At 48.5% G+C, this 57,671-nt stretch carries 53 protein-coding genes and 3 tRNA genes (1 of these 56 running past the window's edge); 26 read left to right on the top strand and 30 right to left on the bottom strand.

Features of this window, described 5'->3' with window-relative positions; all coding sequences use genetic code 11:
* Positions 1-44: 44 nt before the first annotated feature.
* On the bottom strand, positions 45-602 hold the full coding sequence (locus tag DES29_RS08110) for an ATP-binding protein (RefSeq protein ID WP_170126120.1): 558 nt from the start codon (positions 600-602) through the stop codon (positions 45-47).
* Between the two features lie 145 nt (positions 603-747).
* A complete protein-coding gene (locus tag DES29_RS08115) occupies positions 748-1,716 on the bottom strand; it encodes a helix-turn-helix domain-containing protein (RefSeq protein ID WP_113854712.1) in 969 nt (322 codons plus the stop codon).
* 368 nt (positions 1,717-2,084) lie between these two features.
* On the opposite strand from DES29_RS08115, the gene DES29_RS08125 reads away from it, so the two are divergent.
* The 4 genes from DES29_RS08125 to DES29_RS08140 all read left to right on the top strand — a co-directional run bounded on the left by DES29_RS08125 (position 2,085) and on the right by DES29_RS08140 (position 4,159).
* A complete protein-coding gene (locus DES29_RS08125; protein WP_005431839.1) occupies positions 2,085-2,783 on the top strand; it encodes an XRE family transcriptional regulator in 699 nt (232 codons plus the stop codon).
* A gap of 94 nt (positions 2,784-2,877) precedes the next feature.
* A complete protein-coding gene (locus tag DES29_RS08130; protein ID WP_005431840.1) occupies positions 2,878-3,234 on the top strand; it encodes a type II toxin-antitoxin system RelE/ParE family toxin in 357 nt (118 codons plus the stop codon).
* Complete coding sequence (locus DES29_RS08135) at positions 3,231-3,491, top strand: hypothetical protein (protein WP_113854713.1); 261 nt, start codon at positions 3,231-3,233, stop codon at positions 3,489-3,491. The genes DES29_RS08130 and DES29_RS08135 overlap by 4 nt, the downstream gene beginning before the upstream one ends.
* A gap of 470 nt (positions 3,492-3,961) precedes the next feature.
* Entirely contained in the window at positions 3,962-4,159 is a 198-nt protein-coding gene (locus tag DES29_RS08140; RefSeq protein WP_113854714.1) for a hypothetical protein, read from the top strand.
* On the opposite strand, the gene DES29_RS12490 is transcribed toward DES29_RS08140, so the two are convergent.
* From DES29_RS12490 to DES29_RS12495, 3 genes are all read right to left on the bottom strand, one after another.
* The gene (locus tag DES29_RS12490) at positions 4,152-4,319 is read right to left on the bottom strand and encodes a hypothetical protein (RefSeq protein ID WP_170126121.1); all 168 of its coding nucleotides are present in this window, start codon (positions 4,317-4,319) and stop codon (positions 4,152-4,154) included. The two genes, DES29_RS08140 and DES29_RS12490, sit on opposite strands and share 8 nt — an antisense overlap.
* Before the next feature lie 282 nt (positions 4,320-4,601).
* On the bottom strand, positions 4,602-4,886 hold the full coding sequence (locus DES29_RS08145; protein ID WP_113854715.1) for a WYL domain-containing protein: 285 nt from the start codon (positions 4,884-4,886) through the stop codon (positions 4,602-4,604).
* A gap of 832 nt (positions 4,887-5,718) precedes the next feature.
* Positions 5,719-5,886 (bottom strand): hypothetical protein, encoded by a 168-nt coding sequence (locus DES29_RS12495; protein WP_170126122.1) that lies wholly within the window; start codon positions 5,884-5,886, stop codon positions 5,719-5,721.
* 203 nt (positions 5,887-6,089) lie between these two features.
* Here DES29_RS12495 and DES29_RS08155 point away from each other — a divergent pair, with 203 nt between their 5' ends.
* From DES29_RS08155 to DES29_RS08195, 9 genes are all read left to right on the top strand, one after another.
* A complete protein-coding gene (locus tag DES29_RS08155; protein ID WP_113854717.1) occupies positions 6,090-6,521 on the top strand; it encodes a DUF2513 domain-containing protein in 432 nt (143 codons plus the stop codon).
* A 306-nt stretch (positions 6,522-6,827) separates the two neighbouring features.
* Positions 6,828-7,703 (top strand): Rha family transcriptional regulator, encoded by an 876-nt coding sequence (locus tag DES29_RS08160; protein WP_236578854.1) that lies wholly within the window; start codon positions 6,828-6,830, stop codon positions 7,701-7,703.
* 89 nt (positions 7,704-7,792) lie between these two features.
* A complete protein-coding gene (locus DES29_RS12500; RefSeq protein ID WP_170126123.1) occupies positions 7,793-7,957 on the top strand; it encodes a hypothetical protein in 165 nt (54 codons plus the stop codon).
* Positions 7,958-7,968: 11 nt separating this feature from the next.
* Positions 7,969-8,262, top strand: a complete 294-nt coding sequence (locus DES29_RS08165; protein ID WP_113854719.1) for a hypothetical protein — start codon at positions 7,969-7,971, stop codon at positions 8,260-8,262.
* A 151-nt stretch (positions 8,263-8,413) separates the two neighbouring features.
* Positions 8,414-8,656 carry a hypothetical protein gene (locus DES29_RS08170; protein ID WP_113854720.1) on the top strand — a complete coding sequence of 81 codons (243 nt, stop codon included), beginning with the start codon at positions 8,414-8,416 and terminating at the stop codon, positions 8,654-8,656.
* Between the two features lie 18 nt (positions 8,657-8,674).
* Positions 8,675-9,607, top strand: a complete 933-nt coding sequence (locus DES29_RS08175) for a YqaJ viral recombinase family nuclease (protein WP_113854721.1) — start codon at positions 8,675-8,677, stop codon at positions 9,605-9,607.
* 5 nt (positions 9,608-9,612) lie between these two features.
* A complete protein-coding gene (locus DES29_RS08180) occupies positions 9,613-10,725 on the top strand; it encodes a hypothetical protein (RefSeq protein ID WP_113854722.1) in 1,113 nt (370 codons plus the stop codon).
* A 903-nt stretch (positions 10,726-11,628) separates the two neighbouring features.
* Positions 11,629-12,507 carry an LAPAL motif-containing putative phage structural protein gene (locus tag DES29_RS08190; RefSeq protein ID WP_147145895.1) on the top strand — a complete coding sequence of 293 codons (879 nt, stop codon included), beginning with the start codon at positions 11,629-11,631 and terminating at the stop codon, positions 12,505-12,507.
* A 383-nt stretch (positions 12,508-12,890) separates the two neighbouring features.
* Complete coding sequence (locus DES29_RS08195; RefSeq protein WP_113854724.1) at positions 12,891-13,742, top strand: Rha family transcriptional regulator; 852 nt, start codon at positions 12,891-12,893, stop codon at positions 13,740-13,742.
* Between the two features lie 92 nt (positions 13,743-13,834).
* Here DES29_RS08195 and DES29_RS08200 read toward each other — a convergent pair whose 3' ends face one another.
* On the bottom strand, positions 13,835-15,523 hold the full coding sequence (locus DES29_RS08200; RefSeq protein WP_113854725.1) for an AlwI family type II restriction endonuclease: 1,689 nt from the start codon (positions 15,521-15,523) through the stop codon (positions 13,835-13,837).
* 15 nt (positions 15,524-15,538) lie between these two features.
* Positions 15,539-16,387 carry a DNA adenine methylase gene (locus DES29_RS08205; protein WP_113854726.1) on the bottom strand — a complete coding sequence of 283 codons (849 nt, stop codon included), beginning with the start codon at positions 16,385-16,387 and terminating at the stop codon, positions 15,539-15,541.
* Positions 16,388-16,823: 436 nt separating this feature from the next.
* Between DES29_RS08205 and DES29_RS08210 the strand changes: the two genes are divergently transcribed.
* Positions 16,824-17,621, top strand: coding sequence for a phage antirepressor KilAC domain-containing protein (locus DES29_RS08210; RefSeq protein ID WP_113854727.1), 798 nt, complete (start codon positions 16,824-16,826; stop codon positions 17,619-17,621).
* Between the two features lie 45 nt (positions 17,622-17,666).
* Positions 17,667-17,891 (top strand): helix-turn-helix transcriptional regulator, encoded by a 225-nt coding sequence (locus tag DES29_RS08215; RefSeq protein WP_113854728.1) that lies wholly within the window; start codon positions 17,667-17,669, stop codon positions 17,889-17,891.
* A gap of 40 nt (positions 17,892-17,931) precedes the next feature.
* Here DES29_RS08215 and DES29_RS08220 read toward each other — a convergent pair whose 3' ends face one another.
* Both DES29_RS08220 and DES29_RS08225 read right to left on the bottom strand, forming a co-directional pair.
* On the bottom strand, positions 17,932-19,251 hold the full coding sequence (locus tag DES29_RS08220) for a tyrosine-type recombinase/integrase (RefSeq protein WP_113854729.1): 1,320 nt from the start codon (positions 19,249-19,251) through the stop codon (positions 17,932-17,934).
* A 175-nt stretch (positions 19,252-19,426) separates the two neighbouring features.
* Positions 19,427-19,502 (bottom strand) — tRNA-Ala (locus DES29_RS08225).
* 173 nt (positions 19,503-19,675) lie between these two features.
* On the opposite strand from DES29_RS08225, the gene DES29_RS08230 reads away from it, so the two are divergent.
* From DES29_RS08230 to DES29_RS08240, 3 genes are all read left to right on the top strand, one after another.
* A complete protein-coding gene (locus tag DES29_RS08230; protein ID WP_236578855.1) occupies positions 19,676-20,104 on the top strand; it encodes a DNA polymerase III subunit chi in 429 nt (142 codons plus the stop codon).
* Positions 20,105-20,137: 33 nt separating this feature from the next.
* Complete coding sequence (locus tag DES29_RS08235) at positions 20,138-20,548, top strand: hypothetical protein (RefSeq protein ID WP_021995384.1); 411 nt, start codon at positions 20,138-20,140, stop codon at positions 20,546-20,548.
* A 186-nt stretch (positions 20,549-20,734) separates the two neighbouring features.
* The gene (locus tag DES29_RS08240; RefSeq protein WP_021995385.1) at positions 20,735-23,575 is read left to right on the top strand and encodes a valine--tRNA ligase; all 2,841 of its coding nucleotides are present in this window, start codon (positions 20,735-20,737) and stop codon (positions 23,573-23,575) included.
* A 96-nt stretch (positions 23,576-23,671) separates the two neighbouring features.
* Here the strand turns inward: DES29_RS08240 and DES29_RS08245 are convergent.
* Together DES29_RS08245 and DES29_RS08250 are read right to left on the bottom strand one after the other, a co-directional pair.
* Positions 23,672-23,748 (bottom strand) — tRNA-Arg (locus DES29_RS08245).
* 15 nt (positions 23,749-23,763) lie between these two features.
* Positions 23,764-23,840 (bottom strand) — tRNA-Pro (locus DES29_RS08250).
* A gap of 128 nt (positions 23,841-23,968) precedes the next feature.
* On the opposite strand from DES29_RS08250, the gene argH reads away from it, so the two are divergent.
* The 3 genes from argH (at position 23,969) to DES29_RS08265 (ending at position 27,245) form a co-directional block, all read left to right on the top strand.
* Positions 23,969-25,396, top strand: a complete 1,428-nt coding sequence (gene argH / locus DES29_RS08255; RefSeq protein WP_021995386.1) for an argininosuccinate lyase — start codon at positions 23,969-23,971, stop codon at positions 25,394-25,396.
* A 71-nt stretch (positions 25,397-25,467) separates the two neighbouring features.
* A complete protein-coding gene (locus DES29_RS08260; protein WP_113854730.1) occupies positions 25,468-26,268 on the top strand; it encodes a glycosyltransferase family 25 protein in 801 nt (266 codons plus the stop codon).
* Between the two features lie 2 nt (positions 26,269-26,270).
* Positions 26,271-27,245 carry a glycosyltransferase family 9 protein gene (locus tag DES29_RS08265; protein ID WP_113854731.1) on the top strand — a complete coding sequence of 325 codons (975 nt, stop codon included), beginning with the start codon at positions 26,271-26,273 and terminating at the stop codon, positions 27,243-27,245.
* 270 nt (positions 27,246-27,515) lie between these two features.
* Here the strand turns inward: DES29_RS08265 and dnaE are convergent, their stop codons facing one another.
* The 12 genes from dnaE to rng all read right to left on the bottom strand — a co-directional run bounded on the left by dnaE (position 27,516) and on the right by rng (position 44,075).
* Positions 27,516-30,923 (bottom strand): DNA polymerase III subunit alpha, encoded by a 3,408-nt coding sequence (dnaE, locus tag DES29_RS08270; protein ID WP_021995389.1) that lies wholly within the window; start codon positions 30,921-30,923, stop codon positions 27,516-27,518.
* 100 nt (positions 30,924-31,023) lie between these two features.
* On the bottom strand, positions 31,024-32,121 hold the full coding sequence (locus DES29_RS08275) for an FAD:protein FMN transferase (RefSeq protein ID WP_021995390.1): 1,098 nt from the start codon (positions 32,119-32,121) through the stop codon (positions 31,024-31,026).
* 116 nt (positions 32,122-32,237) lie between these two features.
* Positions 32,238-32,567: an FMN-binding protein gene (locus tag DES29_RS08280; RefSeq protein ID WP_005432403.1), complete on the bottom strand. Its 330-nt coding sequence runs from the start codon at positions 32,565-32,567 to the stop codon at positions 32,238-32,240.
* 200 nt (positions 32,568-32,767) lie between these two features.
* Complete coding sequence (locus tag DES29_RS08285) at positions 32,768-34,837, bottom strand: glutamine--tRNA ligase (RefSeq protein WP_021995391.1); 2,070 nt, start codon at positions 34,835-34,837, stop codon at positions 32,768-32,770.
* A 124-nt stretch (positions 34,838-34,961) separates the two neighbouring features.
* On the bottom strand, positions 34,962-35,972 hold the full coding sequence (gene rfbB, locus DES29_RS08290) for a dTDP-glucose 4,6-dehydratase (protein WP_021995392.1): 1,011 nt from the start codon (positions 35,970-35,972) through the stop codon (positions 34,962-34,964).
* Between the two features lie 5 nt (positions 35,973-35,977).
* Positions 35,978-36,832, bottom strand: a complete 855-nt coding sequence (gene rfbD / locus DES29_RS08295; protein ID WP_279016137.1) for a dTDP-4-dehydrorhamnose reductase — start codon at positions 36,830-36,832, stop codon at positions 35,978-35,980.
* The gene (gene rfbC, locus DES29_RS08300; RefSeq protein WP_113854732.1) at positions 36,832-37,395 is read right to left on the bottom strand and encodes a dTDP-4-dehydrorhamnose 3,5-epimerase; all 564 of its coding nucleotides are present in this window, start codon (positions 37,393-37,395) and stop codon (positions 36,832-36,834) included. The genes rfbD and rfbC overlap by 1 nt, the downstream gene beginning before the upstream one ends.
* A 3-nt stretch (positions 37,396-37,398) precedes the next feature.
* Positions 37,399-38,538, bottom strand: coding sequence for a glycosyltransferase family 2 protein (locus DES29_RS08305; RefSeq protein ID WP_113854733.1), 1,140 nt, complete (start codon positions 38,536-38,538; stop codon positions 37,399-37,401).
* A gap of 10 nt (positions 38,539-38,548) precedes the next feature.
* Complete coding sequence (locus tag DES29_RS08310; protein WP_021995675.1) at positions 38,549-39,439, bottom strand: NAD(P)-dependent oxidoreductase; 891 nt, start codon at positions 39,437-39,439, stop codon at positions 38,549-38,551.
* 68 nt (positions 39,440-39,507) lie between these two features.
* The gene (gene cuyB, locus DES29_RS08315; protein WP_021995674.1) at positions 39,508-40,944 is read right to left on the bottom strand and encodes a cysteate racemase; all 1,437 of its coding nucleotides are present in this window, start codon (positions 40,942-40,944) and stop codon (positions 39,508-39,510) included.
* A gap of 91 nt (positions 40,945-41,035) precedes the next feature.
* Positions 41,036-42,559 (bottom strand): exodeoxyribonuclease I, encoded by a 1,524-nt coding sequence (sbcB, locus tag DES29_RS08320; RefSeq protein ID WP_236578857.1) that lies wholly within the window; start codon positions 42,557-42,559, stop codon positions 41,036-41,038.
* Between the two features lie 19 nt (positions 42,560-42,578).
* A complete protein-coding gene (gene rng / locus DES29_RS08325) occupies positions 42,579-44,075 on the bottom strand; it encodes a ribonuclease G (protein ID WP_021995672.1) in 1,497 nt (498 codons plus the stop codon).
* A 50-nt stretch (positions 44,076-44,125) separates the two neighbouring features.
* On the opposite strand from rng, the gene DES29_RS08330 reads away from it, so the two are divergent.
* The gene (locus tag DES29_RS08330) at positions 44,126-45,205 is read left to right on the top strand and encodes a glycosyltransferase family 9 protein (protein WP_113854735.1); all 1,080 of its coding nucleotides are present in this window, start codon (positions 44,126-44,128) and stop codon (positions 45,203-45,205) included.
* On the opposite strand, the gene DES29_RS08335 is transcribed toward DES29_RS08330, so the two are convergent.
* Together DES29_RS08335 and msbA are read right to left on the bottom strand one after the other, a co-directional pair.
* Positions 45,192-46,139 (bottom strand): DMT family transporter, encoded by a 948-nt coding sequence (locus tag DES29_RS08335; protein ID WP_021995670.1) that lies wholly within the window; start codon positions 46,137-46,139, stop codon positions 45,192-45,194. The two genes, DES29_RS08330 and DES29_RS08335, sit on opposite strands and share 14 nt — an antisense overlap.
* 9 nt (positions 46,140-46,148) lie before the next feature.
* Positions 46,149-47,906 (bottom strand): lipid A export permease/ATP-binding protein MsbA, encoded by a 1,758-nt coding sequence (gene msbA, locus DES29_RS08340; protein WP_021995669.1) that lies wholly within the window; start codon positions 47,904-47,906, stop codon positions 46,149-46,151.
* A 95-nt stretch (positions 47,907-48,001) separates the two neighbouring features.
* On the opposite strand from msbA, the gene DES29_RS08345 reads away from it, so the two are divergent.
* The 3 genes from DES29_RS08345 to DES29_RS08355 are packed head-to-tail and all read left to right on the top strand — an operon-like array spanning position 48,002 to position 50,850.
* On the top strand, positions 48,002-49,090 hold the full coding sequence (locus DES29_RS08345; RefSeq protein WP_021995668.1) for a glycosyltransferase family 4 protein: 1,089 nt from the start codon (positions 48,002-48,004) through the stop codon (positions 49,088-49,090).
* Between the two features lie 18 nt (positions 49,091-49,108).
* Positions 49,109-50,059 carry a glycosyltransferase family 9 protein gene (locus DES29_RS08350; RefSeq protein ID WP_021995667.1) on the top strand — a complete coding sequence of 317 codons (951 nt, stop codon included), beginning with the start codon at positions 49,109-49,111 and terminating at the stop codon, positions 50,057-50,059.
* Positions 50,056-50,850: a glycosyltransferase family 2 protein gene (locus DES29_RS08355; protein ID WP_021995666.1), complete on the top strand. Its 795-nt coding sequence runs from the start codon at positions 50,056-50,058 to the stop codon at positions 50,848-50,850. Before DES29_RS08350 ends, DES29_RS08355 begins: the two co-directional genes overlap by 4 nt.
* Here the strand turns inward: DES29_RS08355 and recN are convergent.
* From recN to DES29_RS08380, 5 genes are all read right to left on the bottom strand, one after another.
* On the bottom strand, positions 50,822-52,489 hold the full coding sequence (gene recN, locus DES29_RS08360) for a DNA repair protein RecN (RefSeq protein ID WP_021995665.1): 1,668 nt from the start codon (positions 52,487-52,489) through the stop codon (positions 50,822-50,824). The genes DES29_RS08355 and recN overlap by 29 nt on opposite strands.
* Positions 52,490-52,503: 14 nt before the next feature.
* Positions 52,504-53,391 (bottom strand): NAD(+)/NADH kinase, encoded by an 888-nt coding sequence (locus DES29_RS08365; protein WP_113854736.1) that lies wholly within the window; start codon positions 53,389-53,391, stop codon positions 52,504-52,506.
* A gap of 17 nt (positions 53,392-53,408) precedes the next feature.
* The gene (locus DES29_RS08370) at positions 53,409-54,191 is read right to left on the bottom strand and encodes a glycosyltransferase family 2 protein (protein WP_021995662.1); all 783 of its coding nucleotides are present in this window, start codon (positions 54,189-54,191) and stop codon (positions 53,409-53,411) included.
* Between the two features lie 97 nt (positions 54,192-54,288).
* On the bottom strand, positions 54,289-55,080 hold the full coding sequence (locus DES29_RS08375) for an enoyl-ACP reductase FabI (RefSeq protein WP_005432376.1): 792 nt from the start codon (positions 55,078-55,080) through the stop codon (positions 54,289-54,291).
* 199 nt (positions 55,081-55,279) lie between these two features.
* A complete protein-coding gene (locus tag DES29_RS08380; protein WP_021995661.1) occupies positions 55,280-57,391 on the bottom strand; it encodes a LysM peptidoglycan-binding domain-containing protein in 2,112 nt (703 codons plus the stop codon).
* 157 nt (positions 57,392-57,548) lie between these two features.
* Here DES29_RS08380 and DES29_RS08385 point away from each other — a divergent pair, with 157 nt between their 5' ends.
* On the top strand, positions 57,549-57,671 hold the beginning of the coding sequence (locus DES29_RS08385; protein ID WP_021995660.1) for a class I SAM-dependent methyltransferase. 756 nt of this gene lie beyond the right edge of the window; 123 of the gene's 879 nt are visible here — the first part of the coding sequence; its start codon is at positions 57,549-57,551; its stop codon lies beyond the right edge, outside the window.

The raw sequence follows: 57,671 nt of genomic DNA on the forward strand, positions 1-57,671 counted from the left end.
AACCGGACACGGGCCATAGACCTTTAGAGCAGAAAAGAGATCTGTCATTTGGTCCTCCATCGGTAGTCTTCCCAGTCGAACGCAAAGCACTGCCCGCCATCAGATAGACGACTGATGGCGGCATCTCCAAGAACGGTTCGAAGTGAAGCATCCTGAATATCCTTGCCGACGAGAGGCAGATTTGAGATTGCAATGGTCGGTCGGCACTGCTTGTAGCGACCGTCGATGATTTCGAAAAGTCGGTCAGCTCCGTGGGAAGAAATGGGACTGCGACCTATCTCATCGATCACAAGCACATCCAGATCAATGTATGCACGGATGAGTTTTGCAGCTTCGCCTTTCACACGTCCGGCATCATCTTTGCCGTAAGTCTCGTAAATCTCAGAGAGCAACAGGCTACAGTCGACGATCTTTGCGACGAAGCCTTTGCGGAGTGCGCCCATGACAATTGCTGTGCCTAGATGTGTTTTGCCAGTGCCAGTCTTACCGACAAAAATGAGCGACTTTCCGCGTTTAACACTTGTCTCAATGTCTTCCCCCCAGGCTAGAACTGCGCTCTTGACCTCTTCCATCTTGGCGTTGAAGGTCTGCCAGGAAGTCACAGTTATGCCTTGGAAGCGCGGAGAAATTTCAAGTGAAAAGTGCTGCGCGAGAAATCTTTGCCGAGAGCACTCTGGACAAGACGAAAAATGAAACGTGCAGGAGTCGTCGACCCAATACGAACGATACCTACCATGCCGCGAGCACTCATCCCACCGCACCTCGAACCGTGAGTCCGTAGTTGTAATCGATTTCTGCTGTGTTTCTTGCGCCGAAGCCCGCATAGCCTTGATGCGGCCGACCATTTGTGAAAGTGCTTGCATTTTTTCTGTACCAATCAGCCTTAAAGCCTTGATATCCGTTAGCGACTGAGAAAGAAACAGCTTCTTCAAAAGAGATGCCGGCCTTTTGAGCTTCTGCTCGGAATGTGTTGATGGTTGTGGTGTTGAGGGGAGCTCGCTTTGCTTTCCGGAGCGCTAGCCAGTCCTGCCAAAGTTGCTCGGGAAGATCGTTAGGTCTCTCAACTGCTACAACCGAAGTGCGAGCCTTTCGTTGCTTCTGTTTTTTCTCAGGAGGACTTTCAGGAGCTACTTCGATTTCGGATGCAACTCGTATTGCTTCGTCAAAGAGGCCATCATCGAACGGAGGTTCTTCGCATGTGTGTGCGCTACTACTGGTTCTCTTCTGTTTAACTTCTGTTTCTTTCTGTTTATCGACCCCACGGTGGGGGCTACCCCTTTCCACGGTGGGGGCTACCCCTTGTCCACGGTGGGGGCTACCCCTTTCCACGGTGGGGGTTACCTCCGCTATGGGGGTTACCTCCGCCGTGGGGTCAACCCCATAGCGATGGGTAGCGTCTGTTTTGGGAGCTACCCCCGCCAGACCAGGAAAGCTATATTCGTTGTGCCACCCGCCTTCAATACCCTTAGCGGTTTGCTTCCTGTGCGGCACGCGCTCTGAGTTAATGAAACCCAGTTCACGTAAGCGCGCGAGTGCTCGATCCACGCGTTTTACAGTGCATGGGTCATCTTCAGATGAGAAGTACTCAGCAATCGTTTCGCGTGAAGGAAAGCACTTTCCGTCGGCTTCGTTCATGCAGTCAGCCAAATAGGCAAGGACAGCCTGAGCGAAACCGCCGGCACGGAGATTCTTTTTCACGTAATTGAGGGCAAGCATGCTCACGTCCAGTCCCTTTATTTGACTTCAGCTATGAGCGCCTGTGCTTGTTCTAGAAGTTTCTGATTCTTCAACCTCTCTCGCAGGAACTGCAGGCGTGCATGGGGAATGCCGTATCGGCGCCACTGACTAACCGCTGCGGACGAAACTTCGCAAATGCGACTGACAGCACCCGTGCCTCCCATCTGGTCGATATACAGACACGACTGCTCAGGTGAAGCCCTCTTAATTTCTCTTAAAGTGTTCATGCTTAAAAATGGCAATTTTGCTAAGTCATTTTAAGCAATATACTAAGCTATCTTAATTGTTGCGTCAAATTAATCCGGAGGCATAAAGATGTAAGCTCACTTAACAGGAGTAAGCAATAAATGGCACCAGTAGACAGCACACTTTCAGCTCGTCTTGCATCGCTTTTCGATAAAAGCACAGGCAAGACTCAAGCAGCCCTTGCCCGCTACTGCGGGGTATCCACATCTGCCGTTAATCAATGGACGAAATCCGGCAAGATCTTTGACAGCAATCTGCGTAAAGTCGCAGAGTTTTTTGGCGTCTCTCAACGTTGGCTTCAAACCGGTGAGGGAGAGAAGACTGCACAAGTTCTGTCATACGGCGTTGGCGATAAAATTCCTGACGGATTCGTCGCAATTCCCGAATACAGACTTGAATTTTCAGCGGGTTCCGGCAGTGAGCCCACCTGGGAATTGATACACGACAGTGAAGATTGCTGGTACCGGGAGTCGTTCTTCCAGAAGAGGCATCTGCTACCGAGTCAATGCAAAAGAGCGAAAGTCTGCGGAAATTCGATGGAACCGGAGCTTCAAAATGGAGACACCATCCTCTTTGAAAGCTTCACCGAGACTCGGCCCGGTTGCGTTCATATCTCTGACGGTGGAATTTATGTACTCACCATTGACGGGGAGTACCGCATCAAGTACCTTTCCAAGATTAAAAACGGATTACTCGTCTCATCTGAGAACTCCGCTTACCGCCCTGAAGAATATGTGGGTGATGAGTGCGACCGACTTAAGATTCTAGGCCGCGTACTGGAGGTTAATCGAAGTCTTTGAGAGTTATACAGCCCGCGTTCGGCGGGCTGTATAGAGCTTTTCAGATTGACAGTCGACAAAATCCACCTGACAATTAGATCAATAATAAAGATCAATGCCTAAACCCATCCTAACTCCAAAGACGTTGAGCGCTCTGTCACAGGGCAATTTCTACAAAATCATTACGACAGAGGAGTATTCCACTTGGAAGGCCGGGCTACGCGACGCTGTAGCACTACGCGCAATTCGCGCCAGGGAAACCCGCATCGCAGCAGGTCTTTGGGGAGATGTAAAGCGCATAGGTAAGATTTCAGAACTTCGTGTGGATGTCGGGCCTGGTTATAGAATCTACTTCACAATTCGCGGTACGGAAGTCATCCTCCTTCTACTCGGCGGGAACAAGCGAACCCAGCAAGCAGATATCGCTAAAGCTCAGAGTATGGCAGACATGGATATTGAGGAAGAGCAATGACAAACACCATAAAAGTCAAACCGTATAATCCTGTCAACGAACTGCATTCAGACGATGAAATCATTGATTTTCTAGTCGATTGCTATAAGGAAGACTCGGAAGGGCTTACTCTCGCTCGCGGGATGGCCTTCGCGATGGACTCCATTGGAGAACCCAAGACCGCCTTACTCATGATCTACGTGGGAATGCGGCTTGGCCGAGAGACAGCCGCACAAGACAAACGCATCAACTTCTCACGTTCTGCTCCCGCTATTTGACCTTTCGCGTTTCAGTGCTATAGCTCCATAGCATTAATTACTGATCCTGCCCGATTTTTCCTTAACAAGCCCCGACGCTCCGCGCTGGGGCTTTTTCGTTGTCTTATGAATTAAGTTAACTTAACAGTTGATTGATGAAAATCAAGTGTTGCGTACTAAGCTAGGATGTATTTAACTTGCCTTTTTCGCTAAGCATGCTTAATATTTGAATTAAGCAATCGGCAAGCTCGATTGCCTTTCCTCCGCATAGCGGGGCACGCGACGGCGACTAACCGGAGCGGCAGACGGAAGGCCGTAAGAAGACGCGGAGCCAGTACCTCCGCGCCGAGCGCACAAAAGCGCAAAGGCTTAAGGATGCAGTGTCGACCGAGCGGTCTGAAGATCTACGGATCCTCACCCGCCCGGCCGAAAAGGCCAACCGTTGCGCCTTCCCACGAGGGCGCAACCATGGGTCTTTTCAGGAGAACAAAATGAACGAATCTCAATTAGAACGCGAAATTCGGTTTGGCAAACAAGCCCGTAACGTCTATCGCCTTGCAGAGCACATCACCCAGATTATCGAAGACGTTCGGGACGGAGAGGCGATACCGGAAGATGTCACAAAACTGGACGACCTCATGAACCGCCTGGCCCATGAGGTAGACCTGGTCAAAGTCGAGATTACTTGATGTTTTTCAAGCTCGAGTCGATGCGGGTGAGATATTTCGCCAGGTTCTGACGATCAAGTTCGTGTTGTTCCGCAATGGTTCTCGTCAACTCTCGAATGGCTACTTCAACGTCTGAAAGCCGCTGATCAACAGTTTTCTCTTCTTTTTTCACTTCAGTCATTGGTCACCTCCCGGTATAGGTTATTGAAAACGTCGTCGGTTCCGACTTTCCAATGATCGCACCGAGAGGTGACCGCCGTCTAATCGATTGAACAGGCCTTTTAAGGTGGTGATATGACAAAAACTGCACGCAGCACACTCACAAATGCACTCTCTCTCGTGCAGCATGAACTGAGCAACAGCAAAATCGAGCTCGCACGGAAGGAGCTCATGGAATGCAGAGATACGATTGAATATGCGATCTGGAGCTTAGACAACGCTCACGCTCACGAAGCCGGAGACGTCAATAAAGCGGTTTTTCGAATTTGGCCAGAGTTTTTTCTTGTGGCAGGTGCGGGGGAACGACGTAAGTTCCTTCGACAATTCGGACATTGGCAATTAAATGAATCTCAAAATACTTTGGGACCCCAAGACAGCCAGAATTACTCCCTCCATCGCTCTGATAACCCATCAGCTTGTTGAGCCCGAGGATATATGGGGAAACGATTCGAATATGCCCCTTGTAATCAAAGGAAACAACCTTTCTCAACAAAAGAGCACTCTTTAGAGTCTCATACACCTCATTCATTTTCTCTCCTTGGGTAGTTGACAAAGCGTCGAAACGTGACGAGCCTCGACGACTCAATCATCTCACCCGAGGAGGGAAAAGGCCAATTACTGCGTCTGTCTTCCCTGGCGCAGTAGTGAGTCTTTTAAGAGGACTATTTAATGATTCAACACGACAGTGACTGCGCGATACACAACGAACCTGCCGATAAGGCAGGTTCTTGCAACTGTGGGTTCAACGCTAGACGTGAAGGCCGATGGCTGACATTCCTTTATCAGCGGGGTTGTACCCATCTCGCACACCTGAGAACGTCGTTGGGGTCATGGTTATTCCAACAATTTTGTCGAGCGAGAACAAATGCCATCCAGGCACTCTGCCTGATTGGCTTCCGCCTCCTGTTTGGAAACCACGCAATGCAGGACGCCCTGCCGTGGTGGTACCAATCAAGAAAGGCTCGACAATTCGAGGAAGACCATCGTAATGGAAAGTAACGACACGTCTTGACCTGATTGCATCTTCAAGAACTGAAACCATCTTTTCTCTCCTTGGGTTGAGTTCATCAATTGTCGAAAGGAGTCCGACAACTAGATGATCTCACCCGAGGAGGGAAAAGGCCAACTACTGCACCTGCCTCACGGGTTCAGTAGTGGGTCTTTTCAACAAACAACGGAGAACGGGATGGAATTTGATCGAAAGCTTATGGATGAATGGATTCAAATTTGGAGTGACATCAACGCAATTGATGAAGTCGTCGCCCTGGCCGCGAAGCAACGCGCGCTCCCCAAAGACATTGAAGAAGCGCGACGCTGCTTGGACAGATTCAACCGATCAGCTCATAACCTGATCGATCGCATTAGTGGATCCGTCCTGCCGCAGTGCGAACCGCAAAGTTCTTCGTGCGGTAATTGATTTCCTGAGAAACCTCGGATTTAGTCGGTCGATCCTCAAGTTTTTTCTCAAGCTCTTCGACCTTTTTCTCGAGCGCCGCAAGGCGTTCTTCAAGAGTTTTCTCTTCAGCCATTTTTCCTCCTCTGAGGTAGTTGAACAAAGTCGTACCTGGCAGTTCAGCTTACCTCGGAGGACCCAAATTGTCGCCTCGCCTAACCAGCGGGGCTTTTTTTGACACGCGCCTCCAGATCGAGTACTCTTCCCGTGTCAGCGCGAAAGCGGCGCTGATCGGGCCGCAATAGCGGCTTTTTTCGTATTTGCCTCTAGGGGAATGAAATGAAGCGAGATCTTAAGACCCTCGTGACGCTGCTTGAAAGAATCGAAGACGATAACCTTGAGCAATTCATTGATCACCCCCTTGGAGAAGACGTTGACGAGCGCAAACTTGAGAAGCTCATCTCCAACAAGCGGCAAATCTTACTTGGTCACCTCCTTCTGCTTAAGGAGGCTGGGTACACGGGACACTTGACTGTTAAGGTCAACGAAGGTGAGGACGGTCTGGAGCTTTGTTGTTCGATCCCCCGCCTAACCATGAAGGGACACGACTTGCTTGCAATGCTTCGTTCAAAAACTCTTTATCAGCGAATGAAAGAGATTCTTGACGGCACCGGTCTGCCCCTTACATCGGATACGCTGGACTTGATTCAACATGAGGCCTCTGACGAGTTGATTCGAGAGTGGGCATCTAAGAAAAAACTTCAATCTTGATCACATTGACGAAAGCGCCTGGTTCGGGTAACATCCTGCGCAATGCTTCACATGAAGCAGGACGGGATTGGCGTCCCGAAATCAAACGGCGGTCAGCCGCCTCAAGTCGTTGATGCGGCTTTTCTATTGGCTGATCGCAAGGGGTTACTGATTTGGTAACCCCTTTGCAAGTCTCCTTTTATGGGCGGGCTTGCGGGCTCCTTCGGGAGGCCGTTTCCGTTTGAGCGGTACGCCAACCTGCAAGCCTGCCCGCCTTCGATTGGCGTCGATGAGGGCAGATCAAAATCTGTTCAAACGGAGACTTCAATGTCGAATCTGATCCCTGCCACGGCCTTCAAAGTTGTCGAAGGACGTCCCGTTACCTCAAGCCCAATCGTCGCCGAGTTTTTCGGTAAACGCCACTCTGATGTGGTTCGTGCGATTGACGACTTGATAGCAAAAAAACAAGAATTTCAAGTATTACGCAATTTTGCGCGATACTCCGAAACGGTAAATCTCAACGACCAAGGCGCCACCCGTCAGGTACCCGCGTATTGGATGGATCGCAAGGGATTCACTATTCTCGCGATGGGCTTCACTGGCGATAAGGCACTTGAGTTCAAGTGCGCGTTCTACGATCAATTCGAACGCATGGAAGAAGCCTTGCGCAATCCGCCGAAGCCAGAGTACATCTCCGTCGAACACCGATGGGCGATTCAAAAAGCCGTCGGCAGAAAAGCGCGCGGGCAGTCGGTCAACTATCAGACTGTCTATCGCGCCCTGAAAGATCACTTCAAGGTTGAGAAGTACACGCACATTCTTGAGGCCGACTTTGATGCAGCAATCGCCTTCATTGAGTCGTTGCCGCCGATGCAGTTGCCACCGTTGAACGCACCCGCACCGAAACAGTTGTCTGCCGCACCTCAGAAAGAACCAAGAAAGTTCCTCGTCGATGAAAGGTACATGGAGCGTCAACGTACATTCATCTACTACGTGCGATACCTCTTCCGCGAAGAACTCGATCTTTTCATCGACTTCATGCACCGCGTGGATTCACCGCGCGCCGGACAGTTCTGGGAAGCAGTTCACGGCATGCATCTGTCAACTGCTGAGCGCGATTTAGCAAAGCTCGGCTTCGACGTGAAGGATCTTGACTGCTACAAGTCCTGGGCTTCACACCAGCCCAAGCGTTTAACCGCTTAACCCCGAGTTCACTCTAAAAATTTCACTGGTCGCCCTCGTCTTTCTGCGAGGGCACTAGGCGAACTCGTACCTACAAAAAGGAATTCGCCATGAAGCACCTCAAGAGCTTCTTCGGCCACAACGAACGTACTGGGTTCAGCGATACCGCAATCATCTTCTGCGCCTTTCTGACTGGCGCCGGTATCAGTGCTCTCGGTATCTCACTCTGCCTGCTCATGCAGTGGGCAGTTCTTAATGGTTACGTACTTTTTTAGGAGTTCAGCCAATGAACGTTAAAAGCATCTCAGCGGCGCTGAACCGTTTAATCGGAGGCGTTGCTCTTACTTTCGTCAAAGACAACCAAAGCCTCGAATTGGCAACCAAAGCAGCTGTCAGCCGTCACGGGCGTGAGGCCATCGTTATGTACCAGTGGTACAGCGCATGTGTACAAGAACCATCGCTCGATGATTTTGAAGTTTGGCTAGCAAGACAAGTCGAAAAGCATCCGAACTTCAAAAAAGAAGTCGAATCCTGGCGCCAGTATTTTCAGCGTCATCCTGAAGAGCAGGAGGCGGCATGAGCGTTCCCACTCACCCTCACCGGCACGCATCACAAAAAAGTAAAGCGACACGCCGTAAAGAGCACGAACGCAAAGCCCGAAATCGCACTGCTACGAACACCGCAAAAACGGTCATCGACTACATCTTTGCTTTCATCAAGAGATTAAAGCTATGACATGGAATTACCCAGACGGCTTCGATCCTAGCTGCTTAGATCCGAAGCTGGATCTTGAAGCCGATTCAGATGAATTAGCGAAGCAAATTCTAGAGAACGAAGGGCAAACAGCCGTCTGCACGCTATTTGATGCTGTCGAATACCTCTACGACTTCTTCAACAACTCGCCGATACCACCAGCCTTCTTGGAAGAATTTGCCCAGAAGACCAACCAAAAAATCAACAACCTTCGGTCTTAACTAGCAGACGACAAAACTATGACTGAATCGATTTCTCAAATTGCCTGGTTAAAAGAACGTCAAAAAGGCATCGGCGGGTCCGATGTCGCTGCGATTCTTGGCATGTCTCCTTGGCGCACTCCTTACCAAGTTTGGGAAGAGAAAACGACGCCAATAGACGAAACCGCAGAAGAAGATGATGATCGCCCTGCGCTTTACTGGGGACGTGTTCTGGAAGCACCTATTCGTCAGGCATATGCAGACAAAACGGGGCGCACGGTTACGAAGCCCGCAGAGGCATTTGTGAGCTCGAAATACCCTTTCATGCGCGCAAATCTTGACGGAATCGCTGATGACGGCCGGGTGGTTGAGTTCAAGACTTCGTCTAAGTCTGATGGTTGGGGTGAGCCTGGAACAGATGAAATCCCCGACTACTACATGACGCAGGTTCAGCACTACCTTGCTGTTACGGGCGTCAAGACTGCTGACGTCGCAGTGCTGATCGGCGGAAACGACTTCAGGATCTATACGATCGAAGCCGATGAAGAACTTCAAGCTTTGTTGATCGAGCGTGAAAGCGAATTCTGGGCATTGGTTGAGTCCAGGACTCCGCCCGACTTGACTTCAACAAAAGATGCAGCTCGACGTTACCGCGTTGCGACGGCAAAAAAAGCTGTTGAAGCAACTGCTGGGGATGTCGTTGACGCGTGGACCAAATTGTGCGCGATTAAAGAACAGAAGGGTCTGCTTGATGCGAAAGAAAAGACGTATCAACTGCGAATCATGGAGTTCATGCAGGATGCGGTTTCGCTGAAAAGGGACGGCAAAACGATTGCCTCATGGTCTGCTCCCAGCACACGCAAAACCATCAATTCCAAGAAACTCAAAGAAGAGTTTCTTGACGTCTACAAAGCCTGCACGACGGAATCTGCGCCGTCTCGGGCGTTCCGAATTTACCCTGCAAAGGATTAAAAATCATGACCACTCAAATTGTTGAGCCGATCCCGGTAAAAACCGTCGTGAATCCCTTCACTGCAACTGGCGCTGAGGTATCGACACCTACTGCCAACAATCCCTTGGCTGCTACAGATCAAGCACGAGCGATTGCCGAGGTGCAAGCGGCGCTTGTGGTGGCACGCATGAACCCACGCAACCCCATCGTTGCTATGGATCGCATTCTCAATACATGCAGTCGTCCTTCGTTAGCCAATTCAGCAACTTACGCTTATAGCCGTGGCGGCAATATTATCAGCGGCCCCTCAATCAGACTCGCTGAAGCCCTTGCGCAAGCCTGGGGAAATATTCAATACGGCATCCGCGAGTTGTCGCAAAAGGATGGCGTTTCCACGGTAGCCGCTTTCGCGTGGGACGTAGAAACCAACACGCGACGCGAAGTGGTTTTTCAGGTTGCGTTGAAGCGTGATACGCGAAAAGGCAGCTATCAGCTCACTGACAATCGAGACATCTACGAGCTGGTTGCGAATCAAGGCGCACGTCGACTTCGCTCATGCATCCTGTCTGTTATTCCAGGCGATGTAACCGAAGCGGCGCTAAGTCAGTGCGAAGCTACTCAAAGAGCAAACGTTGACATGACGGCTGAGGGCATCAAAGGTCTTGTAGAGACTTTTGCTAAGTTTGGCGTATCCAAAAAGCAGCTTGAAGATCGTATTCAACGCCGCATAGACTCGATCCTTCCGGCGCAAGTAGTCAACTTGCGCAACATCTACAGAAGTCTGCGAGATGGTGTGAGCACGCCCGAAGATTGGTTTGCTCCGGAAACTTCTGCAAATGCATCTGCAAAAAAAGGCGCGGCCGGACTTAAAGACAAGCTCAAGAAGAAAGCCGCGGTCCCCGCACCGCCTCCGACTGTTGAAACCACTGCCACCTCTTCCGAGGCGGTTGCAGCAACGCAGATCGCAGCTGACGATCAGCCTGATGCAGGATCTGATGAACCGGAGAGCGTGAATCCATCCGCCGATCTTTTCGGCGCTGCACCGGCCACTGGAATGCCGCCGGCTCCTCCTGCTGAAGAGGATCCGTGGCTCACAGAAATGAAGGCCGCCGAGGCCGCTCAAGCAGCAGGCGACTGAGCGCTTCAAATTTTCCGCCCCGCGTCTTGAGGCGAACGTAATGACTTCCCGGACGTGGGGCAGGAGCTATGCCTACCAACACTAGTAATATTGGATTTGTCACGTTGATGAGTCGCCCTTTTAAATTACAAGTGTTCCCGCAACTGATCTTGTACCTGGCAGGCTGAAGCCCTCCTCATCAATGGGGAGGCCTCTACGGAGAGGAGATTGCAATCCGCCGTAGTGACATTTTGGCCCCGTTGGTGAAAACCTTCGGAGCCTTGGGCAGAGATCATAACGCTACGAGCTATAGCACTGAAACTGCTTTTGACGTGCTAGGAAAGGTTTGACCCTACCTCGGAGCCCTCAAAGTTGATGAAGGCTGCCTTGTTGTCGAACCCTTATAGGGAGAACTGGAACCATAGTTGTAGTCTGGGTTTTTCGTTCCTAATCTTCCCGTGTGAGGATTGATATTCCCTCGGGTTGACCAGTTGTCATTGCGTGTTGAGTTGGGGCTTGAACGGTAATGCGGAGCAACATACGTGCCATCAGAACGGGTATAGCCACGAACATAAACGTCGGCTGCAAAAGCAGAAGAGAATGCGGCGATTGATAGAAGTGCCGCAAGGAGAAGTTTACGCATTTGATCTTTCCTGTAAAAGAAGAATACGCTAGTGTGACACATTGTGTCGCTACAGCGCTATAGCCCGTAGCGTTACGATCTCTGCTTTACTGGCCTCGAGCTTCGGCAGCGGGGTCTTTTTGGCATGTGTTTGCATTCGGGTATGCTCCACTTCGGCGCTCCAAACCCCCACCTTCCAAGGAGCATCGTTGTCTTTTGTGCAAAAATTTACCATCTTCAAATGGCATTGAATATTTCCTTTCTACTTCTCAATGACAAATTCTGAATCTCTGCACGACGACATGAAGAGCTCAACCCCGATGTTGTTGGTTTACGATGGACCGGCATTGGAAAATCACAAAATTCCAGTTAAGGTTCTGGCTCAGTCTCTGACTGCTCTAAATCGAATCGCAGATGTAGCGAACGAAACAATTTTCGCTGACAAATCGAGAGTCTCGCTTTCTGTGACCACGTTCAAGAAAGGAAGCTTTGGAGTTGAACTCGTCCTGGATTCATCCATATTCGAGGCTGTTACCGATATCTTAAGTGGTAAGCCCGCAAGTGCCGTGGCCAACGGCATTGCCATTGTCTCTTGCTTGCTGGAAATCTTTGCCTTGAAGAAGTGGCTGAAGGGAAGAGCGATCACAAAAATCGACACGATCCCAGACAGAGAACAGAAAACAATTTACGTTGGCAAAGACTCTATTGTCGTGAACAATACGGCATTTGTTGTTTTCCAAAATTCTTCTGTCAAGCGAGATTGCGCAGAATTTGTCAGCCCTCTCAACATTGAAGGGATTTCCTCCTTACAGCTGTCTGATACCAAAAAAGTCTTTGAACTGACCGAGGAAGATGTCGCCGACTTTGTCAAAGAACCGGACGAGCAGTTGCTGACCGAGAATCATGTGACCGTTTTCGTGCAGGTCGATTCGCCAAACTTCAAGCAGGATCGAAAATGGCGAGTTACCTACAACGGTCAATCGATCATGGTTACCGTGTTGGACGAAGAGTTTCTTGCCCGTGTTGAGAGACATGAGGAAACGTTCGGCGCTGGGGATATCCTCAACTGTGAACTCACAATTAAGCAAACACTCAAAGACGGAATGCTCTCTTCTTCGTATGAACTTACCAAAGTCAAAGAGCACAAAGCTCCGCCTTATCAAAACACGCTGGAGCTATAGAGACGTCCCAGCTAAGAACGCCGCCATCGGCTGACTTCTTTCTCATGGCCTCGGAGAGATCCGAGGCCTTTTTGACACGCGCCTCCAGATCGAGTACTCTTCCCTTGCACCGTGAAAGCGACGGTGCCGGGCGTGGAAACCCGACTGATCTATCGGCGCAAGTAAGCCGCCCAATTTGATGCGGCTTTTTTTTGTTTGCCAGCACCCCAAAAATGGGGAGCTAGGGAATTTCAATAACTTGCGTAAAAGTCTCTTTATGGGAGAGGCTCGCGGGCACCTTCGGGTGGCCGACTCCGGTAGATCGGTATTTCCACCCCGCGAGACCTCACCCGCCACCGTGGAAAGCGGCGGTGAGGTTTTTAAACCTCTACCGGAGACAAGCTATGCAAGCTGTTGCTACTCACTCAGCCGCTCCTGCGGTCACTATTTACAACGGCATTCCAACCGTTCTTTCAACTAACATTGCCGATGTTTTTGGCAAACGTCACGATCATGTCCTTCGTGATATCGAGTCCATCTTGAAGACCACGCCAGAAGAACGGCTTAACAACTTCATTAAGATCAACATTGAAAAGCCGGCGAACCTTGGTAATGGCGTCGTCAAGTATCGTGCATACGCCTTGACGAAGGAAGGATTCACGTTCCTTGCCATGGGCTTCACGGGCACGAAGGCTGCGCAATTCAAGTGGGCATACATTGACGAATTCAAGCGGATGGAAGAAGCGCTGCGAGCCCCGACAGACCAGTCAGCGCTGATCACGACTACAGAGCAGTACGAGATCCGCAAGGCCATCAAATCGCGCGCTAAGAACAGCTCCGTTCACTACCAGACGGTCTACAACGCTCTTTACGATTACTTCAAGATCGCGAGCTACAAAGACCTGCGCCACGATCAGATGAAAGCTGCACTCACGCTCATCGAAACCTGCACACTTAAACCGCAGCTTCCGGCGCCGACGCTTGCGGAAGGCTCAGTCATCTTGTCCGCTCAAGAGGCCGAAGCCCTGCTCACATTCATCTATTACGTGAGATTTCTCTTTGCTGACGTCTTTGGAAAGCTTGACGGCCTTTTGCGCATAGTTGATTCGCCTTTGGCCGGAAGCTTTTGGGACGCTTTCCATGAAGTTTCTTGGGGTCGCATCCTAGAAATTCTTGCCAAGCACGGGCACGACATCAACGATATGCCCTGCTATCAGCACTGGTCTTCCTGCCAACCCAAGCGCAAAGCCGCGTAATCACCTAATTTTCTTAACAGGCCTCGGAGAGATCCGGGGCCTTTTTCTATTGGAGCATTCTTAATGAATGAACTCATCACAAATTTTATGCCTTATACAACTAACCATTCATCAACACATTTTTGAATGCGCTCTTTCCAGTCATTCTCATCTGATGCAATATCTCCTTGCTCTATTACAGAATCAAGAAATTTTCTCACATCAACAGGTTTAGGCTGCGTTGTATAATTATAAGAATTTTCAACCAAACGCATGAATTGATCTAGATCTAGTGGAATAATTTTTGTTTTTCCACCATACAAAGCAATTGGAATATGATTCAGCCCGTAAAAATGTGCAAGGGTTGCAGAGTTTATCGTAGGCGCAATAAATAGACAATATGTTTCTTTACCACACCCTTTTTTCAAATATCCCAAATGACGCGCTACGGGTTCGCCCTCTGATTCATATTGTTTTTGCCCAGATTGCATGGTTACTTCAACAGATAACGCATAATCCCTGTAATCACATTCAATATCAGGCATATTACCTGCCGCCGTTGACAATGGTTGACCTATGTCATCAAAGTTAAAATTACCTTTAATTTCACCGCCATCAAGCATAGTCATAGCACGCCATGTGTTGTATTCCAACATCAACGGAGCATCATAATATCCATCAGAAATTATCTCATTAAATGTATCAATAATTTCCGAATACAAGGCATAAGACTTGATTTTTATGACTTGTTCATTAATAACAGTCTTCTTGCGTTCAGCCACAATAGAATCGCGCAAATCTTTTAACTCATCTAATGTCATCCCTGATAACTGCCGTTGCGTATATTCGCTTATACGCATTAGATGGTCTGCCACATTATTGCGATTATCAATATATAAAACAGGCTTAGAAGCGTTAAACAAATATTCTTTATATTTTTCTATATCATCAATATAGACTGGCTTTCTTTCCACACTTTTAAGTATAAAATCTACATCCTTTAGCTTATCCGGATAAAATGAAATCGAATGATTTTTATAAGACACAGAAACAAGACTTGTATAACGCAAATACCGAAAGCAAGCATCTGTATAATCCCGCGCATTATTCTTTTTGGTAGAAATAAATTTTTTTAAGCTTCCATCTACAGTTTCCCGTGTCTTTGTTTTGCCTGCATCAATATCAGAGGCATACGTCTTCAACAATATCTCAGTCCATTTTTCATCAACAAATTTTTTATACCGCCCTTTATATGCTTCTTTTTCTACTCTAAATTTAAGAATAGCATTTTTTATGACTTCGTATTCTCTGTAGTCAGTCAACATTAAAGCAAATATTTTGAGTTCATCAAATGATAAGCTTTCCAAATCACGCACAAGGCGCATAATTTCCAAATATGGCTTAATAAAGAAAGTACCGCCAATTGCATCTGCTTCAACATGATATGGTGAAGGAAGCTGAAATTTCAATAACTGCCGTAAAAAAACCTCTTGCGGTCGTTTACTATATACAAATGCATTTCCCGCTTCGGTTAATTCGATATATGGTTTTAAATCAACAAATCCTAACGCTTTAGGGGACCGAGTTATCCTGTCCCTCGCACTAAAGTCCTTATTTTTTAATGAACCTTTTCCTTCAAAAAATGAGGATTTAGTTAACAGTTCTGTAAACTCAATTTGTGACTGCTTATTCCATTCTCTACCACTAAAAGTTTCAGCCAAGAGCTGAATTTCAGGTATCATTTTAGAGGGTGTTCGGGGTGATGTTGTAAAAAACAGGGCCTTCTTTTTCAAATATGCCATATATACATCTCCCTTTTAATAGTTCTTTACGACAACGTGCATTTTATCGTTTTTGAAACGATTGCGTATATTCACTGCATAATTCTTGTAATATTCATCAAAAATATAACCACTATAGAGTTCTTCAGTTAATGGGGTCTTTCCAATAACCATTAACGCTCTGCACGATAAATTCCGAAAGTCTTCTGCTAATCGTCTATGTTCAGTTTCATCGAAACCGTTCATCATATCAATGTTGCCATAATCGTTAAAAATACAATCATACGGCGGGTCAAGAAAAATAAAATCGTCCTCACCAGCCATGTCAAAGATTTTTCGATAATCCATATTGAATAATTCTGCACGCTGCAACAACTCACTATGCTGAGCAGTCACAAGGTGCGTATTAAGATTAGGATACCTACCGAATGGAACATTGTATTCGCCGCTATTGTTGTATCTTATCATACCAGAATAGGCTGTTTTGTTAATAAAAAAATACAAAACACCATCCAAAAATGAATCATCTGGGTGATTAAATAACTCGCGAATTTTATAATACAAGTCCTCGTTTGCATTCGGAACTCGTTCATCTGGTGACAAAGCTTTTAGTCGTTTATATTCTGCTTGATTGACTTCATATTGTCGCTGAAGTTCATCAAGTTGTATGCGCATAGCAGGGTAATCGTCCCTCAATTGCTGATAAAACATCATTAAACGCCCATTTAAGTCATTTATTATTGCATTATCAGGCTCAAGATAAAAAAATACTGCGCCACCACCAAAAAAAGGTTCTATATAACGATTAAAATTATCAGGTATATATTGAAGAAAGCGGAGTATCTCCCTAGATTTTCCTCCACGATATTTCAAAACCGGATTCATTATTGCACCCCATTTCTATTCTTTGCCTTTTGGCATACTGTAATTATGCCATATTATTTGAATAAATTCAATTCCTTTTCATCAATTTTATCTATTTTTATGATGCCATTTACAAAAGTAAGTTCCACTCAACCAACCTGAAATATGGGAATTAAGGAATATCTACGCAAAATAGGATATATTATCCAAAGTCTCTAACAAGAGCATTTACCGAATTGATCTTGTAACGCCATTGCACAGAGTTAAATTTAACTCGATAACAGCCTATTTTGCCCATTTTTGAACACATTTTCGTTCCCAAGGCACCATTAGCCCATCACTCTGTTGCTTCAACACAGGCTTCACACCAGCTCAAGCACCTAACCGCGTAATCATCCACTTTTCTTAACAGGCCTCGACGCTCACGCGTCGGGGCTTTTCTTTTGGAGCATTCTCAATGAATGAACTGATCAAACTTTCGTCAGCCCGCATCAACGACGAAACGGTGCAGACCTGCAGTGCTAGAGACCTTCACCGGTTTCTCGGAATCGGCAAGGACTTTTCGACATGGGTAAAAGCTCAGATTGAACGCGCTGCATTTGCTGAAAATGTGGACTATGTAAAAATTTCAGGAAAATCACTATCCCCCAAAAGGGGGAATTCAGGGAAAACACCTACTGAGTACTTTTTTACGATCTCGGCATCAAAAGAAATTTCGATGATGAGCAATACACCGAGGGGCAAGGAGGCACGTCTTTACTTCATCGAATGCGAACGAGTTGCAAAGGAAGCAACTGCAAAACTCCGTGCACAACCTGCCGCATTTGCATTGCCAGACTTCACAAATCCTGCTTGCGCAGCCCGCGCATGGGCGGAGCAATATGAGCAACGCTTGGCTCTTGAAGCTCAGGTCAAGAGTGATACGCCTAAAGTTGAATTTGCCGAGGCTGTCACCGCGTCAGACGCAGAGCATACGATCACCGAAGCCGCCAAAGTGCTCAGCATCCGCCCCAGAAAATTCTTCGACTGGCTCCGTATGGGAGGATTTATTTACAAACAAGGCACACAAGCTATGCAAATTTCAATCAATAAGGGCTTGATGGTGACTCGCTTCCATACGTTCAAGCACACCGATGGGGAACTCGACAAAAAAGCACATGCACGAATAACAGGCAAGGGACTGTATTTCTTCTATCAACGCCTACGCCATGAAGGCTTGATCGACCGTAACCCCAATCTGGAACTGACTGCGTAATTCATTTTGAATCAGCAACATCGATCCACTTTAAGGTAGTCAACCATGACACAAACAGAACACCAACAACTGAAGGATTATGAATTTCTGCGCCCCGCCGAAGCCGCCTTGTACATGCGAATCGGCCGCACAACATTGTGGCGTTGGGCAAAAGAGAGGAAGTCTTTTCCTAAACCGATAAAGATGGGGTCAACAGTTACGGTCTTTCGCCGATCGGAGCTAGACGCCTATCTGAAATCGCTTGAAGGAGAGAGATTGGCTGCAAGTTGATGCATAGAGGAGTCGAAGGACTCCTCTTTTTTTATGTCCGTCAATCTATTTTCTGAAAGCAAAACCGTCCCCAGGCAGCCATGACAGCTCGACGCTCTGCTTCAAGAGTAGCCCGATTGTATGCCCCACCGTAGTCGTCTTTTAGCTTGTGCGCCATACACAGCTCTACCGCCTCTTCATCAAGTAGCCGACGATTTTCACCGCTTTTCGACCATGTTTTAAAGCTCGCACGAGCAGTTCCATGTTGAGTTGCTGTGATCGGCCGACCTGCCTTTTCAGATAAAACGGGATCAACCCATCCCTTGCCACCATTATTCACACTGCGTTGATGTAGTCTGCTGAACACCTGCCCCATTGCCGCATCAGAAAGAGCTTTTTTCAATCGGGGCGAAGGGAAAATCAACTCGGAGTCACGAGGCAACGCCGTCAATATTGACAATGCTTCGTCAGAAAGATACACAGTGTGATCACCTCTCCCCTTAGTTTTGAAATTTGAATTTGGAATCCGGAGCGTACGGGCTTCAAAATCGACATCTGTCCACTTTGCCAGACGGACCATCTTTGATCGAAGTACGGTCAGAATAGAAAACGCAGTCATGCGATAGCTCACGTCTGAAAAAGTCATGAGCTCAGCCATAAAATCAGGCACCTCGTGAAAATCTAGTGCGGGCAAGTTCTGGTGCCGTTTTCGGTTTGCCTTAAAAGGCTCAAGAAGTACCCCGAGTACACCTGTTAGATCAGCCGGATTCTCTTGAGAACAATATCCCTTCGCCTTAGCCCACTGGAATAATTTGAAAACTGCAGACTTACAGTTTTCCCCAGTATCAGTCGTCGTCTGCCATAACGGTTTAAGTAGGCCAAATACGTCCTTCGGCAATAACGCCGAAATTGGAATGTCTCCAATGACTGGATTGATATGGTTCGCAAAGTATGCCCGCATTACGGACTCTCCCCGAACATTATTGATCCAGTAGTCACCTTCAGCTCGCTCGCGAATCCACTCTTCAGCACAAGCCGCAACGGTATGGCAAAGACGATCACGTTCTTGTCGCTCTGCCTCCTGTTGGAGTTTTTGTTGTTCAATCTGCTTGCGACGCCCCTCTACAGGGTCAATCCCGTTCCGAAGCATTTCTGCAAATGCAGCCGCACTTTCTCGAGCTTGTTTGAGCGAAATCGCATTTACCGCACCAAGGCTAATCATCGTCCGCTTCTTATTCATTTGAAAGCGATAAACGAAGTAACGCGCACCCTCTGGCTTGACCAGAAGCATTAGCCCAGCAACACCCCCTAAAGTCGTCAGCCCAATCTTGGAGATGGCGGCAACCTCTTTGGAGGTCAGTGGTTTGATGATCTTTGGCATAGGGAACCCCGGCGGTTGGTTATACCATCCGTTATACCATCCGGCGGCGAATGTTCCAAAATTGAATGAAACACCTAGAAACCGCGCGACACGCCCTATATGTGCCGAAGTCCTTGTTCAATAAGCAAAAATGGAAAGGGTCGGAACGTCTTGAAACGTCCCGACCCTTATCATGTGGTGGAGAGGAGGAGGATCGAACTCCCGACCTCTGCATTGCGAACGCAGCGCTCTCCCAGCTGAGCTACCCCCCCGCCAGAGGAGAGAAATTATGCCTCTCACCCAAATACTTGGCAAGAGAGTCCACCCAATCATCCCGCATATGCGGGATAGCACAACTCAGATCGGTTCTTTGAGCATTTAGCAAAGAATAGTTCCGTCTTCCCCCATCACAGATTCGGCAGTTGCATGCGCCATAATGTTGCACATGCAGAAGATTGATTTTCACTTCAATGTCCCCAATCGCCTACGGTATGCGTGTCTTGTTGCGCGTACTGTCTATAAGCGTGGACTCACACTCGCAATGTGGTCGTCGGAGACGAAAAAACTCACAGAGCTCGACGAGCTGCTGTGGCGGTTTGACGATCTCGCATTTCTTCCGCATGTTTTCGCTGATGATCGTCACGCGGCTGAAACGCCCATTCTTCTTTCAACCCAACTGCCTCAGCTCACCGGCGACGTACTTGTGCTGCTTGACGACGCACTGCCCACTGATTGGCAGAAAGAATTTAGTCGTTTTTCACGCATCATTGATGTTGTGAGCACTGAACCCACCGAACTCAAACTTTCGCGCGATCGTTGGCGTGCCTATAAAGCGGCGGGGGTGGAACTCGCTGCCTATGACCGCCGCAAATAATCCGCTGCCGCCCCATTTTGAAGGACATCATTCATGAACCGTCAGGAACCTGTTATCGATTCACGGTTTCTTAAATGCCGCACGCTGAAGGATCGCGTGGATCTTCCTTGGGAAACTGTCGAAAACTTAACGAAACAGACGCAGACACCAATCCCAACGCAGGTGCATGTTCAGTCGCAGCCCGTTGCTGAAATTGAACCTCAACCCTTCGAGCCTCAGCCTTTGATTTTGACTGAAGCGGAAAAGAAAGCGCTTATTGCCCGTCTTGCACCAGCAGTAGAAGCCGCACTTCGGGAAAACTTGAAGAATACGGTTGAGATGGCAGCCGAAAATGCAGTAACCCGGATCAAAGCAGATCTCGAACGTTCCGTAGCATCAACCATTCAGCAGGCCGTCGCCGCAGAAGTCCAAAAACTCGACCTCTCCGACATCATCAAGCGCTGAATCATTTTCAAATGCAGAAGCCCGTTGACTCAAGGCAGCAGTTGTTCGTGAGAAAATGGCGAAATGCTTTGAATTTACGCAGAGGACGGTCATCTGACCTGCCTCTGCTTTTGATTTTTCCTTGCGCGCTCTTGGTATGACCCCCAGCGATCGCGCGAAACCCTCTTTGTTAGTCGACAACTCACCATGACGGATAAAGAAACGCAGGAACTCGCCAAGAGTTTTGAACCCAATGAAATTGAAGCGCGCTGGTACCCTGCCTGGGAAAAGAGCGGCTGCTTCAAGGCCGGCCTTGATCCGAAAAAGCCTGCTTTTTCCATTCAGCTCCCCCCGCCCAACATTACTGGCATCCTGCACATGGGCCATGCCTTTAATCAGACCGTAATGGATACGCTTACCCGCTATCACCGCATGGCGGGCTACAACACAATGTGGCTGCCGGGCACAGATCATGCCGGCATTGCCACTCAGATCGTTGTAGAACGCAAGCTTGAAAAGGAAGGCATCTCCCGTCGAGACATGAAGCGTGAAGACTTCATTGCGAAAATTTGGGAATGGCAGAAGTTCTCCGGCGGCACGATTCTGGAACAGATGCGCCGTATGGGTGACAGCGTGGATTGGGACCGCCTCTATTTCACGATGAACCCAAAGCTCTCGAAAGTTGTCATTGAAACTTTCGTGAAGCTTTACGAAGAAGGTCTCATCTACCGCGGCAAGCGTCTGGTCAATTGGGATCCGAAACTCCAGAGCGCGGTTTCTGACCTTGAAGTTGAAAGCGAAGAAGCTGACGGTCATCTTTGGGAAATTCGCTACCCCGGCGCTGATGGCTCTGAAGGCGTCATCGTTGCAACGACCCGTCCGGAGACGCTTTTTGGTGACCAAGCCGTTGCGGTTCACCCCGAAGACGAACGCTACAAGTCGCTTGTCGGCAAGATGCTGAAACTCCCGCTCACTGATCGTGAAATTCCTGTCATTGCGGACGAATACGTTGATCGTGAGTTTGGATCGGGCTGCGTGAAGATCACGCCGGCCCATGACTTCAACGACTTTGAAGTCGGCCGCCGCCACAATCTCGCCATGCTCAATGTTCTGACGAAGACTGCCCGTATGAACGAGAATGTACCGGCGAAGTATCAGGGCATGGATCGCTACGAATGCCGCAAGGCCGCAGTTGAGGATCTCAAGGCCGCTGGTCTGCTTGTCGCCGTGAAACCCATCAAACACATGGTGCCTCGTGTTTCTCGTACCGGTGAAATCGTCGAACCGATGCTCTCCGAGCAGTGGTACATGGCAATGAGTAAGCCCGCTCCTGAGGGCTCCCTCTATCCGGGCAAGTCAATCGCTGAAGTGGGACTTGATGCGGTTGAATCCGGCGAAGTAAATATCTTCCCGGCTGAATGGCGCGGCGTCTACCGTCAGTGGCTCGAAAATATTCAGGACTGGTGTCTCTCTCGTCAGCTCTGGTGGGGTCATCAGATCCCTGCCTGGTATGACGAAGCTGGCCGAGTCTATGTTGCGCGTACAGAAGAAGAAGCGCAGAAGCAGGCAGGCGAAGGTGTAAAGCTGACGCGCGACGAAGATGTGCTCGACACGTGGTTCTCGTCCGCCCTTGTCCCCTTCTCGACTCTTGGCTGGCCCCATCCCGAAGGCGACGAAAAAACCGCCTACGACCTCTATCTGCCGAGCACTGTGCTCGTAACCGGCTATGACATTCTCTTCTTCTGGGTAGCCCGCATGGTGATGATGACGCGTCACTTCACGGGGCGGGTTCCTTTCAAGAATGTCTATATTCACGGTCTCGTGCGCGACGCAGAAGGGAAGAAGATGTCTAAGAGCGAAGGCAACACGCTTGATCCGCTCGACATCATCCAAGGCATTGACCTTGAGCACCTCATTGAGAAAAATACCCGCGGTCTGCGCCAGCCCGAAAAAGCTCCGATCGTTGAAGCCAAGCTCCGCAAGAACTATCCGAACGGGATTGCTGCCCATGGCGCTGACGCCCTTCGCTTCACTATGGCGGCGTATGCAACGCTCGGCCGCAACGTCAACTTCGATCTGAAACGGGCTGAGGGCTACCGAAATTTCTGCACTAAGCTTTGGAACGCCACGCGCTTTGTACTGATGAACGTTGAAGGAAAGGACTGCGGTGTCGGCGCTACGGCGAACGCACCCATGCAGTTCTCCTTTGTGGACAAGTGGATCATCAGCGAATTCGAACGCACGGTGAAGGAGGTGACGACAGCCTACGAGGACTACCGCCTCGACAATGCTGCCAATGCCATGTATTCCTTCGTCTGGAATCAGTACTGCGACTGGTATGTGGAACTTTCCAAAGTTCAGCTGCGCGGTTCTGAAGCCGAACAGCGTGCTACGCGTCATACCCTTGTCACGGTGCTCGAAGCTGTTCTGCGCCTCGCCCATCCGATCATTCCGTTTATCACGGAAGAGCTTTGGCAGAAGGTTTCTGTCACCGCTGGCGTGCGTAAGGCTGATGAAGATGCCTTCCTCATGCTCCAGACCTATCCGACATTTGATGCGGCGAAAGTGGATGCCGACGCCGTGGCGCGCATGACGACCATTCAGGCGCAGATCGACTCCATCCGCAATCTGCGAAGCGAAATGAAGCTTCCGCCGTCGCAGAAGATGCCGCTCCTTATTTCTGGGCCAGAAGCAGAATGCGCAGCGGCGGCACCTTATCTGCAGCAGCTTGCACGCCTAGAATCCGTTACACATGTCGAGGATCTTCAGCAGGCCGCTCAGGGCTCCGTAGCGCCCGTGGCCATCGTTGGCGACTTCAAACTGATGCTCAAGGTTGAAATTGACGTCAAAGCTGAACGAGAACGCCTTTCCAAGGAAGCTGCTCGTCTTGCCGGAGAAGTCAAGAAATGCCAAAGCAAGCTGGGCAATGAACGCTTCGTCTCCAAGGCTCCTGCTTCTGTCGTGGATACAGAAAAGAAGCGCCTTGCGGAATTCACGGCGCTCCTTGCTAAGGTTGAGGAGCAACTCAGCAAACTGCCTCAGGCATAAACTGCTTGCATCCGGAGAGATTCGGTTTAGCGAATCTCTCCAATCGCAGATAACACAAGAGCCGCGAAGTTGACTTTCGCGGCTCTTTCTTTTATTTGGCCTGCCCGGCAGGAATCGAACCCGCGACCCTCTGCTTAGAAGGCAGATGCTCTATCCAACTGAGCTACGGGCAGGTCTACGTTGAATTCTGGTCGGGGCGGCGAGATTCGAACTCGCGACATCTTGCTCCCAAAGCAAGCGCGCTACCGGGCTGCGCTACGCCCCGAAGAATGCGGATTATAGGGGATCCTTGATTCTTTTGCTTCCGCCCCCCCCTGTTAAAGGCCGATTTAGGCCAACACCCCTTAAAATTATCTTTTTATCTCCATCCTCATACTAAGAAGAGGCAAGTCCATGAGCCAAGCTCAAGACAATTCCAACGATCCCCTGCATGCCAAGAAAAAGGCCTGGTCCGGCCGCTTCAGCGAACCCGTCGACGCCTTTGTACTCCGTTATACGGCAAGCATTGATTTCGACAAACGCATGGCGCTCGTTGATATCGACGGCTCCGTTGCACACGCCACGATGCTCGCCAAAGTTGGCGTCATCTCAGCGCAGGATCTGGCAGACATTAAGCGAGGCATGGCTCAGATTCGTGAAGAAATTCAAACAGGCAAGTTTGAATGGCAGCTTGAACTTGAAGACGTGCATCTCAATATTGAAGCTCGACTCACTGCATTGATTGGTGACGCCGGCAAGCGTCTTCACACCGGCCGCTCCCGCAACGATCAGGTTGCAACCGATATCCGCCTCTACCTGCGCGGTGAAATCGACGAAATTATTCGTCGTGTCGAGCATCTTCAGGAGGTGCTTGTCGCCCAGGCTGAAAAGAACTACAACGTCATCATGCCTGGCTTCACGCATATGCAGGTTGCTCAGCCGGTTACGTTCGGCCACCATATGCTTGCCTATGTCGAAATGCTCGAACGCGATCATGCCCGTCTGATTGACCTGCGCCATCGCGTCAATTCGTCACCTCTTGGCGCAGCTGCCCTTGCGGGTACGACTTACCCAATTGATCGTGAATACACAGCGAAGCTCCTTGGTTTTGAAACGGTTGCTCAGAATTCATTGGACGCCGTTTCAGACCGTGACTTTGCCATCGAGTTCTGCGCAGCAGCCTCTCTCATCATGGCGCACATTTCCCGCCTCTCTGAAGAGCTCGTCATTTGGATGAGCCAGCGCTTCGGCTTTATCAAGTTGCCGGACCGCTTTACGACGGGCTCCTCCATCATGCCGCAGAAGAAGAATCCGGATGTTCCGGAAACAGCTCGCGGCAAATCCGGTCGTGTTTATGGCGATTTGATGTCGATGCTCACCCTCATGAAGGGAACTCCGCTCGCCTATAACAAAGATTTCCAGGAAGATAAAGAACCGGTCTTTGATGCGATTGATACCATCAAGGATACGCTTCGCGCCTTCTGCGACATGATGGCTGGTGTGGAACCCCAGCCTGAAGCCATGCATCAGGCTGCGCAGATGGGCTTCCCCACCGCAACTGACCTTGCTGATTATCTTGTCCGTCACGGCGTTCCTTTCCGTACGGCCCACGACATCGTCGGTCAGACGGTTCGAGCTGCTGCTGAACGCAAATGTGGGCTTGAAGAACTCCCTCTTGAAGTTCTGCAGAGCTTCTGCGACAAGATCGAAGCAGATGTCTATCCGGTGCTCAGTCTTGAAGGCTCCGTCAAAGCCCGCAATCATGTGGGCGGCACGGCACCGAATCAAGTGCTTGCTCAGGTGAAGCGCTGGGAAGAGATTTTTAACCTCCGAAAAAACTAATATCTCGCGTAAAAAGTCGTTATGGACTCACGTTCATAACGACTTTAGGAAAATGAACTGGGTCTAATATTATGGAATGTTATGTTATTAATCTTGATCGTTCTCCGGATCGATGGGAGCATATGCAAAAACAACTCTCTACCATTAGCACCCAGCATACATCCTTAAAAATTCAGAGAGTTGTAGGAGTAGATGGATGTAAACTTACGGAAAATGAAATATCATTTCATCAACAATCAGCATTCAGTTTATCAAAAATTGCTTGCCCAAGAGATCTTTCAAAAGCGGAAATTGGATGTTATTTATCACACAAAAAATGTTGGGAAAAATTAATAAACTCATCGAGTGACTGGGGACTAATCCTTGAAGACGACATAACAATTTTTCCATCTGCATCTAAATATATTGAATCTCCTTCATGGATACCTGAAGGAATTGATCTCGTCCAAATATTTATACCTACCAACCCTTGGCTTGCTCTAGTAGATAAGAAAAATATCAAATTACCCAACAACGCAACACTTTATCATCCACTCAAGCCATCTCCTATTGGTTGCTTAGCCTACTTCATATCTAAGAAAGCAGCAAAAGAAGCTATTGAGCGCAGCCAAAAACTAAGCATGCCGGTTGATGAGTTTCTTTTTTCCCCTCTCTCTGCTTTTGCCAAACATCACCCTGTTTGGCGCCTCAATCCCGCTGTAATATGCCATGGAGAATTTCAATCAACAATACAAGCCAAAGACTGCAAAGATCGAAATGCATATGGTAATAATTATATTGCTAAATATAATCCCTTAAGGTATATTCTAAGGCAAAAATACAATATTAAAAAACTATTTGCCCTAAGACAGACTTTCACCATCGAACAATAACAATGAATATCGCCATTCTAAACTTTACCCATATAGGGACATTGATTTGCAATTTACCCTTAATAAAACGGATAAGAGAAAGGTATCCACAAGCTAAAATAACATTATTTACATGCCGCAGAAATGGTGTTATAAATGATATTATATCTCAACAATATGGAGTAAGGACCATATGCTTAAATCATGATTTCACAGGATTCAAACGATATGTATCAATAATTCAATTAGCCTGTAAATTCTATAAAAAATTTGATATCGGCTTCTGTGGATTGGAACCGAGAAAAACCGACCATATTGCTCTTGCCTTACTTTGTAAGGAAAGCTTTGCATATTGTGAAAATAATTGGCATAGCAAATTAATCACTCATCAGATTCCATTTACAAAAATGGACTACTCATACCTTCATCAATCTCAATTCTGCGCTAACGTAGCCCCTCCCTCTACAACAATATTACCGGATGAGTGGCCTGTCTTTCACTTACAATTCAACAAGAAATTATTAAAGCATAAATTTGTGCTGCCTGAAAATGAAATACTAATTTATTATTCCCTCGAGAATAATAGGGAAACAAGCACTCTGTCGGAATGCAGGTTGTTAAAAATTATACGCGCATTAAAGAATATTATAACATTTAATTTAATAATCAATAGTTCAAAGCCGATTCCGCCCTCTTTAGTTAAAAAATTAACGTTGATAACAAATACCTTCCCAGTACAAACTAAAGAATTTCCTGAATTTCTTGAACTATTGTCAGTTTGCGATTTATGTCTGCTTGGTGATGGAGGCACTTCTCATATAGCAGCAGCATTGAATATTCCAGAAGTAGTACTTTTCGGAGCAACTTCGACAACAAATTGGCAACCTTTATCAAATAAATCAGCGATATTATTTGACCAATTTAATGTCAATAACATTCCAATTGATGATATAGTTAATGCCATTCTTCAGAAAATAAAATCAGCCCCCTCCCCATAAAGTCAAGAAAGATCGCAATAATTAACTACTCATGAATATCTATGACTTAGTCGAGTGCGTCAGCACTCTAAACCGAGCCACACAAATGACCAGAAAATAATTTCTTATTTTACATCTCTCAATTAAAAATCAGGTTAAATTGTATCAGTAATATATACATTTGTCACTCTAACAACTTTCTCGACAATTTACCCACCAAATAGCATTTATAGTAATCGATAAGATCATATTTAATACTAAGAAGAGCGTTACAATTTCACTCATTGCACCTCAAGTATATTCAACAGCCTTGCAACCAACCATTTTAATTAATCTTTTAACATTTTCTAAAGAAGAAAAAAATTGGACATTACCAGATAAATTGGCAGACCTGACGGTGATATTAATGACTGGGGAATGTCCTTCTACATTGGAATGTCGTTGCTGTAAAAATGAATATGTCTTCAGTGTATCAACGGAATCCACGCATATCGTTATTGCTTTTAGCCGAGCGCAAACAGCATCATCTGCTGACATAATTTCTTCTGGATAGATAGTCACCTTCTTAGAAAAATCATCATATTTTGGCCTTCCCTTGACCCAAACAGCCATCTTGGGCGCAATCCAAGTCTTCAGTGTTGCCCAAAGATCCGAAAATGCGAAAAACTCTATACTGTGTGTCCCATCGTCAATGCCGACAACACCCATTACACCGCGTTTTCCATTGATTTGACGAATAGAAGATATAACCCCGCCGACGCAAACGTTCTCTTTGCTGACCTGAAGCTCATCAAGAGGCATGCATCCGATTGCCCGGAGGTCGTCCTTATATTCATCAAAGAAATGACCGGAAAGTGAGAAGCCGAATGCCGTCATCTCTTCTTCTAGATTTCGACGGAAAGACCACTGTTCGCCCTCTACCCAATTGACGATCTTTTTAGTCTCCTCTCCGCCGAAAAGACTGTCTTGACCAGCGCTTTGACGTACAGCGGCGCCACCTTGCAATGCATTACTAATGTTGCTGAAAAGCTTGCCTCGATCTGCATCTGTGGAATCAAACGCCCCTGCACGTACCATGCTTTCAAAGATGCGAAAATTGACGCCTTCTACACGAGCAGCAAAGTCAAAAATATCTTCAAATGGTCCATTCGCTTCGCGCTCGGACACAATTGCTTCAACTAAAGCACGGTTGATACCTTTAATCGCACCAAGACCAAGCTGAATGACGTTTTCTGTCGGCACGGAGAAGAACCATTCGCTAACATTCACGTCCGGCAGTCTGAAGTCCACACCGTTTGCTCGAGCGTCATCGATCAGTGCCTTCATCTTGTCACCGTCGTCCATCACCATGCACAAGTTGGCAGCAAAGAATGCCGCTGTGTGATGGACCTTGAGATATGCCGTCTGGTATGCAACATAAGAATAAGCTGCGGCGTGCGACTTATTAAAACCGTAGCCCGCAAACTTTTCCATCAAGTCGAAGATCTCTGTGGCAACCGATTCCTTTACACCTCTTTCTCCTGCACCCTTAATAAAAACAGCGCGCTGGCGCTTCATCTCTTCGACATTCTTTTTACCCATTGCGCGACGCAGCAAATCTGCGCCGCCCAATGAGTAACCGCCCACCACCTGAGCCACACGCATCACCTGTTCCTGATAGACCATGATGCCGTATGTTTCCTTAAGGACCGGTTCCATCCGGTCGTCAAGGTATTCAACCTTTTCCCGCCCAAATTTTCGATCGATATAGGACGGAATCAGGTCCATTGGGCCCGGACGGTAAAGTGCATTCAAAGCCACCAAGTCTTCTAGTCGATCTGGACGCGCCTGTTTCAAAAGCCCCCGCATGCCATCCGATTCAAACTGGAACACTGCGGCCGTATTGGCTTGCTGGAAGAGTTCATAAGTCGCCGCATCGTCAACCGGAATACGTTCAAGTTCAAAATGCTGCTCTGGATAGAGCTTGTCGATGAGTTCTACTGCTTTGGCAAGAATCGAAAGTGTGGTGAGCCCCAAGAAGTCAAACTTCACAAGACCAACGTTTTCCACGTCCTTCTTATCGAACTGACTGATAGTGTTTTCGGGACGCCCGTCGGAATTGTAGAGCGGACAGAAATCCGTGAGCTTCCCTGGTGCAATCAGCACGCCGCCGGCGTGCATGCCGAGGTTCCGTGTCAGGCCTTCCAACGGTTTGGCAAGTCGAATGATTTCTTTATATTCGTCATCGCGTTCAATTGCCTCTTTGAATTCCGGCACCTCGGCAATTGCATCGTCGAGAGAAATGTTCCGCCCCGGCTGCATGGGGATAAGCTTCGCGAGCGCATCCGTCTTCATATATGGGACGTCTAGTGCGCGCCCCACATCACGCACAACTGCCTTGGCGCCCAGCGTGCCGAACGTAGCAATCTGACTCACGGCATCCACACCGTAGGTTCGCTTGACGTAGTCAATCGTACGATCTCGGTTGTACTGACAAAAGTCGACGTCAAAGTCAGGCATGGAAACGCGTTCCGGATTCAGGAAGCGTTCAAACAGTAAGTCGAAATGAAGGGGATCCAAATCCGTAATGCCGAGCGAATAAGCAACAAGCGAACCCGCACCAGACCCTCGGCCTGGTCCCACTGGCACGCCATGCGTCTTCGACCAATTGATAAAGTCCTGCACGATCAGGAAGTAACCAGGAAACTTCATCCCTTTAATAATGCCAAGCTCATATTCAAGACGCTTGTCATAGGGCGGACGCTTTTCTTCCAAAACCTTTGGATCTGGATACAAAAACTCAAGGCGCTTTTGCAGACCTTCCTTTGAGAGCTGATCGATATAGTCGTCAAGCGACATGCCGTCGGGCGTCGGGAAAAGCGGCAATTGAGGCTTAGAAAGTACGCCGTCCAAATTGCATCGTTTGGCAATTTCAACTGTATTTTCGATGGCGGCCGGGATATCTGCGAAGAGCTCGCACATCTCGGCTTCGCTTTTCAAATACTGTTCCGGCGTATAGCGCTTGACGCGTCGCGGATCCTGCAGCGTGTAGCCCTCGGCAATCGAACAACGCACTTCATGTGCTTCAAAGTCTTCGGGCTTTAGGAATTGAATAGGATGTGTGGCTACCACTGGCAACTGCTCCTCAACCGCGAAGTTCGCCAGGCGAGCCGTGGCGAGTTCGTCTGTCGGACGACCGGCACGCTGCAGTTCAACATAAAAGCGGCCCGAAAATTGAGCTTTGAAGCGTTCTGCCGCTTCGTGAGCCAGCGACCACTTCTTACCTAAGAGCAAAGAGCCCAATTCGCCCTGCGCAGCGCCCGACAATGCAATGAGGCCTTCGGATCCGCCATCATCAAACCATTTGGGATCCACCAAACCGCGTGCTGCATCATTGTTCGTCAAGAATGCCTTGGTCAGCAGCACTGAGAGCGAATGGTAGCCCTCGTGATTCATACAAAGGACCCCCAGCCGGAAGGGTTTGTTGAGATCCTTCGGATTAATGACCTTTAAGTCACACCCAAGAATGGGTTTCAGCCCTGCCGCCAGCGCATGCGTATAAAAGCGCAGGCCGCCAAAAACGTTCATCAAGTCGCTGATGCCCACTGCAGCACCGCCGCCCTCAAGAACGGCATGGATCATGGGGTCAATGCGGACAATGCCGTCCGTAATTGAGTATTCAGAGTGGAAACGCAGGTGAACGAAACGTGGAGACGGCATCAGCGTAAAACAAAGAAAGGCGTGCAGAAATGAAAACGGCGCCCGGTTCCTCAACAGGCCTTGTTGAAGAAGGAGCGCCGCAGTTCGGAGGCAGTATGAATTAAGACTGCTTCAGCAAACGAATGCTCACTTCAGGGTCGTATGGCTGAATCTTATCGCGGAGTGCTTCACTTACAAGCACATCCTCCAAATTGTCCCTAAGGAGCACCGCATGCACGTCAGGGTGGGCAAGCAAAAACGCCTCAGCCTTCTCCCATCCCATAGCAAAGAGTGCCGTGCAAAGGGCATCCGCCCGAGCACCGTTTTTATCCACAATCGTCACAGATGCAATGTCCGTTGCTACTGGCTGGCCTGTTGTGGGGTTAAGAATATGCCCATAGCGATGGCCGTTCTTCTCGAAGTTGCGTTCATATGCACCAGAAGTAATAACGTTTGTGTCGCTCACCGCAACCACAGCAAAGTAGGCGCCGCGGCTCTTATCGGGACTCTGCAGACCAATGCGCCATGGCGTTCCCGGGTATTTTTCCCCCATTGCTACGATATTGCCGCCCAAATCAAGCAGCGCATGAGTTGCTCCGGCAGCCTTGAGTTTCTCTGCAAGTTTCTGTCCAATGTAGCCCTTAGCAATAGCGCCCATATCAACATTTTGGTCGCGGCCAATCTGCATGAACCACTTGCCGTTCTCCTCCGTCACACGGACGTGGCGATGATCCACTCGGCGAATCGCTTCCTTGATCGCCTCATCACTCGGCACATGATCGCCGCCGAAACCGATCTTCCAAAGGTTCACCAACGGTCCAATCATCGGCTCAAATGCTGAATGGGTCATGTCTGCAATAGTGAGCGCTTCCCGAGTCATCTCGGCGATTTCGGGTGTGACTTCCACCTTCTCGCCGGCATGCTTATTGACATTGTTGAGGGGAGAATCCTTATGCACACTCATCATGTCGTCAAAGCGCACCACCTCGTCCTCAACGATTTGCGCAAAACGCTTCGTCTCTTCTGGTGTCTTCCCAAAGACTTTGATCTGGACAACCGTTCCCATATGGAAGGTCGTTGTATCTAATTCGTATTCTTTGGCTTCCTGCTGCTCAGACTCGGCAGAAGCTGCCGTTTCTGCAGCATGAATAGAAAGTACCGGTAACGAGGCACAGAGCGCCGCAGCCGCGGCAATCCAAAAGATTTTTCTTGCAAACATCACGTATCAGAACAGAGATAGGAAGCTCAGACAACAAAAAAGGAGGACGCCGCAGATGCGAGAATCCTCCTTTTCGGATTCAGGGCTTCCGGAGAAGCCGCTGTCCTTAAGCCGAATTACTGGGCCTTGGAAAGGGCGTCCTTAACGGCAGCCTTGATGCCTTCGGACGACAGCGTGGCGCCGCCGACGGAGTCAACGCCTTCAACGCCGTTCTTCTTGACGATTTCCGGAATCATCTGTTCGATCGGAGCAGCGATGATCATTTCCGTTTCGCCGTGCTTGACGACCTTGACGTCGGCAATCTTGCCGCCCTTAACGTCGACCTGAACGGTGATCACGGATTCGCGGCCCTTGCCTTCACCCGTGTAGGAGCCATCTTTGTAGGTGGCAGCCTGGGCACCGACGGCGAGCAGAGCGGCAGCGGTAGCGACGATGATCTTCTTCATGATGTCAAATTCCTCGAGTATTTGTGTGCGGTGACTTGCCTGGAACTCTTTAAAACCGATTCCGGCAGAAGTCTTTGCTTCAGGAGCCGACAGTAAAAACCCGCCAGCTCAGCTGACGGGTCATATTATCACAGTGAAAAATGAAATCTACGGGTTAAATCTCATTTGCTGCTTAGGCCCCTCGCATTAATTCTTTCGAATTATTTCCCCCAAGAGTCGCGCAAACCCACAGAGAGATTGAAGACCGGATGTTCTGGAGCATGATCCTTACGATCAGCAACGAAGTATCCCGTACGCTCAAACTGGAAACGCTCTTCATTGGCTGCATCAGCAGTGCAAGGCTCCACATAACCCTGAAGAATCGTCTTGGAGTTGGGGGTTAGATGATCAAGGAACGTTCCTTCGCCCGCTTCAGGATTCGGCTCATTAAAGAGCCGGTCGTACACCCGGAATTCCGCCGCACGGGCTGTCTGGGCATCCAGCCAATGAATCGTAGCCTTGGTCTTCACGGACATTGAGCCTTCCGTGCCGGACTTGGTCTCGGGGAGATAATTCGCGTGAACAGCCGTCACACGCCCCTCTGCATCCTTTTCAAAAGACGTCGGAACGATCACATACCCGTAGCGCAAGCGCACGGGCTTAGCAGGAGAACCGTCCGCCGGCACCGTTAAACGACGGAAACCCTTTGGCGGCACTTCAGCAAAATCGGTTTCTTCGATCCAGAGTTCACGAGAGAACGTGATGCTGCGGGAACCCATTTCAGGCTTTTGCGGGTGATTCTCTGCAACAAGCCCTTCAGACTGCCCCTCGGGGTAATTGTCGATAATGAGCTTCAACGGTTTCATCACAGTCATACGGCGATGTGCACAGCCTTCGAGATCCTCGCGCAGGCACTGCTCGAGAACGCTGTAATCGATCCATCCGCCAGACACCTTTGAGATGCCGCAGCGCTCAGCAAACATCTGCATACTTTGAGGTGTATAGCCGCGTCGACGCAGGCCAATGATGGTCGGCATGCGAGGATCATCCCAACCATCGACATACTTTTCCTTCACCAGCTGAATGAGCTTACGCTTGCTCACCACAACATAGGTGAGACTCAGACGATTGAATTCATACTGATGTGAAAGCAGGAAAAAGTTGGGACGAATAACAGCAGAAAGCGCCGACTGAAGAAGCGGTGTGAAGTGTTCAGGATGATCTGTGAGCAGTTCAAAAAGTGCCTTGACTGAAGCGTCAGACACATCCGGGACGCCATTCGTCCATACATTGAGAATACTTGCAGCATTCTGCTCCACAGCACTTTGGCCGAGTTTTTCGCGAGCTGCAAAGCAAGCAGCGGCAAACTCAGCAGCTTTGGGATGCGTACTGTCCTTCATCTGCATGAGGATAGCCTTGGCTTCCTCGAACTGCGGCGTGCGCAGTACCGGAACCACGCGCTCAAGCGCCCAGTCATAGAAAGCACGCTGATCCTCAAATTCCAGAGTGCAAATGGAATGCGTGATTTCTTCAAGCGAATCTTCAATCGGATGCGCAAACGCATACATCGGATAGATGCACCATTTGTCTCCCGTTGCATGGTGTTCGGCAAAACGAATGCGGTAGATCGCCGGATCACGGAGATTCATGTTGGGACTGGCCATGTCGATGCGCGCCCGCAGCACCATGGAGCCCTCCGCATGCTTGCCCTCACGCATTTCACGGAAGAGTCGCAAGTTTTCTTCAATCGGGCGATCACGATACGGTGAATTTTTGCCGGGTTCCTTCAGCGTGCCGCGATTGTCACGCATTTCGTCTGCAGTCTGCTCATCGACATAAGCGTAGCCAGTGCGCACCAAATGCTCTGCAAACTGATACATGTATTCGAAGTAAGAGCTTGCAAAATAGAGATTTTTCTCTCCACCATGCTCCCACGTGAAACCGAGCCAACGTACGCTGTCAAGAATGCCGTCAACGTACTCCTGATCTTCCTTCACCGGATTGGTATCGTCAAAGCGCATATGGCAGCGCCCGCCGTAGTCACGCGCCAGACCGAAGTTCAGGCAGATGCTCTTGGCGTGCCCAATATGCAGGTAACCGTTCGGTTCCGGCGGGAAGCGCGTACGAATTTTGGCCGGATCAGGCACCCCATTGGCGGCCTGTTCGGAATAAGGCGCAGGATGCCCGCACCAGAGCCGGGGTTGATTCACGCCGGCAGCAAGATCTTCTTCAATAATGTTGCGGATGAAGTTGGTTGCGCGCCCAGTCTGAGCTTCCGTGATTTCACTCATCGCCGAATTCCAAGAGGGAAAAAATGAGGTTTCACCGCTTGGCGAACCTCTGATATTGAATTGTGTTGAATTTTTGATTTTACCGCCGTCAGATCCCTCATTCGGAGATCACGGCACATTTCAATCAAATTTCCCCTGCCGCCTGATACCGTGCGAGATACCACTCCACAGTCTGCTTCAGTCCGACAAGGAACGGCATTGCGGGCTTCCACCCCAGATCTCGTTCAAGTTTTTGCGCATCGACGGCATATCGGAAATCATGTCCTGGCCTATCGTCAACAAAGGTGATGAGCTCTCGGTATTGATGACCGCTCCATGGGTGCATCTCATCGAGCAGTCTGCATATTCCTTCAGCAATAGCCAGATTGCTTCGCTCACAATGCCCTCCCACGTTGTAACGAGCACCCGGTGCCGCTTGATGAAAAATCAAATCAAGCGCTCGACAGTGATCATTTACCCATAACCAATCACGCACGTTGAGACCATTGCCGTACAGAGGCACTAGGGTATGAGCCAAACAACGCCGGATGATCGTTGGAATGAGCTTTTCATCATGTTGCCAGGGTCCATAGTTGTTTGAGCAATTGGACAAGGTCACGTTCATCCCATAAGTTTTGGCGTAAGAACGAGCCATCAAATCGGAGGCTGCTTTACTTGCCGAATAAGGGCTGTTGGGAGCATAAGCACTATTTTCGTCAAAAAAACCGCTCTCTCCCAATGTGCCGAAAACCTCATCAGTCGAAACATGATGAAAGCGCGACGACGCTAACCGTCCCGTACGTTGCCAATACCGGAGAGCAGCATCCAACATCACAGTCGTACCGTGAATATTGGTGAACACAAAACGCATCGGATCAGCAATGGAATTGTCGACATGACTTTCTGCAGCAAAATGAATTACACCAGTAACGTCATATTCCTCCATCAAATCTCTGACAGCTGATTCATCGCAAACATCGCCGTGAATTGGAATGACATTCGACAATTTAGCTTGTCGAGGAAAAGCTTCTTTATTAGCAGCATATGTCAGCGCATCCAGATCGATCAAACGATATGCTGGATATTTTCGAGCGAAATACTCTACAAAATTCGTACCTATAAAACCGGCGCCGCCGGTGATCAAAATCGTTTCCATAACAATTAAGACTTAATTCGGCCGCACTGCACACAAGCCTCAGTAAGAGCGTCTTGCCATGAACGGGGCTTAATTCGCCAAGCCTGAAGACTTTGCAGAGACAACACACTGTAGTGTGGACGCCGTGCTTTCGTCGGATACTGAACTGCCGGGACTGCCTTAAGTTTACAGGTCGTTCCTATCTTTTCCTGGATTGCTGAGGCAAAGCCATGCCAAGAGGTCTCACCGGTATTTGTAAAGTGCAGCACCTGCATGGATCGCAAATGTGCGCCTTGCAGGTAAAGCTCTACGAGAGCATCTGCCAAATCTTCTGCCAAGGTTGGAGCACTGAACTGATCACTAACTACGTCGAGCGACTGTCTTTCGGAAAGCAGTTGAAGCATTGTTTGAAAAAAACTCTTCGTTCCTGCAATCGGTGAATACAAGCGAGAAGTACGAATGATGCAGCCACAAGCCTTTGAGGTCAAAAGTGCGGCCTCCCCCATTTGTTTACTGCGCCCGTAAACTGACATCGGTGCGGTTTGACTGTCAACCTCATACGGCTGCCTTGCCCTGCCGTCAAACACGTAATCAGTAGAGACATGAATGATGGGAATACCCGTATCCGTTAGATATTTTGGCGCGGTTGCATTAACCGCAATGGCATCCCTGGAGTGATCTTCGGCTTCGTCAACAGCCGTATATGCAGCACAGTTAATAATGCAGTCAAAAACACCAGGCCGGAGATTCTGAACGACTGCATTCTGATCCGCAATATTGAGCTCATGCCGATCAAACCCTAGTCCCAGTATTCCCCTTCGCTTAAGTGTTGTCAGCATAGTTTTTCCTAGCTGACCGGTTACACCAGTAATAGCAATCACTATGTAGTCTCAAATTTATGCAGAAAAACAGGATTCGAACAATAATATTCAAAATCTTTCGCCTTCACATCTTTCACAGATCTAAGAATCTTAGATTTTGGCACCATCCAATTTATATTTAACGAAGAATCGAGGGCATTTATAGCGCCTTCAAAAGACGAATTATAAAAATTATCACACTTATATAACACAACAGCACTTGAAGATAGCACAGAGTACCCATGTGCAAACCCTTTTGGTATATACAATTGATTCCTATTATCGCTTGTTAGAATAAACCTGTACACATTGCCATAATTAGGAGAATATTTCCTAATATCTACAACCACATCTAATATTTCCCCACTCACTACGCGAATCAGTTTACTCTGAGAGAACGGCGGAGACTGGAAATGCAATCCCCGAATAACACCATAACAAGATGAAACTTCATTATCTTGAACAAAAATATCATCTATACCAATTTCGCTTAACCTACGTTGATTATAGCTTTCCGTAAACGACCCTCTGCTATCAACCCATATTTGCGAAGGGTCAATCAATATTGGAATTTGAATAGCCATTGACTACACCACAATCCCCAAAAAACGATACTTAACAGCACCACACTCATCTATAAACTTAGAATATAGCGTCACTTTCCCAAAAAGCAAAACCCTCACTTTCCTTGCAGAATAAGAAATCTTCACAAATTGCGGAATACCAAAAGCATTAATGACGGTACTACTCAATCTTCTCTTAACTTCAATAAGACCTTTTAATATTAAGCGCGTCTTCCAGCCATCCCGCAAGAAAGTGGTAGCCTTTTCAATTAAAAATGGATTACTAAAACTTTGTGGCGACAATCCATTATTCTTAATAAAATTAGCCAACTCAGATTCCACAACCCTCCCAGCTGCTTCATCCAGAACAGAGTCATATTGTATAGAGCTCGAAAAATAAAGCGTATACGAATCTCTAATAAAATCTTCGCGCTTGCTTTTTTTAGCAAATGCCAAATAGCGTTTAGAAATTTCGAACATATTATAACTTCGTTCAAAATTTGTCATTTTTCTCATTAAACTTGCTTGACGACACCGGTAAAAATAGAGCGCATCTCCATCTACCCAAGCAACCCTTGATGATAAAAGGCAGTATTCCCTCCACCAAAGCTCGTCTTCATTATTAATATTAGGTGTAAATTTTATTTTTTCTTTATTAATAATTTGTCGTTTATATACCTTATTCCATACAACACTCATTATTGAATTCATCACATGAGGCGTAATAAGCGATGGGAATGGTGCGTTTTCATTACGAACTTTATATGGGGATATAACGGCATTGTCATACACTTTCACTACATTACAGCATGCAACATCAGCTTGTTCTTTTTCGATCGCATAAATCAGGCGTGCACAGTAATTATTGTCAACATAATCATCACTATCAACAAAGAATATAAATTCTCCTTTTGCATAACTCAATCCGGTATTTCGCGTATTTGAAAGACCTTTATTTTTATCATGTTGCAAAAAAATTATTCGATTATCTATTTTGCAATATTTTTTTACTACCTTTGCAGAATTATCCGTACTACAATCATCGACTACTATTATCTCAATATTACATATAGTTTGCGAAAGAACAGATCTCAAGCATTGATCAATATAGGGCTCGACATTATATACAGGCACAATTATGGATGCCAAAATAGATCTAGTCATACAACTTTATTTATAAACGAATAATTAAACTTGATGTATCCCACTTTCCTTTATTCATTTTCTGAATTTCTTCATAATATCCATCCACAATTTTAACAACATCTAGCTTAGTTCCATTTTTTTCGGCTTCTGCCAACGCAATCCCTAAGTCTTTACGCATCCAATCCACAGCAAATCCAAAATCGAATTTACCTTCAACCATCGTGGCTCCTCGATTGATCATCTGCCAAGAGGATGCTGCGCCGCCGGAGAGCGCCTTGATGAGTTTCGGCATATCTAGTCCTGCATGCATGCCGAATGCCAACCCCTCTGCCAGTCCCTGCACACATCCCGCTATGCAGATTTGGTTCACCATCTTTGCAAGCTGACCGGAACCCACAGCACCAAAATGCGTAATTTGAGCAGCATAAGCACGCATCACAGGTTCTGCTGCCGAGACATCCGCATTCGTACCGCCGCAAAGTACGGTTAAGCAGCCATTCTCTGCACCAGATTGCCCGCCGGACACAGGAGCATCCACCCACCCGATCTGACGTTCAGCCGCTTTCTGGGAGAGCTCTCTCTCCACCACGGCGCTTGCCGTAGTATGGTCTACAAACACACTGCCGGAATCCATACCTGCCAGAGCCCCATTTTCCCCCAACACAACGCTTCTCAGATCATCATCATTGCCGACGCAGGCAAATACAAATTGGGCTCCACACGCCGCTTCTCGGGGAGTTGAAGCGGCCCGACCGCCAAACTCGGCGGCCCATTTAGTTGCCTTGGCAGCAGTACGGTTGTAGACACATACATCTAACCCGGCTCGAGACAGGTGCCCCGCCATGGGATACCCCATGACACCCAGACCTAAAAATGCAACCTTTATGGACGGCATTTGCGGATAGTTTTTCTGCTGCATTACATACACCTATAAAAAAACAGCGGGACACCTCACATATCAAGAGATGCCCCGCCACAAATCATTAATCAGCGGATACCGGTAGCGGCATAGGCATCTTCAGCAGTCTTTACCACCTTCCGAGCAAGGGCTGCCGTTGGGTCGACGACAATGACTCGACTGCCGGCAACTTCAAAATCGTCGGATTCATCAAGAATCAACGGCAGTTCGGTGCAGCCCAGAATGAGACAGTTGCAGCCATGAGTCTTTACCAGATATTCAGCGGCTGAAATCAGATCCTCTCGGCAAATGCCGTTCGTGTAACCAGCTTTCGCTCCCTGAGGTCCGTAAATCGCTGCCATAACACGCTCCTGATGCATATCATCAGGCACAAACATCGGTAAGCCCATAGCTTTGGCTTTATCACCATAAATACCTGTCTGCACGGTTCCCGTTGTTGCCAGCAATCCAATTTTGGCGCGCGTGCCTAGTTTGTTTTGGATTTCATCCAAAGCCGCCTGCTGCATATTGATAAACGGAATCTTGATGAAGCGTTCAAGATATGGCAGGAATGCATGAGCGGTGTTGCAGGGCACAATCAATGTGCTGCAGCCATCAGCTTCCAGTCGCTGTGCGCAATGAAAAAGTGCAAGCGTCGGGTCTTCACCGCCATTCAAGAGACAAGCCGTGCGATCCGGAATCTGAGGATTCTGTTCGACAACCAGCTTGATGTGCTCCTGATCCGTCTTGGCAGGTGTTGCCTTCACAATTTTGTCGTAAAGGTCCACTGTTGCAGCCGGCCCTAATCCCCCAATCAGTCCAACCTTAAAGGGCTTAGGCCGACGAGCGGGAGTTGAAGCAACGGCCATTTCAGCCGCATCAGAAAGGAGATCTTCTACGGGCAGACCTTCAGCTCGAAGTTCTTCGACAAAACGAGCCATCTGCGAGCAATTAGGAATCAGCACCTCCGCGCCTTGTGCCATGAGTTCATGACCGGCCTTGACGAGGTAGGCTTTAAATGCCGGCGTCAAACCATTGCGGCGCAATCCCTCGCACGGATTTTGGATCTTGGCAAATTCTGCCTTCATCTCATCGTCGGGAGAAACCCATCTGACCGCTGTACCAAAATGCTCTGCGAAGAATTCCTGCGGCACAGCAGTCCCCAAACAAGCCATTGTCTGGATAGTGCCACTTTTCACTTTGTCATCCAATTTTGCCAGCAGCGAAACAATCGGCATTTCCAACTCTTTTCTCAACTCATCAAGAAAAGGTTCACTCTTAATGTCAGCCAGCACCGCGGCTTCACAGCCTTGACGCTGAAGATGTTCAAGCGCAATCAGAGCCGTAATCTTGCGGTCTGCGAGCGCTATACACGGTGTGGGAGCATCGAGCGGAAGCTCTACATTGCTTTCCACCACTTCGACCGGCAGGTCAAGTTTGGCGCCGACACCGATCAGACAAGACTTTATCTTCAAAGCCGGCAGCGGATTCAGCCCCGAAGTCAAACCAATTTTTTTTCTGCCCATCATTCTTCTCCTTTCGCGCAGCAGTACGACGAACCACGATTCGTCGTACTGCGCATGAACTCAATTGGTACGGAAACGACTTATTTCGTACTCAATCGCTCAGACGGTTCCCAAGTGTTTCACCCCAATCGTAAAGTGCTTCGAGCACTTGTTGATGTCTTTCATCATCATAGAGTCCGCTTGCTTGCGCTTCATCGATCTGATCAAAATAATCGGAAAGTTGAAGCATCCCGTCTCGTCCTGACATGACCCGATCTGCACAGAACTGCTTCCACCGTTCAGTCTCTTCGGCTGAGAGCATTTCAGGCCAGTTCCGTGCGCGGAAGCGGAAGAGCATTTCAGCGAACTTCTGGTCGTCAAAACGAAATTTTGGAGCTTCCGCAGCGAGACGCTCAGGCATCAAGCTGCGGATCTGAACAAATCGCGCTTTATCTCCACTGCTCGCAAATCCAGAATAAAGAGATCGATCAGGATCCACGCTTGGCGCTGCAGCATCGTTAGTGCGCCGTTCTGCAGCCAGTTCCGCAAAAATGGTCTGTACCGCCGGCGCCACAGTCTTAAGCTTTTGAAGATTAGCGGCAACAACGCCCAGATCAATGCCGTATTTCTGTGCCCGTTCCCGAGAGAGTACTTTGAGATTTGCACAAACAAACGGTGAAGCATTCGCCTTCAATCGCCGGATCGGCAGCCGCTCAATACTCTGCGCTCGCTCCTTTATCGAAGGAAAGAGCCGCTGCTTGATTTCTTCATAAGAGAGCGATTGCAATACAGTCGGATCAAAATAGAGATCCCACATCCAACAGTCGTGCTTCTCTTGAAAGAAGCAAGCTACGATCCCCGTACATCCCCGAGCGATACCAAACTTAGGCGTAACCCAGACCACAGGTTTCATATCCGATACTGCTGCTGCCACTTTGGCTGTCGTCCGATTTTCGAAAGCCCAACGCCATAGCTTAGGCTCCCTCTCCGCCAAAAGTTTCGCCAATCCAATTGTGGCTTCGACGTCAGAAAGCGCATCATGTGCATGACCATGTTCAATCCCGTTGGCCTTTGTCAAAAACTCCAGCTTGAAGCACACGCCTTTACGACCTTCGGCCTTCGGGTACTTTATTGGATCGATATCTTCCCAACGAGGCCACTTGATGGTGTCTCCGCGAAGCGCCCATGCAGCACAGACAACAGGAAATAGATCCCATCGGGAACATCCTTTTGCCCAACTATGAGTGTACGGGTCAAGAAAATTGCGCCAGAAGAGGAAGCGATTGACTTCGTCATCAAACCCCAATGTGTTGTAGCCAATGCTGACGGTTCCAGGAGTATTGAGCCGCTCCCAGATCAAATCTGCAAATTCACTTTCGCAAACGCCTTTTTCTGCACAGCATTGCGGCGTAATGCCGGTCAACAGACAGCTTTCAGGATTAGGCAACTGATCTTCCGTTGGGCGACAGTAGAAAATTTCACCGGTATCACCCGAAAAGGGCGAAAAATCAAGTCTTGTGCGTCGCCCGGCGAATTGCGCCGGTCTGTCCTTGCGCGGATCGACGCCAAAAGTTTCATAGTCATACCAATAAAAGGTTGGCTCAACAGATTGGGTGCCCATTGAAGATTGAGTCATGATGCTGTCCTTCTTATTTTTAAGCGATGATGACATCCCATTGCTCCTGCGTATAAACGGATTCCACCTCCAGCAGGATGGGGCGTTCGATCGCCTGCTGCAACAGCTCGAGCGCCTGTGATTCTTCTTCTAGCAGTAAGTCAATGACGGTTTGGCTTGCCAAAATACGAAATTCCTTCATTTCCTTATAGAGTTTCGCTAAGCGCGTAATTTCGCGCAGAATGTCATAACAAACCGTTCTCGCTGTCTTAATCTCTCCGCGACCTCCGCAAACAGGACAAGTTTCGCAGAGGGTATGCGCAAGAGATTCACGTGTGCGCTTCCTCGTCATTGCAACGAGACCGAGTTCATTGAAGCCGCTCACTGTCATCTTGGTGCGATCGAGTGAAACAGCTCGACGCAATTCGCTCAGCACCGCTTCGCGGTGTTCGTCTTTAGCCATGTCAATAAAGTCGACAATGATGATGCCGCCGAGATTGCGTAAACGAAGCTGACGAGCAATAACTTGAGCCGCCTCCAAGTTAGTTTTGAAAACGGTATCGCTGAAGTCTCGTTTCCCAACATAAGCGCCTGTATTGACATCGATCGTCGACATTGCTTCTGTCTGGTCGAACACAAGGTATCCGCCGCTCTTCAACTCAACTCGGCGCCCAAGTGCAAGTTCAATTTCTTCATCAATGTCATACTGTTCGAAAAGCGGTCGCTCACCCTCATAATGATGGAGTTTGTCAACCGCCGCCGGCACGAAATGCTTGGCAAACTCTAATAAGGCTTCATATTCAGCCTCATCATCAACCTCAATAACAGCTGTCCCTTCATGCACCATATCGCGCAGCGTTCTTTGAGCTAACGTCAAATCTTGGTACAGCAATGTCGGCTTCTTGACTTCCTGCGCCCGATGACGAATGCCATCCCACAACCGAGCCAGATAAGCCATGTCAGAAAGGAATTCCTGTTCTGTCGCCCCTTCTTCAGCGCACGTCCGAACGATATAGCCGCCCTTTTCATCCTTTTGCCGAACAGTCGTTGCTAGAGTCCTGAGTTCTTCCCGCAGAGCCGCGTCCTCAATACGCTGCGAAACTCCAATATGAGAATCGTTGGGGAGATAGACAAGCTTACGGCCAGCAAGTGAAATCGTTGTTGTCAGCCGTGCGCCTTTGGTACCGATCGGATCCTTAGCCACCTGAACCATCAAACGCTGTCCTTCATGCAGAAGAGACTCTATCGGCTTGAATGTGCCAGTGTCCGTTCTGGCTCCTTCAATCTCTGCAATGTGCAGAAATGCCGTACGCTCCAGACCAACATCCAGAAATGCACTTTGCATTCCCGGCAGAACGCGAACAACCTGTCCCCAGTAAACGTTTCCGACTAACCCGCGAGCGCAGGCACGTTCAATAAAGAGGTCCTGAAGAAGGCCGTCATCTAAAATAGCGACACGCGTTTCTTCTCTAGAAGTATTGATAAGTATCTGTTCCACAGGACGATGCTCAACTTGCCGTTTGAATAGTGTGCACATTGTAAAGGTCTAATCGTTAGGCAAGTTCTTGCCCCATTCATCTTACGTTCATGAAATTTCTCATCGTTTCCCTTCGCTATCTTGGTGACTGCCTCTTGGCTGCTGCTTTGGCACCAGCCCTAAAAGCCCGCTTCCCCGATGCCCAAATCGACATGCTCACCTTTAAGGACAACGCTCCCATTCTGGAAGGCATTCAGGATATTAGTCATGTAATAGGTGTTGAACATCACCCCAATAAGTTTGTACAAGCCTGCAGCCACCTTGCATCTTGGAACAAATACGACTGGGCATTAATTACTATGAATAGTACCTGCACAGTTCTATATGGTTACTTTGCAGCAAAGCATCAAGTGATGGTGCGTCCGTATCCATCTCTAGAGGAACTTTGGAAACGAATTCTGATTACAGATCAAATAGATTTTGTCGGCGGCCAAATCCTTGAACGCACACAACCTCTTCTCGGACCATTTTTCAAGGGAACAGCTCCTCAACTCTGTCCTATTCATCCTGATCGGGAATTATCGACCGACCTTCAAGCAAAGTTACATATGCTTGGGTCGTACGTCGTATGCCAATGTAATTCTCGATACCAAGACAAAAATTGGGGCATAGAAAAGTGGATCGAACTAGCACACCTGCTTATGACAGCCGGATATGGTATTTGTTTTACAGGAGGACCAGGAGATGTTGACTATCTCCTCAAAATTACTGAAGCGCTTCCTCCCCAAAAAACCTTCATTGCGGCGAGTCATGCCAGTTTTGGACAGACCTCGCGAATCATCATGGGGGCAGCCGCCTATATTGGCGTTGATACAGCAACCTCTCATATTGCTGCAGCTACGGGCATACCTTGTGTGTGTCTTTATGGCCCAACGCCTGTCGATGCATGGGGTCCAGCGCCTAAATGCGGCCAATCAACACCTTATTCCAATGATTTAGATATTCAAACAGTAGGCAACGTCACCATTGTGCGACGAGATAACACAGGTATCCCTTGCTCAGGCTGTACTCGACATCTCTGCGCTCACTACAACCCGCCTCAACTATCACGTTGCATGCAGAGTATTTCTGTAGAGAAAGTTTGGAACGCACTCTGCTGCCATACACCGATAGGCTCTACATTGCTTTAATCTCAGTGCGATGAAATACTCGCACTGAAGCAAAAACACCTGCCAAAAGAAGCACCATACCGGCACTCATTAATGTTGTAGGCAAAGCCTGTCGCATAATGTGTGCATAGACCACTGCAAAGATCGTTTCAAAAATAATCATTTGACCGCCCAATGCGGGAGTCAATCTGCGACTCATATCATTCCAAAAACAAATGGCAAGCCAAGAGCACACGATCCCCAAAAATAATACGCCGATAAAAAAATGTGTCGGCGTAGGTTCCCAGAGTGAAGTTGAGGACTCCGTCATGGCGGCATAAACTGCCAAACCGATGGCTGCTGTCGGCAGTGTTGCAGCACCTTGAGCTGCCGTCCAAAACATTGGAGAAATTTTCGGATGCGCAATTAACCAATTCGCATTGCTGATTGGGTACCAAGTCCAAACCAACAAACTTAAAAATGCATAGAACACACCCAGCCAGAATCCTGCCGGAGGTTCATTGGAATTTGCTAGGAAGTAACTGAACTCCGTCCAGTTGAGGCAAACCATACCGGCAGCCACCAAGCTGAGTGGGAAGACGAGACTACTCCAGGGTACTCCTGCCCCACACCGCCTTGCTGAAGAATTTGCCACAATGGCCACACTGATTGGAATTACCGCAGTAAAAGCACCCGCAATCGGCGCGCCAGCCAATTGAACTGCAGAAGCCAACAGCCAATAGAAAAAAAGATTTCCCACCACGCCTAAGGCAGTAGCGCTAATCCAATCTTTTTTAGAAACTTGAGTCAGATACTTTCCGTTAAAAACCAGAAGTACTGCCGAAAAAAGACCAAAAATCGTGTATCTGGCCAGCGCTATCAACATCGGGTCATATGTAGAGAGCCACAGCGGGATGATGTAGACAAGCCCCCACAGAGCACAAGCGATGATGCCGAAAATGATCCCGATGAACATGAAACAGACTCAGTTCTCTTTCGAAAACTGAAGAGTATAAAGATGGTTGTATAACCCGCCTTTGGCAAGCAACTCTTCATGCGTACCAATTTCGGCGATACCGCCATCCTTCATCACAATAATGCGGTCAGCATTGATGATGGTTGACAAGCGATGTGCAACAACAAATGATGTACGTCCCTTAAGGAGCGTATCCAGCGACTTCTGAATGTGCTTTTCACTTTCCGTGTCCAAAGCACTCGTTGCCTCATCCAAAAGTAAGATGGGTGCGTTCTTAAGAAATGCTCTGGCGATAGAAACACGCTGCCGCTGCCCACCAGACAAATGGTTGCCATTGGGTCCTGCTGGAGAGTCCAACCCTTCCGGCAGGGTTTTGATGAAATCAGTCAATGCTGCAGCCTCTGCTGCAGCTTCAATTTGCTCCCGAGTCACCTTGTCACGACAGCCATAAGCAATATTGTTGGCTATTGTGTCATCAAAAATTGTTACATCTTGACTGACAAGGCCTATTTGCTTACGCAAACTCTTGAGAGTGAGCTCACTCTGCGCGATGCCGTCGAAGTAGATCTCACCTTCAGTAGGAGCCCAGAAGCGAGGAATCAAATTGATGAGGGTCGATTTACCTGCTCCGGACGACCCAACTAATGCAATCATTTCCCCAGGCTTCACTGATAAAGTGAAATGGCTAATCGTTCTCTTATCCTGATCAGGATAAGCAAAACCCACGTCACAGAACTCTACTGCACCACTATAGTTTTCAAGCGTCCTTGAACCAGTATCTTTTTCTGGCAGTTCATCAATTACGCGGAAAAGACTTTCTGCCGCCGCGGTCATTGCGGCTGTCGTACCGTTGACACTAGAGAGTTTGCGGATCGGCGGTAATAAAAGAAGCATTGCAGCCAAAAACGTCGTGAACTCCCCAACCGTAAGCAATCCCATGTTAGCCTGCATCAAGGCGAACACGATAACGATCGATACTCCCGCCATTGAAGCGAATTGAGTGAGCGGTGTTCCTGCGGAGTAAACCTTCTGCGCTTTCAATGTAAGTGACCGCAGTCGTTCATTGACATCACGGAAACGAGCGATCTCGTAGTCATAACCATCATAGACTTTAACCACCCGCTCACCACTGTAGCTTTCCTGAATTGTGCCGATCAGCTCGCCAAATGTTTGCTGAGTCTGCATTGTCAAACGCTTGATATGTCGATTCACCCATTTGAGAATTAAGGCAATAACTGGACCAACGATGAAGGTAACTAATGTCAGTAACCAGTTATGCCAAAAAAGCACCCCAAGAAGGCAGACGATCTGAATGGAATCACGAATGATGATAGTGAGTACACCTGCTGCATTGGTCAGAGCTGTGGAAGCTTCATTGATGAACTTAGCCTGCACTTCTGCGCAACGATACTTCATAAAGAGATCATCTCCCCAATGAAGAATCCGCTCGAACATCAGTGTTCGTAGTTCAAGCATCACCCCCTGAGCAACTCGTACCAAAAGGAACTGACTAAGGTACTGAGTTCCGCCGTGAAGCACTGAAATTCCAAGTAAGGCAACAGGAGCAAGGTAAACAACCACCGCATCCTGTTGGTAGAAAGCCATGTCTGTCAGCTTGCCAAGCACCAAAGCAATCAAAGAAGACGCTCCACCGCCCGCAATCATGGCCAATGCAGCCCCTATGATGTACTTTTTATAGGGTGGAAGATATCGGAACAATCTGAGCAGTTGCGGATTGCCTAATATGGGAATGTACTTAAAGTTCACTTTCAATACGGCAGGATCAAGACCAATGCGCCATGATACTAGGAAAAGAGTTAATTAACAGCTATCTTTTAATTTTCCAACACTCATGATTTGAAATGTCCAGTCAAGCATCGTTTACGTCTCGTCATCAGACACCAGCAATCGGTATCGCATGCCACTCACTCAGACTTGATGGGGGTATGGGAAGGTATTCCCTTGCCTTAGTTAAAGGCCTTAATGAACTAAATATTGAACCAGTAGTTTTTACTAAGAAGATAGATGAGAACGCAACAACTAATTTAAGATTTAAATTGGAATTAATAAACTGTCGATGGCTGCCAACCAAACTTCGCGACTACTTCTATAATTACCGAGTAGAAAAAATATCTAAAAAATACAATTTAGATGGAATTATTTCATGCAACAGATATCCCAGAGCCAGTATTTGCATCTGTGGCGGAACGCATAAGGGGTATCTAAATGCCATAAAAAGAAGACCATCTTTTTTTGATAGGAAAATGATCAGTCTCGAAGAAACATTTTACCAAAGAGGTCAATTAATTGTTGCTCACTCCAACGGAATGGCTGATGAAGTTCACAATCTTTATAATATACCTACATCTAAAATAACTACGATTTACGCACCATTCGACACGTCAAAATTCAATAATTCACCCGTAAACCAATCGGATCGCTTAAATTTCTTCCATCTCAACGGGATTCCAGAAAAGAATACTGCATTTTTAATTCCATCAGCTGGCAACCATTATGTTAAAGGCTTAGATTTTCTCGTAAAATTTTTCAACCAAACTGACTTACCTATATCATTAATAGTAGCCGGGCGGCCAATAAAGGCTTCTAGAAACGTTTTCTATATAGGTTTTCGGCATGATATGGAAGTGATTTATAAATTTGTAGATTATCTCATTTTATCATCTCGATACGAAGCCTTCGGGATGGTTGCTATTGAGAGTATATTAAGTGGCACTCCCGTTATCCTATCAAAAAATATATTTTCCAATGAAATAATCCACCCTGAAGCCAAAATATTATTTGATGGATTGAACGAAAGATCTCTTGAAACAGCCATTACTGCAGCCATTCAGCATAAACACAAACTCAACAATCCATTGCAATATATTTTATCTCCGGACACCGAAGAAGAACATGTAATTAAAATTCTTCAAGCAGCTCACCTCTTTTAATTCTCGTCTAACATCTCGATGAATAATTTCTATATAACCTGTCGCATCCCTAATCATGTCGGCGATTGTTGCATGGCTTTGCCGGGGCTACGACTTCTCGAGGCAAGTGGCCTCACCCCTGTATTGACAGGCAAACGCTGGGCCGAAGATCTTCTAGCCGGCACAGGCTGGCGATTTGAACCTATTGAAGGTCATGTCACAGAAGACCTTGGTCGAATACGCAATATTGCACGTCGTTGGGGAGGACATCCCAAAGGGCTGCTCTTCCCCAACTCATTTAGTTCAGCTCTTCTTTATCGTATCGGGGGTATTCGCAGTGCGGGATTTCCCACAGATTTTCGCCGTATTCTGTTAGATAAGGTTGTACCCGAACCTAACACGGTGATGCATGAAGTTGAACGGTTCTTCAGACTTGCTCATGAAGCACTTGAAGCTTGGGATATTAAACCAGCCTGGGATAAGGTACCGCCAAGCCTTGGTCTCAAACCACTCAAACGTCATGAAGCTGGGGCTAGAAATTTGATAGCGCAGTGCGGCATTCCAGCCAACTATGCCCTTCTTGCACCAATCGCTCGAGGACTGCACCACGGGAAAGAGAAGCACTGGAAACACTTCAACGAGTTGTGTGGACCGCTTCGTGATATGGGTATTGAACCAGTCGTCTTTCCTGCCGCTCGAGAGATCGAATTGGCGAAAGTCGCCTGCCCAGACGCAAAAATTTGCCCTCCGACGTCACTCGGCACTATTGCTGCACTTGCAAAACATGCACGTGTAGTCGTTGCTAACGACTCCGGCATGAGCCATGTAGCTGCAGCGGTCGGCGCCAATCAGATTACATTGATTGGCGTTACGAACCCAGCTCGCACACGGCCGTGGAACCCTAGAGCTATTGTTCTGGGCAGCGAAAATGAATGGCCGACTGTGGATGAAGTTTTAGGCGCCATGAAGAAAATCGTGAATGCCTCATGAAAGCCAGCATCATTTTGTCTACTTACAATCGCCCTCAAGCATTGCTGACAGTGCTTGAAGCATTGAAGCTGCAGACAATTCAAGACTTTGAAGTTTGCATCGCTGATGACGGCAGCACGAAAGATACTCAACAAATCATTGAGAATTTCCAGCAAAATTCTGCCTTTCCAATACTGCATGCCTGGCAAGATGACCGAGGATTTCGTGCGGCATCTGCTCGCAACAATGCCGTCCGGATGAGTTCTGGTGATTACCTTTTATTTCTTGATGGGGACTGTATTCCCCGTCCGAACTGGATTCAGCAGCACCTGGCACTTTCAGAAAAACATGCATTTGTTGCGGGCAATCGAGTTTTGTTGGATGAAACGCTCAGTCATGCAATTGAAACACACAGAATCCCCTTTACAGATCTATTCGGTTTAAACGTTTTAAGACATAAAGAACACATCAATCGCCTTATACCGCTTCTTAAAATCCCATTGGGATCAATGCGCAAACTTAAACCAACATCATGGGCAAAAGTTCGAACTTGCAACTTAGGGGTTTGGCGGCAGGATTTTTTAGCTGTCAATGGATTTGATGAAGCCTATGAAGGTTGGGGATTTGAAGACTCTGACCTAGCGATCCGTTTGATCAATCTTGGGATGCAGCGCAAACTTGGTCTTTTCGCAACGACTGTTTTTCATCTGTATCACCGTGAAAATGATCGACATTTAGCAGGCATCAATCGTCAACGTCTCGAGCAACGGCTTCAAAATAAAATCACTCTTCCTGAGAAAGGTTTGCTTTAACCATTTCCTCGGCAAGTACTTTCGTTTTCTGCGTGATGAGGAGTCCTCCCAACATGCGAGCAATCTCTTCCACACGCTGGGTTGGATTGAGTTCTCTCAAATAGCTCACAGTCTCAATACCGTCAGAAACCTTCTCTACTTTGAGATGATGGTCGCCGCAAGCAGCTACTTGCGGCAAATGCGTCACGCAAAGTACTTGCCTCGTCTGCCCAAGCTGCTTCATCATTCGGCCAACCACTTCACCTGTAGCACCACCAACGCCGCTGTCGACTTCGTCAAAGATAAGCGTCGGGACGCTTGTATTACGGCTGGTTAATGTAAAAATCGCAAGACCAATGCGAGACAGCTCCCCGCCGGACGCCACCTTAGCCAAGGGACTAACATCGACGCCAGGGTGGCCTGCCATTAAGAATTCGCACTTTTCAACGCCGACTTCACTGCGCGGAATGGGGACAAGGTTTACTTCAAATCGTCCGCCCTTCATGGACAGCGTTTGCATTTCATTCGTAACCGCCTTGGCGAAACGTGCTGCCGCTTCTTGACGAACTTTTGTGAGCCTTTCCGCTGCTGCATCATAGATTGCTCTTGCCTTAGCTTCTTCAGCCCTCAAAGCATCAAGATTTTCGTCGTTCTGCAGCTCCTCCAAACGACGCTTATTTTCTGCCTCAAAGGCATAAAGCACTTCCGGTTCAGTGCGATACTTTCGTGCCATCGTAAAATATTTGGATACGCGTCGATCTACTTTCTCAAAACGATTGGAATCCGCTTCTGTCTTATCCAGAATCCGCTCAAGATCGTGAGCCGCATCATCGATCAGCTCAGCTGCCGTAGTCAGAGTTTCACTGACACCTTTGAGACGTTCGTCGTAATTAGACAAATCATCAACACGAGATTGCGCACGCGAAACCAAATCAGACGCCGAATCTTCACCTTGGGTAAGCCAATCAACAGACGCAGTGAGACCTTCAATAATAGAAACGCCGTGGGAAAGTCGAGTATGTTCTTCGTTAAGCGACTCCCACTCTCCCTTTTTAGGCGCCAACGTGGAGAGATCCTCAAGCAGCCAGGTGAGCTGCTCGATTTTGGCGGTACGAACTTCTGCACTAGAGCTCGCTTCTTCAAGGCGTTTGGCCTTGGCGTTCCAAGTCGCGAAAGCTTTTTTAACAGCCTCAAGCTGAGCTGTGTTTTCTGCATAAGCGTCAAGCAGCTTCAATTGATTCTGCGTCTTTAAAAGAAGCTGATGCGCATGTTGCCCTTGTATATCAACTAAAGTGTCGCCAAGCTCCTTCAGCTGCGAGAGCGTCACCGTAATGCCATTGATCCAGGCACGTGAGCGTCCGTTTTTATCGATGCTGCGGCGTACAAGCACTGTTGACGCACTGGAATCCTGCAAATCATTGATTTCAAGCCACCGAAGAGCCTCTTCTGAAGGCATGAATTCAGCAATGATATTGGCTCGTTCAGCGCCCTTACGCACCATATCAGCATCGGCTCGAGCTCCGCGAATCAATTGAATTGCATCAATCAAAATGGATTTGCCGGCACCGGTTTCACCGGTCAAAACCGTGAAGCCCGTAGAGAGATCAAGCGAAAGCTGATCAACGATGACGAAGTCTTTAAGGTTGAGCGTTGTAAGCATCGTAAGAGCTTCCTTCAGCCACTGATCTGCTCGCGGTGCTTCACACTAGTGGGTGAATAGTTCCACTTTAATTTTCGGCGAAGCAAGTCGTAATAGTCGTAACTGAGCGGATGAAGAATCTCCATCACACGTTCCGAGCGCTGAATGCGAAGCATGTCACCCGGTTCGACGTCACAGAATTCTTGCATGTCAAAATACGCCGTGGCATCACGAGCGTTTACGAGTTCAATTTCAATGCGCTTTGAGGACGGCAAAACGATGGGACGATTGGAAAGCGTATGCGGGGCAACCGGTACCAAAACAACGGCATCCATTGAAGGATGCAAAATGGGACCGCCGGCAGCGAGTGCATAGGCGGTTGACCCCGTGGCGGTCGAACAGACAACACCGTCTGCCGACTGAGCACTCATCTGCTTCCCGTCGACATAGATGATGAAGTCAACCATGCCTCCGGCACGGCCATGGCTAAAGCCAATATCGTTCACTGCAACATTGCGAAAGATTTCTTGCCCATTGCGAAACACCACGCCTTCGAGCAGGTGACGTTGGTCTGCTGAACATTCCCCTGCCAGCATGGCAGGCAGCACCCTGTCCATATCGTCAAGCACAACGTCGGTGATGAAGCCTAGACGACCGGCATTTACACCAATCAACGGACAATGGGAATCCGCAATCTGTCGAGCGACACCAAGCAATGTTCCATCACCACCCAATACCACGGCCACGTCGCTGCGACGTCCCAACTCAGGGCGAGGGAAGCCTCCATCAGGATTACCGAGAGCTTGAGCCGCGCGTTCCTCTAAAAGGACCTTGCATCCCGCACGACGAAGCACACTCACCAAATGTTCAAGGGGTTCACTGAGATTTTCAGTTGGTTTGACGAATACGCCGACGGTTTTCATAGCTGATATCCAGAGGCTCAAAGTTCACCAGAATAGTATTTCAGAAAATAGTATTTGACGTATTTATTCATTGTGTAGAAAGCGTGATTAATACTGAAGATGAAACCCGCACGACCGTCAAGCACACCGCCATTGATGAAATAGACCTTGAGAAAAGCCCATATCGGACGAAGCATGATGTCCTTCACGAATGAAACGTTCCGCCCCTCTTCAAGATACTTTTCTGCCGAAAGTTCGGTGTACGTATTGAACTTATTGAAATAAAGCTTCCAACTCCGGTAGGGGTAGTGCGTGAGACCTGTACCGCCGAGGCGTTTTTTCTCACAATTCACACGAATTTCTTCATGTACACGTCCGTATACCTTGACTGCCGTCTTAGGCACCATGCGGCAAACCCAATCGGGTCGAAGAATCCCATGTGTAGCATGAATATGCCGAAAAGCGTTGTGCCTCTGCACGAAGTATGCACATCTCGATCCGGACGCCGCTTCCTTCAGCTGTTTAGCCAGATCCGGGGTTACGCGCTCATCTGCATCAATCAAAAAAATCCATGGACCTGCAGCCTGCTCAATACCAAAATTTTTCTGCGCCGCCCAGTCCCCGTCGAGACTTCGAGAGAATACCTTCGCCCCAAGTCGTCGGGCCGTTTCCACTGTACCGTCGGAGCTGCCGTCGTCCACGACGATCCACTCGTCGGCGAAACTGCAGCTTTTAAGACACGCTTCAATGTTATGCACTTCATTGCGCGTCAGGAGCACAACAGAAATTCGCTGAGCGTTTTTCTCGTTATCTTCGGCCACGTTGTGCCCTCATACAATGTATTAAGTGTGTATTCAAAGAAAAAGCTCCGTGGCCTGATGTCGCCAGACGGAGCCCTGTCTTTAGTTTAAAGGCTGATTAGTCTTCTTCAACGTCAGCTACTGCCACGGCGTGGAAGCCCGCATCAACGTAGCAGATGTTGCCGGTAATGCCGCTCGCCAGATCAGAGAGCAGGAAAGCAGCAGTATTGCCCACTTCCTGAATGGTCACCGTACGGCCGAGCGGCGCATTCTTTTCCATCACACGCAAAAGCTTGCTAAAGCCCTTAATGCCGGATGCAGCGAGCGTCTTGATCGGACCGGCGGAAATGGCATTGGCGCGAATGCCTTCACGGCCGAGTGACTGAGCCAAATAGCGCGTTGACGCATCAAGCGCTGCCTTAGCCAACCCCATCGTGTTGTAGTTTGGAACGGCGCGCTCTCCGCCCAGATAAGTCAGCGTAAGGCAAGACGCATTGCGTCCCTTCATCATCGGCAGGAAGGCCTTGGCCAGAGCCGGGTAGGAATACGTTGAAATATCAAGCGCAGTGTGAAAAGCGTCGCGAGAGAAACCTTCAAGGAAATCGCCGGCAATCGACTCACGAGGAGCGTAGCCGATGGAATGAACGAATCCATCGAGCCCGCCCCACTTTTCCGTGAGCGTTTCAACAACGGCAGCAATCTGATCGTCTTTGGTCACGTCCATCGGAAGCACGATATCGCTGCCAAACTGCGCGGCAAATCCCTTCAGGCGTTCTGCGAAGCGTTCATCGGAATACGTAAAAGCCAGTTCAGCACCTTCACGATGACAAGCTTCGGCGATGCCGTAGGCGATGGAACGGTTGGAGATAACACCCGTGATCAGGAGCTTTTTGCCGGTCAGGAATCCCATGTTGGTCCTCTTTTAATAGGGATGGGAAAAACGCTGTCGTTATGATTGGCAGCGGGGTCTCCCCCATCAATATGAAATTGGAGTGCAGACGGCGTCAGCACTCGTAATGCTGCCCGCCATTTTAAGCGGGCAGTCTACCGCTCGGATAATTTCCCCTTAAATACGCACATCCAAACGGACGAACGGCCAGCAGAGTGAATTAAGGAATGCGCAGTGACTGCCCAATGTTCAGGCGACTTGTCGTAAGCCCGTTAAAACTCATCAGGTCAGCAATAGACACGTTGTGGGCCGCCGCAATGGAAGTGAGCGTATCTCCAGAACGAACGCGGTATCTGCGGGGTTCACTGGCACTTGCTACTTTGGAAGCTGATGCAGGAATCACCAGACGCTGACCAATTGAGAGTCTTGAACTTCTCAATCCATTGGCACTTCTCAGCTTTGCCACGGTTGTACCGTAGCGCTCAGCAATCGACGTAAGCGTATCTCCAGAGACCACGCTATGCACTGTGGTTCTGGGGCTCGCTGCCGTTGCCGGTGCGGGCGGTGCTTTAGGCGCATCGCTCTCCGGAATCTCTAACCGATCGCCCGCCTTCAGAGCATTGGAGGTAAGCCGATTTAAGCGCTTTAGCTTCACAACACTCACGCCGTACCGATTGGCAATCGAAGTAAGGGTGTCCCCTTGTTGAACGACATAAGTTGTCGTTTCTTCCTCGATAGGTTCACCCGACTTTGGAATGCGCAGTCGTTGTCCGGCTCTGATGGTATTGGAGCTCAATCGATTCGTCGTTTTAAGGGATGCCGTCGAAACGCCGTAGCGCTTGGCAATAGTCGCCAGCGAATCACCGCGCTTTACCGCATAAATAACGTGTCCAGAAGAGGATGGTGCCGAAGTTTTAGCCGCAGTACGAATCGGTTCACGCGCGACATTGGGCACCGTGAGCACCAAACGCTGCCCAGAATGCAGACGATCTGAGCGAAGTCGGTTGCCCTGTACGATTGATTTCACCGTAATGTGCCAACGGCGCGCAATGCTCGACAGTGTGTCGCCCGAACGCACACGATAGGTGACACGGCGCCAAGTCGTAAGCGGCGAAAGGCGAAGCTTCGCATCTGCTTCTTCCGCAGCGATGTCTGTCTGCTCATCTGCATCCGCGAGAACAAGCAGCGTGGAATTCGGAAGCACTTTGCGGCCGGCAGGGATACCATTCACTTCACGCAAGAACGATTCCGTCATGCCAGAGCGTTCAGCCACAGAAGCCAGTGTATCCCCTGCCTGCAGTCGATAGGTTGTCCACCGTGAAAGCGGCTGTCCAGAATCCATCCAGCTTGCGAGATTGTCGACGAAAAAGTCAAGACGATCCGCCGGCAGAAGCATCACATTGTTGTGCGATGCCACAATGACCGGAAGCTTAAAGCTCGGGTTGAGCTGCCGGAACTCCGCTTCAGACATGCCGGCCAATTCCGCCGCCGTTTTAAGGTCAATATCGCGAGGCTTTGTAATCCGTACGAAGAAGGGCTCGTTGCCAACGTCGGGCAGTTCAATGCCATAGCGGCCGGGATCCTTCACGATGCGCTTGATAGCCTCCAGTTTCGGAACGTAGTTGGCCGTCTCTCGGGGCATTTTCAAATGTGCGTAGTCTGTTGCCTTGTGGCTTCGTTTAGCACGCTCAACAGCTCGCCGAACACTTCCTTCACCCCAATTGTAGGCAGCGAGCGCCAACTGCCAGTCATTAAACATCCCGTGCAGATATTCAAAGTAGTCGAGTGCTGCACGAGTGCTTTCCAATACATCGTTTCGGTCATCGCGCCAGAGGTTTTGTTCAAGCGCATAATCCGCACCCGTTGCTGGCATGAACTGCCAAAGGCCGGACGCTTTTGCGCGAGAAAGAGCTTCCGGCTGGAAGGCGCTTTCTACAAAAGGCAAAAGTGCGAGCTCCATTGGCAGTCCGCGAGACTCCACCTCTTCGACGATGTTGTAGAGATATTGACTCGCACGCATCGCCATGCGCTGCACGTACTCCGGATCCTTGGCGTAATACGTCGTCCACCGATCCACCAAAGGGGAATTCAGTTCCGGAATACCAAAACCCCCGCGAATTCGATCCCAAACGCTGGCGGGCACTGCGGACTCACGCTCCAAAGCCGCTTCCGTTAACGCAGTCTCGACCACAGTCCCTCCAGCAGATGCATTCGTCTGGGCATCCTGAGGAACATCCTCCGCAAAGGAATAAGTCGGATGAACCGCCGCAGTTGCTATGAAAAGCGCGACAGACAATTGAGTAAGGGCAGATCGAAAAGACGACGGGTTCATGAGCGGAGAACTTCCGGAACAGTTAACAGGCGTAAGGCCTGCATAATCCGTTAATCTTAATGCTTGTAATGCCTCGGACTTCCGTCATCCGGGCATTTCTGCCTGCTTCAATCTTCTGCAGCGGGCAAGTTTCCGCAACGAGTTGTTAACTGCACCTATGTTCCAGCGCTTTTTTGGGCGCTCCGAGCGCCCTGACAAGGGCGCGGGAGCTCTGCCTGCACGTCTTACGTTTGACGGGTTCCTGGGCACATCGCCAGGCCGACTGCTCCTTGAATGGGAA

This window comes from Sutterella wadsworthensis (assembly GCF_003315195.1).
GTDB classification, from domain to species: domain Bacteria; phylum Pseudomonadota; class Gammaproteobacteria; order Burkholderiales; family Burkholderiaceae_F; genus Sutterella; species Sutterella wadsworthensis.

Bases quoted from the DNA above. Each gene is read 5' to 3' on its own strand.
- DES29_RS08190 (WP_147145895.1), top strand. From the start codon at position 11,629: ATGAAGAGCTCAACCCCGATGTTGTTGGTTTACGATGGACCGGCATTG.
- DES29_RS08175 (WP_113854721.1), top strand. From the start codon at position 8,675: ATGACTGAATCGATTTCTCAAATTGCCTGGTTAAAAGAACGTCAAAAA.
- DES29_RS08210 (WP_113854727.1), top strand. From the start codon at position 16,824: ATGAATGAACTGATCAAACTTTCGTCAGCCCGCATCAACGACGAAACG.
- DES29_RS08230 (WP_236578855.1), top strand. From the start codon at position 19,676: ATGCAGAAGATTGATTTTCACTTCAATGTCCCCAATCGCCTACGGTAT.
- DES29_RS08380 (WP_021995661.1), bottom strand. From the start codon at position 57,391: ATGAACCCGTCGTCTTTTCGATCTGCCCTTACTCAATTGTCTGTCGCG.
- DES29_RS08170 (WP_113854720.1), top strand. From the start codon at position 8,414: ATGACATGGAATTACCCAGACGGCTTCGATCCTAGCTGCTTAGATCCG.
- DES29_RS08330 (WP_113854735.1), top strand. From the start codon at position 44,126: ATGAAATTTCTCATCGTTTCCCTTCGCTATCTTGGTGACTGCCTCTTG.
- rfbB (WP_021995392.1), bottom strand. From the start codon at position 35,972: ATGGAAACGATTTTGATCACCGGCGGCGCCGGTTTTATAGGTACGAAT.
- DES29_RS08285 (WP_021995391.1), bottom strand. From the start codon at position 34,837: ATGAGTGAAATCACGGAAGCTCAGACTGGGCGCGCAACCAACTTCATC.
- DES29_RS12500 (WP_170126123.1), top strand. From the start codon at position 7,793: ATGAAGCACCTCAAGAGCTTCTTCGGCCACAACGAACGTACTGGGTTC.
- DES29_RS08130 (WP_005431840.1), top strand. From the start codon at position 2,878: ATGCCTAAACCCATCCTAACTCCAAAGACGTTGAGCGCTCTGTCACAG.
- DES29_RS08215 (WP_113854728.1), top strand. From the start codon at position 17,667: ATGACACAAACAGAACACCAACAACTGAAGGATTATGAATTTCTGCGC.
- DES29_RS08200 (WP_113854725.1), bottom strand. From the start codon at position 15,523: ATGGCATATTTGAAAAAGAAGGCCCTGTTTTTTACAACATCACCCCGA.
- rng (WP_021995672.1), bottom strand. From the start codon at position 44,075: ATGTGCACACTATTCAAACGGCAAGTTGAGCATCGTCCTGTGGAACAG.
- DES29_RS08335 (WP_021995670.1), bottom strand. From the start codon at position 46,139: ATGTTCATCGGGATCATTTTCGGCATCATCGCTTGTGCTCTGTGGGGG.
- DES29_RS08375 (WP_005432376.1), bottom strand. From the start codon at position 55,080: ATGGGATTCCTGACCGGCAAAAAGCTCCTGATCACGGGTGTTATCTCC.
- DES29_RS08160 (WP_236578854.1), top strand. From the start codon at position 6,828: ATGTCGAATCTGATCCCTGCCACGGCCTTCAAAGTTGTCGAAGGACGT.
- DES29_RS08260 (WP_113854730.1), top strand. From the start codon at position 25,468: ATGGAATGTTATGTTATTAATCTTGATCGTTCTCCGGATCGATGGGAG.
- DES29_RS12490 (WP_170126121.1), bottom strand. From the start codon at position 4,319: ATGACTGAAGTGAAAAAAGAAGAGAAAACTGTTGATCAGCGGCTTTCA.
- rfbC (WP_113854732.1), bottom strand. From the start codon at position 37,395: ATGGCTATTCAAATTCCAATATTGATTGACCCTTCGCAAATATGGGTT.
- DES29_RS08220 (WP_113854729.1), bottom strand. From the start codon at position 19,251: ATGCCAAAGATCATCAAACCACTGACCTCCAAAGAGGTTGCCGCCATC.
- DES29_RS08135 (WP_113854713.1), top strand. From the start codon at position 3,231: ATGACAAACACCATAAAAGTCAAACCGTATAATCCTGTCAACGAACTG.
- DES29_RS08205 (WP_113854726.1), bottom strand. From the start codon at position 16,387: ATGAATCCGGTTTTGAAATATCGTGGAGGAAAATCTAGGGAGATACTC.
- dnaE (WP_021995389.1), bottom strand. From the start codon at position 30,923: ATGCCGTCTCCACGTTTCGTTCACCTGCGTTTCCACTCTGAATACTCA.
- DES29_RS08155 (WP_113854717.1), top strand. From the start codon at position 6,090: ATGAAGCGAGATCTTAAGACCCTCGTGACGCTGCTTGAAAGAATCGAA.
- DES29_RS08115 (WP_113854712.1), bottom strand. From the start codon at position 1,716: ATGCTTGCCCTCAATTACGTGAAAAAGAATCTCCGTGCCGGCGGTTTC.
- DES29_RS08195 (WP_113854724.1), top strand. From the start codon at position 12,891: ATGCAAGCTGTTGCTACTCACTCAGCCGCTCCTGCGGTCACTATTTAC.
- DES29_RS08240 (WP_021995385.1), top strand. From the start codon at position 20,735: ATGACGGATAAAGAAACGCAGGAACTCGCCAAGAGTTTTGAACCCAAT.
- DES29_RS08310 (WP_021995675.1), bottom strand. From the start codon at position 39,439: ATGCAGCAGAAAAACTATCCGCAAATGCCGTCCATAAAGGTTGCATTT.
- DES29_RS08140 (WP_113854714.1), top strand. From the start codon at position 3,962: ATGAACGAATCTCAATTAGAACGCGAAATTCGGTTTGGCAAACAAGCC.
- argH (WP_021995386.1), top strand. From the start codon at position 23,969: ATGAGCCAAGCTCAAGACAATTCCAACGATCCCCTGCATGCCAAGAAA.
- DES29_RS08355 (WP_021995666.1), top strand. From the start codon at position 50,056: ATGAAAGCCAGCATCATTTTGTCTACTTACAATCGCCCTCAAGCATTG.
- DES29_RS08305 (WP_113854733.1), bottom strand. From the start codon at position 38,538: ATGACTAGATCTATTTTGGCATCCATAATTGTGCCTGTATATAATGTC.
- DES29_RS08265 (WP_113854731.1), top strand. From the start codon at position 26,271: ATGAATATCGCCATTCTAAACTTTACCCATATAGGGACATTGATTTGC.
- DES29_RS12495 (WP_170126122.1), bottom strand. From the start codon at position 5,886: ATGGCTGAAGAGAAAACTCTTGAAGAACGCCTTGCGGCGCTCGAGAAA.
- sbcB (WP_236578857.1), bottom strand. From the start codon at position 42,559: ATGACTCAATCTTCAATGGGCACCCAATCTGTTGAGCCAACCTTTTAT.
- DES29_RS08345 (WP_021995668.1), top strand. From the start codon at position 48,002: ATGTCCAGTCAAGCATCGTTTACGTCTCGTCATCAGACACCAGCAATC.
- cuyB (WP_021995674.1), bottom strand. From the start codon at position 40,944: ATGGGCAGAAAAAAAATTGGTTTGACTTCGGGGCTGAATCCGCTGCCG.
- recN (WP_021995665.1), bottom strand. From the start codon at position 52,489: ATGCTTACAACGCTCAACCTTAAAGACTTCGTCATCGTTGATCAGCTT.
- DES29_RS08165 (WP_113854719.1), top strand. From the start codon at position 7,969: ATGAACGTTAAAAGCATCTCAGCGGCGCTGAACCGTTTAATCGGAGGC.
- DES29_RS08350 (WP_021995667.1), top strand. From the start codon at position 49,109: ATGAATAATTTCTATATAACCTGTCGCATCCCTAATCATGTCGGCGAT.
- DES29_RS08275 (WP_021995390.1), bottom strand. From the start codon at position 32,121: ATGTTTGCAAGAAAAATCTTTTGGATTGCCGCGGCTGCGGCGCTCTGT.
- DES29_RS08145 (WP_113854715.1), bottom strand. From the start codon at position 4,886: ATGAATGAGGTGTATGAGACTCTAAAGAGTGCTCTTTTGTTGAGAAAG.
- DES29_RS08280 (WP_005432403.1), bottom strand. From the start codon at position 32,567: ATGAAGAAGATCATCGTCGCTACCGCTGCCGCTCTGCTCGCCGTCGGT.
- DES29_RS08125 (WP_005431839.1), top strand. From the start codon at position 2,085: ATGGCACCAGTAGACAGCACACTTTCAGCTCGTCTTGCATCGCTTTTC.
- DES29_RS08365 (WP_113854736.1), bottom strand. From the start codon at position 53,391: ATGAAAACCGTCGGCGTATTCGTCAAACCAACTGAAAATCTCAGTGAA.
- DES29_RS08235 (WP_021995384.1), top strand. From the start codon at position 20,138: ATGAACCGTCAGGAACCTGTTATCGATTCACGGTTTCTTAAATGCCGC.
- DES29_RS08180 (WP_113854722.1), top strand. From the start codon at position 9,613: ATGACCACTCAAATTGTTGAGCCGATCCCGGTAAAAACCGTCGTGAAT.